The following is a 54,641-nucleotide window of genomic DNA, read 5'->3' as shown; positions in this document are numbered from 1 at the left end:
GATCCCAGCCAGAGCGGCTGCTCCCGATCCTGCCCGTACGTCGCGAGGATAGCCTGCGCCTCGATCGGGTCACCGAGCTTCGTACCGGTGCCGTGCGCCTCCACCGCGTCCACCTCAGCCGGCGACAGACCCGCGTTCGCCAGCGCCTGACGGATCACCCGCTGCTGCGAAGGACCATTCGGAGCCGTGATCCCGTTACTCGCACCATCCTGATTGACCGCACTACCCCGCACCACGGCGAGGACCTGATGGCCGTTGCGCTCAGCGTCCGACAACCGCTCCACCAGCAGCACACCAACGCCCTCACCCCAACCCGTGCCATCCGCACCAGCCGAGAACGCCTTACACCGCCCATCCGCAGCCAGCCCACGCTGCCGCGAGAACTCAATGAACATCCCCGGCGTCGACATCACCGTCACACCACCGGCCAACGCCAGATCACACTCACCCGAACGCAACGCCTGCGCCGCCCAATGCAACGCCACCAACGACGACGAACACGCCGTATCCACCGTCACCGCCGGGCCCTCCAGCCCCAACGTGTACGACACCCGCCCCGACACCAAACTCCCGCCACTGGTATTCGCCGGCGTCCCCAACCCGTAGTCGTGATACATCACACCCGCGAACACACCCGTCCGGCTCCCCCGCAACCCCACCGGACTGATCCCCGCCCGCTCGATCGCCTCCCACGACGCCTCCAGCAACAACCGCTGCTGCGGATCCATCGACAACGCCTCACGCGGCGAAATCCCGAAGAACCCCGGATCAAACTCCGCCGCGTCATACAAGAACCCGCCCTGACGCGTGTACGAGGTGCCCTGGCTTCCGGGGTCGGGGTTGTAGAGCTTGTCCAGGTCCCAGCCACGGTCGGCAGGGAACTCGCCCACCCCGTCACGAGCCTGCGCCACCAGCTCCCACAGGTCCTCAGGAGACAGCACCCCACCCGGGTACCGGCACGCCATGCCCACGATCGCGATCGGCTCGTCGACCGTCTTCGCGGCGGTCACGGCGGACTGGGCGGCCTGGCCGCCGGCCATCTGGCTGGCCAGGTGGTCCGCGATGGCCTCGGCGGTCGGGTAGTCGAAGATGAGCGTGGCGGGAAGCGGCACGCCGATGGCGGCGGTGAGCTGGTTGCGGAACTCGACTGCCGTCAGGGAGTCGAAGCCGAGCTCCTGGAAGGCGCGGTCGGGCTGCACCGCGTCCGCCGAGGCGTGCCCCAGCACCTTGGCCGCTTCCTTGCGGACGAGTTCCAGCAGCAACATCCTGCCGCGTTCGGCCCCCTCCAGCCCGGCGAGCCGGCGGGCCAGCTTGGACCCGGTCGAGCGGGCCACCTGCCGTACGGACCCGCGTACGAGTCCGCGCAGCAGCGCGGGAAGGCGAGAGCCCCGGTCGGCCAGCGCGCTCGTGTCGATGCGCAGCGGCACCAGCACCGCCGTGTCCGAGCCGGACCCGGCGTCGAACAGCGCCAGCGCCTCGTCCACGGTCAACGCCGGCAGGCCCTGACGCCGCATGCGCTCGAAGTCCGCCTCGCCCAGCGAGCCGCTCATGCCGGCGTCGGTCTCCCACAGCCCGTATGCCAGCGACGTGGCGACCAGGCCCGACGACCGCCGGTGCACGGCCAGGGCGTCGAGGAACACGTTCGCGGCGGCGTAGTTGGCCTGGCCCGCCGCGAGGACGGAGCCGCCGGCGGACGAGAACAGCACGAACGCCGACAGGTCGAGGTCGCGGGTCAGCTCGTGCAGGTGCCAGGCGGCGTCGGCCTTCGGTCCCAGCACGCGGTGCAGCCGTTCCGGCGACAACGACGCGACCAGCCCGTTGTCGCTCACGCCCGCGGCGTGCACCACGCCGCGCAGCGGGCGCTGGCCGGGGACGGACGCGATCAGTGCGGCGAGGGCGTCGCGGTCGGCCACGTCGCAGGCCGCCACGTCCACCTCGGCGCCCAGCTCCGACAACTCCGCCACCAGCTCGGCCGCGCCCGGAGCGTCGAGCCCGCGCCGGCTCACCAGCAGCAGGTTCCGAACCTCGTGCTCGGTGACCAGGTGACGCGCCACCAGCGCGCCGAGCCCACCGGTGCCGCCGGTGACCAGGACGGTCCCGTCGGGCCCGAACACCGGCTCACCCGCCGAGGTCGCGGCTCGCACCAGGCGTGGAGCCCGGATCTGACCACCGCGGACGGCCGCCTCAGGCTCTCCCGATGCCGCCACCCCTGCCAGCGCTGCCCGCGATTCGGCGCTGTCATCCACGTCCACCAGCACGAACCGGCCAGGGTTCTCCGCCTCGGCCGCCCGTACCAGACCCCACACCGGAGCCACCGACACGTCGACGCGATCACCGTCGTCCACGGCCACCGCACCCCGCGTCACCACCACCAGCCGCGACGACGCGAACCGCTCGTCGGCCAGCCATCCCTGCACCGCGCTCAGAACGTCGGCGGTGGTCTCGCGCACGGCGTCGAGGACGTCCGCCTCCTGCGGGGTCACGACGTAGGTGACCGCACCGGGCACGGCGGCGTCCTCGGTGACCGAGGCCAGCTCGGGCAGCTCGGCGGCGTCGGCGGCGGAGACGGGGGTCCACTCCACCCGGAACAACGACTCGGCGTGGTCGTTGCCCGCGGCGGTCAGCTGGTCCGCCGTGACCGGGCGGACGGCGAGTGAGTCGACCGACAACACCGGCGCGCCGCCGGCGTCGGCGATGGTCAGCGCGATGGAGGTCTCGCGCAGGCGGGTGATCCGCACCCGTACGCTGCTCGCGCCCGCCGCGTGCAGCCGCGCCCCGGCCCAGGAGAACGGCAGCACCGTCTGCCCGTCACCGGCGATCAGCTGGGCGTGCATCGCGGCGTCGAGGAGGGCGGGGTGCAGCCCTGACCTGGCCGCGTCCGCGTGCGCCTGCTCGGGCAGCTCGACCTCGGCGAACACGTCCTGGTCCCGCCGCCACGCGGCCTGGAGACCCTGGAAGACGGGCCCGTACTCGTACCCCATGTCCAGCAGCAGATCGTAGGCGCCGGAGACGTCGACCGCCTCGGCGCCGGCCGGCGGCCACTGCTCCAGCCCGTCCGCGGACGCGGGCGCGTCGGCGGACAGCGCGCCTTCGGCGTGCCGGGTCCACGTGCCGGCGGTGGCGCCGTCGGCGCGGGAGTGGATGGCGATCGGCCGCGCGCCGGAGGCGTCGGCGGCGCTGACGACCACCTGCACCTGGCGTGCGCCGCCGGCGGGCAGCAGCAGCGGCGCCTGCAGGGTGAGCTCCTTGACGAGGGGGCTGCCCACCTCGTTGCCCGCCTGCAGCGCCAGCTCCAGGAACGCCGTCCCGGGGAGCAGGATCGTGCCGTTGACGGCGTGGTCGGCCAGCCACGGCTGGGCGGCTACGGACAGGCGGCCGCTGAGCACGACGGACTCGCCGCCGGCCACCTCGGTCACCGCGCTCAGCAGGGGGTGGTCGTACGCCGCCAGCCCCGCTCCCGCCATGTCGCCGGCCCCGGAGCGGGCGGAGATCCAGTACCGCTGGTGCTGGAAGGCGTAGGTGGGCAGGTCCACGGGCGAGGGGTGAGCGGGGGCGAAAAACGCCTCCCAGTCGACGGTCATGCCGCGCACGTGCAGGTGGCCCAGGGCCTGCACGAAGGCGAGGGGCTCCGCACGGTCCTTGCGCGTGCTGGGGACGAAGACGCCGTCCCCGGCGCTCTGCTGGGCCAGCGCGGTGAGGGTGGCGTCGGGGCCGACCTCGATCCAGATCCTGGCGCCGGTCGCGCCGGCTGCGGCGACGGCGTCGGCGAACCGCACGGCTCCGCGTACGTGGTCGACCCAGTAGGCGGGGTCGGTCAGCTGGCCCGGCTCGGCCAGGCGGCCCGTCACATTCGACACGACCGGGATCGCGGGCTCGTGGAAAGCAAGACCACCGATCGCCTCGGCGAACTCCGCCAACATCGGCTCCATCAACGGCGAATGGAAGGCATGCGACACCCGCAACCGCCGAGTACGCACCTGAGCCAGGCTCTCGATCTCCGCGACCGCCGCCTCATCACCCGACACCACCACCGCGGCAGGACCATTCACCGCCGCGATCCCCACCCGATCCTCACGACCCGCCAAAAGCGGCAGCACATCAACCTCAGACGCGGCCACCGCCAGCATCGCCCCACCAGAAGGAAGCGCCTGCATCAACCGCGCACGAGCCGCCACCAGCGTGCACGCATCCTCCAACGAGAACACCCCAGCCACATGAGCAGCCGCGATCTCACCGACCGAATGCCCCACCAGCACATCCGCCCGCACACCCAACGACTCCAACAACCGATGAAGCGCCACCTCGAACGCGAACAACGCAGGCTGCGTCATCCCCGTCTCATCCAGCACACCCCCGCGATCGCCGAACATCACCTCACGCAACGAATGCGGCAACAACGGCTCAAACACCCGGCAGATCTCGTCCAACTCGGCGCCGAACACGGGGAACGCCTCGGCGAGCTCCTTGCCCATGCCGACCCGCTGACTACCCTGACCGGAGAACAGCAGCGCCACCTTCCCGCCGGAGCCGCTGCCCGAGATCGCACCCGAGGGGTCCTCGGTCAGTGCCTCAAGCCCGGCCAGCAGTTCGGTGCGGTCGGCGCCCACGACGACCGCGCGGTGCTCCAGCACGCTGCGGCCGCCGGCCAGCGTCCAGGCGACCCCGGCCGGGTCCGCGTCCGGGTGCCGCTCCGCCCACGAGGCGAGCCGCCGTGCCTGCCCGGCCAGCGCCTCCGGGCTCTTGGCCGAGATCATCCAGGGCAGCACCGGCAGGGCCGCGTCGTCGCCCGTGGGGGCCTCGTTCTCGTCGCCCTGCTCGATGATGACGTGGGCGTTGGTGCCGCTCACCCCGAACGAGGAGACGGCGGCGCGGCGCGGGCGGTCGAGCTCGTCCCACGAACGAGCCTCCGTCAGCAGCTCCACCGCGCCCGCCGACCAGTCCACATGCGGCGACGGCTCATCCACGTGCAACGTCTTCGGCAACATCCCGCGCCGCAACGCCATCACCATCTTGATCACACCGCCGACGCCCGCAGCCGCCTGCGCATGACCGATGTTCGACTTCAACGACCCCAGCCACAACGGCCGATCCCGATCCTGACCGTAGGTGGCGATCAGCGCCTGCGCCTCGATCGGGTCGCCCAGCGACGTCCCCGTCCCATGAGCCTCGACCGCGTCCACCTCGGCCGCCGACAACCCCGCGTTGGCCAGCGCCTGCCGGATCACCCGCTGCTGCGACGGACCGTTCGGCGCCGTCAACCCGTTACTCGCACCGTCCTGATTGATCGCCGAACCACGCACCACCGCCAGCACCCGATGACCATGCCGGCGCGCATCCGACAACCGCTCCACCAGCAACATGCCGACACCCTCGGCCCACCCCGTGCCATCGGCACCGGCCGCGAACGCCTTGCACCGCCCGTCCGGCGACAACCCCCGCTGACGCGAGAACTCCACGAACGTCCCGGGCGTCGCCATGACCGTCACGCCCCCGGCCAGCGCCAGGTCGCACTCGCCCGACCGCAGCGCCTGCACCGCGAGGTGCAGCGAGACCAGCGACGACGAGCACGCGGTGTCCACCGTCACCGCCGGGCCCTCGAACCCGAACGTGTACGACACCCGCCCGGACGCGATGCTGCCCGAGTTTCCGGTGCCGACCAGGCCCTCCAGCTCCTGGGGCACGGAGGCGGGTGCGTAGTCGTGGTACATCACCCCGGCGAACACGCCGGTACGGCTGCCCCGCAGCCCGGCGGGGTCGATGCCGGCCCGCTCCATCGCCTCCCACGACGCCTCCAGCAGGAGCCGCTGCTGCGGGTCCATCGCCAGCGCCTCACGCGGCGAAATCCCGAAGAACGCCGGATCGAACTCGCCCGCCCCGTACAGGAAACCGCCGTGCCGCGCATACGTCGTGCCACGGCTGTCCGGATCGGGGTCGTACAACCTGTCCAGGTCCCAGCCGCGGTCCACGGGAAACTCGCCGATCGCGTCCCGGCCGGAGTCCACCAGATTCCACAGGTCCTCCGGTGAGAACACCCCGCCGGGGAAACGGCAGGCCATACCGACGATCGCGATCGGCTCGCGCGCCGCCTCGGCGAGAGAACGGTTCTGCGCACGCAGCCGTTCCGTCTCCTTCAAGGAGGAACGCAGGGCCTCGATGAGCTTGGTGTCGTTCGCAGCCATTCTCGCCTCGTACTCTTCGTGCTACCGAAAGGGGGATCTACGCCTGGGCGGCGGGGATGTTCTCGGTGATCGTCCGCATGACCGCGGCGGCGTGGTCGTTCAGGTAGAAGTGACCGCCGCTGAAGACGTGCAGGTCGAACGCGCCGGTGGTGTGCTCTTTCCAGCGCGCCGCCTCGTCGGTGCTGACGTGGGGGTCGCGGTCGCCGGTGAGGACGACGACGGGTGTGCCGATCGTGGCGCCGGGCGTGCAGCGGTAGGTCATGATGGCCGTGTAGTCGCCGCGCAGCGACGGCAGGATCATGCTCTGCAGCTCGGGGTCCGCCAGCATGCGCACGTCGGTGCCGCCGAGCCGGCGCACCTCGGCGAGCAGCGCCTGGTCGCCCTCCTTGTGCACGGTCTCGACGCGTACGCAGGAGGGCGCGCGCCGGCCGGAGGCGAACAACACCCGCGGTGCGAGGTCCCGCTCCTCCAGCCTTCTGGCCACCTCGAACGCGACGACGGCGCCCATGCTGTGCCCGAAGAAGGCCATCGGGCGGTCCGCCAGGGGCACGATCTCCGCCGTGACCCGGTCCGCGAGCTCGCCGATGTCGTCGATGCACGGCTCGTGGCGGCGTTCCTGCCGGCCCGGGTACTGGATCGCCAGCACGTCGAACCGCGGCGTCAGCTGCTTGGCGACCGGGTGGAAATAGGAGGCCGAGCCGCCCGCGTGCGGGAAGCAGATCAGGCGCGTGGCGGTGTCACGGCCGGCCGGCGCGGCGAAGAAGCGCCGCACCCACGTTCCGGTTTCGGTGATCACTGGTCTTCCTTCCGTTGATGTCCGCACTCACCCTGGCGACCAGGAGTTCGGCGCCTGAAATGTGTGCGGTTCGTCCCAGGCGGGCGGCCGGGTGGAGGGGCCGCCGTGCCAGGACCGGCCGTCCCGCTCGCCCGCCCTCGGCGCGGGCCGGGGCGGCGGGGCGTTGCGCTCCTCCGCGCAGGGCCGGAGGCGGTGCAGCAGCGCCGTCACCACCGCGGCCAGCTCCTCCTGGTCCAGCTCGCCGCGTACGAACCTGAACACCGCGCCGTTGCCGCCCATCACATCGGCAGGTTTCCGTGCTTGCGGTACGGGACCTTGGTGGTCTTCGCGCGGAGCATGGCCAGCGACCGGGCGAGGACCGCCCTGGTCTCGGCCGGGTCGATCACGTCGTCGACCAGCCCGCGCTCCGCGGCGTAGTAGGGGTGCATCAGCTCCTGCCGGTACTCCCTGATCAGCCGGACGCGGGCCGAGTCGGGGTCGTCGGCCGCGGCGATCTCCTTGCGGAACACGACGTTCGCGGCGCCCTCCGCGCCCATGACGGCGATCTCGTTGGTCGGCCACGCGAATGACAGGTCCGCCCCGATGGAGCGGGAGTCCATCACGATGTACGCCCCTCCGTACGCCTTGCGCAGGATGACCTGGATGCGCGGGACGGTGGCGTTGCAGTACGCGTAGAGCAGCTTGGCGCCGTGCCGGATGATGCCGGCGTGCTCCTGGTCGCGGCCGGGCAGGAAGCCGGGCACGTCGACCAGGGTGACGAGCGGGATGCTGAACCCATCGCAGAACTGCACGAACCGGGCGGCCTTCTCCGAGGCGTTGATGTCCAGCACCCCCGCCAGCGAGGCCGGCTGGTTGGCCACGATGCCGATGACCTGGCCGTTGATCCTGGTCAGGGCGCAGACGACGTTGGTGGCCCACGTGCTGTGCACCTCGAAGAAGTCGCCGTCGTCGGCGATCTCGTGGAGGACCTCGCGCATGTCGTACGAGCGGCTCAGCTCCGAGGGCACGATGTCGAGCAGCGCCTCGCACCGCCGGTCCGCGGGGTCGGCGGTGGCCAGGTCGGGCGGCGACTCGCGGTTGTTGGCGGGCAGGAGCGAGAGAAGGTAGCGGACCTCCTCCAGGCAGTCGGTCTCGTTGTCGTAGACGAAGCCGGCGGCGCCGGAGACGGTGCCGTGCACCTGAGCTCCGCCGAGCTCGTCGTGGCTGATCTTCTCGCCGGTGACCGCTTCGACCACGTTGGGACCGGTGATGTACATCTGTGAGATGCCGCTGACCATGAAGGTGAAGTCGGTGAGCGCCGGCGAGTAGGTGGCGCCGCCCGCGCAGGGGCCGAGGATCACGCTGATCTGCGGGATGACCCCGGAGGCCTGCACGTTGCGCTGAAAGATGCCGCCGTAGCCGGCGAGCGCGGTCACGCCCTCCTGGATGCGGGCGCCGGCGCCGTCGCTGAGGCTGACGAGCGGCGCGCCGGTCGTCATGGCCAGGTCCATGAGCTTGTGGATCTTCTGGGCGTGCGCCTCGCCCAGCGAGCCGCCGAAGATGCGGAAGTCGTGCGCGTAGACGAAGACGGTACGGCCGTGCACCTTGCCCCAGCCGGTGATCACGCCGTCGGTGTAGGGCCGCCGGTTCTCCATGCCGAAGCCGCTGGCGCGATGCCGGCGCAGCGGCTCTATCTCGGTGAAGGTGCCGGGGTCGAAGAGCAGGTCGAGCCGCTCGTCGACGGTGAGCTTGCCCCTGGCCCGCTGCGGGTCCTTGGCAGGCCGAGCTTCCCCGCCGCGCGCCTGATCCTTGATCATGCCGAGTTCGGCCACCCGCTCCCGTAGGGAGAGAGGCGGTTCCAAGCCGCGTTCTGTGGTCAGAGTCACGTTGCGTATATCCTCTCGGCCTATGAGCGGGATATCAGCTGATACGCCTTTCGAGCGCGTGCCCGGACGCCCCGCCCCAGTCACGTTTCATTCCAGCCCATGGGGCCGCGGATCAGCTACGGGATTCGCCCCCTAATATCCGCCTGCATTCCCCTACGGATCCCCTGGACTGCGACCGAGGGGAAAGCACGCCATTCCTGGGGGCCGGCCCGACATTCAGCGCGGTGTGGCCGGCGCTGTTGAGGGGGGCGATAAGGGTTGCCTGCGTGCGCCCGCCGGTCCGGCGGCGAGCGGCACGTCTAATGGGGCATAGGGGTTACCCCGCGCTTCTCGCGTCGCGAATACTGGTGCCGCTCGGCAACCTGAAATCTCGCCGGTGTGCCCGGCCGGGGCGCACCAGCGCGGCGCGTAAGGAGACACCGGTGGACTTTGGTTTATTCTATTTCGCGGACGGTGTCCGTAGCGGGACCGACCAATACCGGCTGCTGCTCGAAGGGGCCAGGTTCGCCGACACCAACGGTTTCTCCGCGGTGTGGACACCCGAGCGGCATTTCCATGAATTCGGCGGCCGATATCCCAATCCCGCGGTGACCGCGGCGGCCGTCGCCGCGGTGACCGAGAACGTCGCGATCCGCGCGGGAAGCGTCGTGGCCCCGCTGCACCACCCGGCGCGCATCGCCGAGGAATGGGCGATGGTGGACAACCTCTCCGGCGGCCGGGCCGGCGTCTCGTTCGCTCCTGGCTGGCACGTGGTGGACTTCGCGTTGCGGCCGGAGAACTACGCCGACCGCCGCCAGGTGACGATGGACACCATCGACACGGTGCGGAGGTTGTGGCGGCAGGAGGAGGTGGAGCTGGTCGACGGCGCGGGCGAGTCGGTCAAGCTGCGCACCCACCCGGCGCCGGTCCAGCCGGAGCTGCCCACGTGGCTCACCAGCTCGGGCAACCCGGAGACGTTCCGCCAGGCGGGCGACCTCGGCGTCGGCATCCTCACCCACCTGCTCGGCCAGAGCCTCGACGACCTCGTCCGCAAGGTCGCCGAATACCGCGAGCACTACGCCAGGGCGCACAACGGGACCGGCCACGTCGCGCTGATGTTGCACACGTTCGTCGGCGACGACCGCGCCAAGGTCCGGGAGGTGGTGCACGACCCGTTCACCGACTACCTGCGCAGTTCGCTCGGCCTGGTCCTGAAGGCGGCGGAGGAGCTGATGCCGGGCATCGACCCGGACGAGATGGACCCGGAGGACATCGAGTTCCTCCTGGAGGTCTCCTTCGAGCGGTACTTCGAGACGGGCGGCCTGTTCGGCACCGTCGACGACGGCATGACCGTGCTGAGCTCCCTGGAGCAGATCGGCGTCGACGAGGTGGCCTGCCTCATCGACTTCGTGCCCGACACGGACGCCGTCCTCGACGGCCTGCGCCATCTCGCCCGGCTCAAGCAGCGGTGGGAAGCACGGTGAGCGCGCCGACGGCGGGCGCCGTCATGATCGACAGCGTGCGGCTGAGACGCGCGCTCGGTCACTATCCGACGGGCGTCGTGGTGATCGCGGCCCTGTCGGACGGCGAGCCGCACGGTTTCACCGTCAACTCCTTCACCTCCGTCTCCCTCGATCCGCCCATCGTGAGCTTCTGCGCCGCCCACACCTCGACGACGTGGCCGCACATCCGGGCCGCGGGCGCGTTCACCATCAGCGTGCTGAGCGCCGGTCAGGAGCGGGTGTGCCAGTCGTTCGCGAAGAAGGGGACCGACCGGTTCTCCGGCGTGGGGTGGACGGTGAACGCGAGCGGCCATCCCGCGATCACCGGCGCGGTCGCGTGGATCGACTGCGTGCTCGACTCGTGCCACCTCGTGGGCGACCACGAACTGATCCTCGCCAGGGTGGTCGACCTGACCACCAACGACGACGCCGGCGACGACCCGCTGGTCTTCCACCGCGGAAGGCTGGGCCGGGTGCTGCTCTGACCGGCGGAAACGACGCAGGGCGCTCTCCAGCTGGAGAGCGCCCTGTGAGTTTGTGCGCCGCCAGGGACTCGAACCCCGGACCCGCTGATTAAGAGTCAGCTGCTCTGACCAACTGAGCTAGCGGCGCAACAGGTGTAACTGTATCAGCCGCCGAACGGTGCCCGCACATCATCCGAGCCGGGCAGCCAGCCCTTCGTACGCCCCCAGCACCAGGTCCCAGAACCGCTTCACGTCCAGCGACGTCCCCACCTGCGCGTTCGCCCGCCGGTCGCCGACCCTGAAGTCCGTCACCGTCATCCCCCGGGTGTACCGCCCGGCCGTCTCCACGTTCACCACGGCGGGGACACAGGTGAACAACGACGGGTCCAGCACGTACGCCACCGCGCACGCGTCGTGGATGGCTGGGCCGCCGTCGGGCGTGACCCTGCCGTAGAAGCTGGCCGCGGGCACCAGCAGGTCGTGGCCCAGCCGCCCGAGCGGGCGCATGCGGTCGAGCACGCCGGTGGTGACCACGGCCGACAGCGTCACGTCCAGCCCCATCATCGTGACCGTCCACCCGGCGTCGAAGACGATCGCGGCCGCCTCGGGGTCGGCCAGCATGTTGAACTCGGCCGCCGGGTTGTAGTTGCCCCGCGTGAAGGAGCCGCCCATGATGACCAGGTCGCCGGCCCACTCGACGACGCGCGGCTCGCGGCGTACGGCGAGGGCGAGGTTGGTCAGCGGCCCGACGGCCACCAGCGTGATCTCGCCGGGGGCGGCCCGAAGCGTCTCCACGATGAAGTCGGCCGCGTGCCCGTGCGACGGCCCACGCTCGGCCGCGGGCAGCCGTACGTCGCCGAGCCCGGTGGCGCCGTGCACGTGGGAGGCGCGGACGGTGCGCGGCAGCAGGGCGCCCGCGCTGCCCGGTGTCACCGGCACGTCGCCGAGCCGCAGGAACTCCCTGAGTGCCAGGGCGTTGGCGGTGGTCAGCTCCAGGTCGACGTTGCCGCCCACCGTGGTGATGCCGGCCAGGTCCACCGACGGGGAGCCCGCCAGCAGAGTCAGGGCGAGCGCGTCGTCGATGCCGGGATCGCAGTCGAGGACAATCTTCTTCACGGAAGGTGAGGATACGCATGGATCGGGCCGGGCAGTTCCCCCAAAGCTGCCCGGCCCGATCGGTGGCGGTCCAGGCCGGCGTCTTCCCCCAAAAACGCCGGCGGTCCCGCACTGGCGAACCGCGGTCCCCCTCCGCGTCCGCTCCGGTGAAGGTCTATTGGCCTCTCGACCTGCTACAACGGTACCGAGACGAATGCAACGGTCGCGTCATAACGGGGTCGAATATCTGTTTAATCCCACCTACGGAAGTTCCAACCGAACCTCCGTACCTTCCTGAAGTGACCTGCTCACCGTGCAGTACTTCTCGTGCACCCGCTCCGCCACCGCCTCGAACACGGAGCGGGCGTCCTCCGACGGCAGTTCCACGTCGTACGTGACCGTCACAGGGCCCAGCCTGCTCTGTTCGACCTTCTCCGCCCGCACGGTCATCGCCAGGCGGACGAGCCGCTTGTTCCGCTGGGCCGTGAGCGGCTCGACGGTCACGATGTTGCACCCGCCCACCGCCGCCAGCAGCAGCTCGACCGGGGTGAAAACGCCGTCCTCGTCGCCGCCGCCGATCCGCACCTCGGCGCCGCGGGCGTTCGTGGCCCGGAATCCGCCGTCATCAGTCCGCTCAACACGCACGTTTGCCATGTTCCCGACCTTAACCACCCCCTGCCGAGGCGGGCCCAGGGGCATGGGGGTGGCCGATTCAGCTGATTCCTCAGCTGTGTTCAGAAACCTTTCATCTTCGTTCAGCACCGTGATGGACATGGCTAGCGAGGCGAGTGCGAACCAAGGTCCCATCCTCTTCTGGTGCGGTGTCGCGGTAGCCGAGTTCGGCGCGATCCAACCGGGCCTCGGCCACCCCTGGAGCCCCACCTCCTACGTCGCGGCCGCGCTGCTCGCCGGGGTCGGCCTGCTCAGCGTCAAGGCCGCCGGGCACCTGCGCACCGAGGAGGCCAGGCAACGGCTGCGGCTCGGAGGTTACCTGACCGGGGCGCTGCTGGTGGCCCACCAGGCCGGGACGGCGCCCCATGCGACGGAGCCCGGCCGCGTGGCCTGGCTGCTGCTGTACGCGCTGGCGGCCGTCATGGCGGTCATGAGCCGCCGCGTACCGAGACAGAGCAAGCCGGTCCTGCTGATCGCCACCGGCGTCGACCCGCGCACCCTGCGCGCCCGCCTGGACAGGGAGACCGACACCGTCGCCGTCTACAGGACCGAGCGCGCCACCGACGAGCTCCGCGACCTGGAGGCCAGGTACGGACTCGTCCTCGTCGTCGGCCGCGAGCACGACCCCAGGGTCAAGGAGCGCCTGAGCGCCTCCGGGCTGAGCCGCGAGATCCCCGACATCGCCGAGCGCGAGGTGGTGGTGGCCGGTCCGCGCCCGTTCAAGCGGTACGTCGGCGGCGCCCTGTCACGTCTCGCCGTGCCCAGATCACAGATCCGTTTCGAAAATGGGCACAAGGTTTAGGCCGACGTTACGCGTTGTCTGAGACGGTAGGTGACGGACAAGGAGGCAAGGTGACGACTTTCCCCGGAACCGCCCGTGTCGAAATGGTCATGGGCATGCCCGTCAGCGTGGACATCCGCACGGCGCTCCCCGCACGTGAGCTGACCCCTCTGCTGGATGACGCTTTCGCCTGGCTCAGGTGGGTGGATGACACCTTCAGCCCGGTCAAGGAAGACAGCCAGATCGGCCGGCTCAACCGCGGCCAGACCATCAAGCAGATCCCGGAACTCATCGAGGTCCTGCACCGCTGCGACGAGCTCGGCCGGCGCACGGACGGCTGGTTCGAGCCCCGCATCAACGGCGTGACCGACCCGTCCGGCTACATCAAGGGCTGGGCGCTCGAACGCCTGTCGCGCGCCCTGGTCAACGCGGGCGCCGGCGACCACCGCCTCAACGCGGGCGGCGACATCCGCGTACGCGGCTCGGCCGCACCGGGCAGGCGCTGGCGCATCGGCGTCCGCGACCCGCACACGGGCCTGGTCCGGAAGGTCGTCCACGCCCACGACCTGGGCCTCGCCACCTCGGGCGGGGCACCCATCGTCAACCCGCGCACCGGCAAGGTGCAGCGCGGGCTCGGCTCGGTCACGGTGATCGGGCCCGACCTCGGCACGGCGGACGCCTACGCCACCGCCATCTACGCCATGGGGCCCGTCCTGGCCAGGGGTTTCGCGACCCGGCTCGCGGAATCGGGGCCGTACGAGACGATGCTCGTCCTGAAGGGCGGGCAGGAGGTCAGCACGCCGGGCTTCGCCGAGTACAGCGGCCGCCACGCCCAGCTCGCGGGCTAGAACAGGGCGCGGGCGGGGGCCAGGGGAGGGCTAGGCGTCGGGGTGCTTGCGCAGGTAGTCGAGGTAGATCGGGCGCAGCGCCTCCCCCAGCTCACCCTCGCCCGACGCGATGGCGTCACTGAGCAGCGCCGAGACCCTGCTGAGGTTGTTGGCGCTCTCGTCATGATGACCGGTGGCGGCCTCAGCGGCAGGGATCACCTTCAACAGTTCCCACAGAAACCCCAGATCCCCATGGCGTACGGCATAACGCACCGCCCGATCGTGCAACTCGTTGGCCGGCAGCGACTCGAGCCCGTCCGCGTTCATCTCGTACCTCCCCTGCACGCACCTTCCCGAGCAGGACGGGCCATAACCGGCGACTACCGGCGGTGACCGCCGCGCATCGTTGTGCTCGCGCCTCTATCGCGGCACCGTTCCCGAGTGGGAGGATCAAGCAGCGTGAGATTCATCATCAGAACCCTTGCGGCAGCGGTGGCCCTGTGGGTCGCCATCCAGCTCGTCCCGGGCATCGGTGTCGACCTCGAGACGAACACGGCGCAATACTGGGGCGTCCTGGTGATCGTGGCCCTGATCTTCGGCATCATCAACGCGATCGTCAAGCCCATCGTCAAGACGCTGGGGTGCGCACTCATCGTGCTGACGCTCGGCCTCTTCCTGCTCGTGATCAACGCCGCCATGCTGCTGCTGACGGGGTTCATCGCCGAGCAGGTCGACATCCCCTTCCACGTCGACAACTTCTATCCGGCCGCGTTCTGGGGCGCGATCATCATCAGCGTGGTGAGCTGGCTGCTCGGCTTGTTCATCCCCGACAACGACTGAATCCGTATGGAGCTCGACGGCGCCGGCCTCACCTGTGCGCAGGTGCACGAGGCGGCGTACGACGAGGCCCGGGTCACGATCTCCTCCATCGATCGGGCCCGGGCCGCGTGGGCCACCGCCCAGGGGCTGCGGGGCCCCGTCTACGGGCGGAGCACCGGTGTCGGCGCCAACAAGGCCGTCCCCGTCGAAGCTCCCGGGCTCGACCTGCTGCGCAGCCACGCGTGCGGCGCCGGCCCGCCGATCGAGCGCGCCCGTGCCAGGGCGATGCTCGTCGTCCGGCTCAACCAGTTCGTCGCGGGCGGCTCCGGCGTCGACCCGGCCGTGCTCCCCGTGCTCGCGGACGCCGTCAACGCCGGTTTCACCCCGCCCATCAGGACGTACGGCGCCATCGGCACCGGCGACCTGACAGCCCTGGCCACCACCGCCCTCTGCCTGCTGGGCGAACTCCCCTGGCGCCACGACAGCGCCTCGCCGCCCGCGGAGCCCCGCTTCCCGCTGGCGTCGAGCGACGCGCTGCCGTTCATCAGCTCGGGGGCCGCCACGCTCGCCGACGCCGCCATCGCCTGCCACCGCCTGCGCCGGCTCCTCGATGCGGCCGTCGACGTCGCCGCGCTGTCGTTCACCGCCGTCGACGCCTCGGCGGAGCCGCTGGCCGCCCCCGTGCAGGAGGCCCGCCCTCATCCGGGGCAGGCCGTCGTCGCCGCCCGCCTGCGGGCCCTGCTCAGCCAGGGGCTCGCCACCCGCATCCAGGACCCGTACGGCTTCCGGGCCTTCGCCCAGGTGCACGGCGCGACCATGGACGCGCTCGGCCGGACCGTCGCCACCATCGAGATCGACCTCAACTCGGCCACCGAAAACCCGCTCATCGCCGGCACACTGGCCTGGCACAACGGCAACTCCCACGGGGCGCCGGTGGCCCTGGCGCTCGACGCGCTGCGGGCGGCGATCGTACAGACCGCCCAGCTCAGCACCGCCCGCCTGGCCGCGCTCATGGACCCCGCCTACACCGGCCGCCTGCCCTTCCTCGCCCAGCGGTCCGGGGCCTCGGGAGCCCTCATCCTCGAGTACGTGGCCCAGGACGCCATGGCCGTGCTGCGCCACCTCGCGGTGCCGGTGACGACGGGCACGGCGGTGATCTCGCTCGGCACGGAGGAGCACGCGAGCTTCGCCACCCAGGCCGCTCGCCTGACGCTGCGCTGTCTGGAGCCGCTGTCGCTCGTGCTGGCCTGCGAGCGCACCGCGGCCCTCAGGGCCCGCCAGGCCCCACCGCCTGACCGGCCGCTCACGGACGACCTGGAGGAGTCACGCCGCGCCCTGACGGCCGCAGCGGGCGACAGTGCCGGGCCGGCGGGGACGGCCGGTTAGCCGGCCCTCACCCCTCCGAACCGTGTCGCTCCGCACGTGACAGTTGGCGCAGGCCGGGGGCTCGGGCGACCGAGCCGCGTTCGCGCAGCGTGGGTGCCTGCACGACGTGGCGCCGCCGGGTGCCGCCGTCGGCCGCCGCCGACATGAGCCGGACCGCGGCGATGACGATGCCGTCGATGCCCCAGTCGACCGTCGTCAGCCCCGGCGTGAGCAGGCCCGACATGGGATGGTTGTCGTAGCCCATGACCGACACGTCGCCCGGGATCGACAGGCCGAGCTTTTGGGCGGCCGCGTAGACCCCGTAGGCGATCGAGTCGGCGAAGCAGAAGACGGCGGTCGGGACCTTCTCCGACAGGACGTCGTGGGCCACCGCCGTCGCGTCGGCCAGACCGTGCGGCGAGGTGGCGACCTGGATGTCCAGGCCCAGCCGCTCGGCCTCGGCCATCACGAACACGTCGGCGGGACGGTCGGGCGTGCTGGCCCGGGTGGGGGTGAGCACGGCGATGCGGTGGTGGCCGAGGGCGCGCAGGTGCTCAAGGGCCAGGGTCACGCCGCGCCGGTTGTCGAAGACGACCTCTCCGGCCGTGCCCGCGATCGAGTCGCCGACCGCGATCACCGGCAGCGACTCGCACAACTCCGGCCAGAACGCCGCCGCCGGGTCGATCGGCTGCACGATCATTCCATCGACCCGCTGGTCACGGAGTTGCTGGGCCAGCGCCCGCTCTCTGACGGGATCGCCGAAGGCGTCGAGGATCAGCGCGTAACGGTCCTTCTCGCGCAGCCCTCTGCTGATGCCGACCGCCAGGGACTGCTGCCACAGGTCCTCCAGCGAGCCGCACAGCAGCCCGATCATGCCGGTGCGTCCGCTGGCCAGCGCCCTGGCGATGGGATCGGCCTCGTAGCCGAGCTCGGCCGCGGCGGCACGCACACGCTCCTTCGTCTCCTCCGACACCTGCAGGCCGCGCAGCGCGTAGGAGACGGCCGCGGGGGACAGGCCCGTCGCCTGCGCCACCTCGCGGATCGTCGCTCTCTTCCGAGGCATTAGGCCAGCCTATTGGTTGTCACCGACAGACGGTGATTTCCCGGCCCGGGCATGTTGGCTCCGCCGTGTCGAAGGTGCGGACGTACTTTTCAGCATCCATCCTGACGCGCCGCCTGTCGAGGTCCCGCGACCTTCGGGTGCTGTTGACAAGCTGGAGGTGAAACGGTTCACTGAACCGTATCAGTGAACCGTTTCACGTCCTCGGTGCACCTGCGTAGTGGCTTTGCATGTATTGTGAGTAGGAAATAGGGGAAGGAGTGACCCGTGAGCATCGACGTGCACCAGCACCTGTGGACCGGCGCGTTCGTCGACGCCCTGCGCGCCCGCACCTCCCCGCCCCGGCTCGACGGCTGGACGCTCCTCCTCGACGGCGAGCCGCCGTATGCCGTCGATCCCGTCGACCACGAGCACCGCGACACCACCGGCCTCGACCTGGCCCTCGTGTCGTTGTCGAGCCCGCTCGGCGTCGAGTTCCTGCCGCCCGAGGAGTCCTGGCCGCTGATCGACGCCCACCACGACGGCGCCCTGGCGCTCGGCGAGCCCTTCGGCGCGTGGGCGGCCACCTGCCACAGCGACGTCGACCCCGACCGCCTGGCCAAGGACCTCGCCCGGGGCTTCGCCGGGTTGCAGATCCCCGCGACGGCCGAGCCCGACGACCGGCTGCTGGAGGTGCTGACCGATCTCGACCTGCCGCTGTTCGTGCACCCGGGCCCTACCGCCCTCACCGAGGGCGCACCGCCGTGGTGGCCCGCGCTGGTGCCGTACGTGCAGCAGATGCACGCCGCCTGGCACCACTTCCACGCCGTCGTCAGGCCCCGCCACCCGAGGCTGCGCGTCTGCTTCGCCCTCCTGGCCGGGCTGGCGCCGCTGCACTCCGAGCGCCTCATCGCCAGGGGCGGCGGCGGGCGCGGCCTGGTCGACCCCGGCTTCTTCGTGGAGACCTCCTCCTACGGCCCGCGTGCGATCGACGCGATCGTCCGCGAGCTCGGCATCGACGTCGTCGTCAACGGCTCCGACGCGCCCTATGCCACCGCACCCGACCCCGGACTCGGCGCCGCCGCCGCGCACGCCATCCGGGTCGTCAACCCCCGTCGCCTACTCAGCAGAAAGGAGACTCGTACGTGAGCACCGAACAGATCCAGGACGGGGGCACCTGTGCCCGGCTCCCGGAGCGCACTCTCGACCGGCGTGAGCTCCGGGACCTGGTGAACGACCTGGCCGCCCGCCCGGAGGAGTGGCGCGGCCACGTCGACTTCCCCGCCGGCGGCGGCAGGCACTACGCCTCGCTCTACCGCGACGCGTACGTGGACGTCTGGCTGCTGTGCTGGCGCCCCGAGGACGACACGGGCTGGCACGACCACGACATCTCCTCGGGGGCGGTCCACGTGGTGCAGGGCGCGCTGCTGGAGTGCAACCCGCGCATCGGCGGCGAGCACCTGGAGACCGTGGTGACGGAGGGGCAGTCGTTCTCGTTCGGGCCCGACCACATCCACCGGCTCACCGGCGCGGTCGACGCCAGCGTGTCCATCCACGCCTACTCGCCGCCGCTGTGGCGGCTCGGCCAGTACTCCATCGAGTCGAGCGGCGTCATGCGCCGCGTCTCGGTGAGCTACGCCGACGAGCTCAGGCCGTTGGACGAGCCGGTCGGCCCTCTGGCCGGTTCTGTGGCCTGAGCACGCAGCAACTCCCGCACGGCTCCACGTCGGGCAGGGTGATCCACAGGCAGCAGGTCTTGCGGAAATAGCCGTCGTCGGCGGGCTCGATCAGCCCGTCGACCGGCGGGCCGATCTCCTTCAGCAACCGCATGTAGTCGCCTTCGACGATCGAGGTCAGCGGATGGACCACGGCCTCGGCGGTGGAGCCCCACAACGTTCGCTCGCCCACCTTGGCCAGGGAGCCGAGTGCCCTGACCAGCGGGGCCTGCGACTCGGCCAGCGCCTCACCGATCCCGCCCGCGCCCGAGCCCCAGCTCACGCGCGTGGCCGCGAGGGTCACCCCGGCGGCGGACACCTTGAAGAAGGTGTCGGGCAGCCGCATGAGCGGCACCTTCCCGTCCAGCGCCCACCCGAGCACCATCGGCAGGGTGTGCCAGTAGCCGTAGGTCTTCCAGAACAGCGCCGCGCCGACGTGCCGCGGCGCGTTCCAGCGCGCCGCCGTCTCGTCGGCCAGCTCCGCGAGCAAGGTGTACGGCTCCCGCACCAGCTCGGCGGCCGGTGTCCAGCTCTCGTCCGGCTCGATGACGAGACCGGGCTCCACTCCGAGGATCCCGCCACGCGCGTCGGCCACCCGCTGGAGCGCCTCGGTCAGCACCGTGAACCCCCGCACATCTCAGGTAAGGCTTACCTGCCCAACGTAGCAGGGCGCCCGGCGCGCCATCCCGTCACGGTCTGGACGGCGATCACAACGAGACCCGCCGTCAACGGCGCCGACCATCCGCCCGAGACCTCTCTGAGCAGCCCGAACAGCACCGGCCCCAGCGCCGCGACACCGTAGCCGACCGACTGGGCCACCGCCGACAGCGCGGTCACCGTGGCCGAGTTCGCCGGCCGCAACGCGATGATCAGCAGCGACAGCGCGAACGTGGCCCCCTGGCCGACGCCGAGCACGATCATCCACACCCACGGCAGCGTCGTCGGAGCCAGCAGCATCCCCAGGTAGCCGAGCGCCGTCAGCACGCAGGCGCCCACCACGTACGGCACCTGCGAGGGCTGCCGCCCGGCCAGCAAGGGAACCGCGAGCGAGGTGCCCACCTGGACCAGGTTCGTCAGGCTGAGCAGGTAGCCGGCCTGCTCGGCGGGCAGGCCGGCCTCGATGAAGATGGTCGGCAGCCAGGCCAGCATGACGTAGAAGGTGAGCGACTGCAGCCCCATCAGCCCGGTGACGTACCAGGTCACGGGGCTGCGCAGCACCGCGCCGATCGGACGGGGGCCGTTCTGCCCCCCGGGTCGCCCGCGCCGCGCCTGCGGGAGCCAGAGCAGGGCCGCGAGCAGCGCGGGCACCGCCAGCAGGACCGAGACGCCGCGCCAGCCGTACCCGGTGAGGTGTTCGAGCGGGATCACCAGCGCCGAGGAGGTGGCCGCGCCGGCGACGACGGCGGAGACGTAGATGCCGGTCATGAGGTTGATCCGGGAGGGAAAGTGCTGTTTGACGACGCCGGGCATGGCGACGTTCATGACGGCGATCGCGGTGGCCGCGAGGGCCGAGCCGAGGTAGAGCACCAATGCGCCGTCGAGACCGCGCAGCGAGACTCCGGCCGCGATCACGAGCAGGCCGGCGAGGAGCGTGCGGTCGAGCCCGACGCGCCGGGCGAGCAGCGGCGCCACCGCCCCGAAGACGCCCAGGCAGACCATCATGACCGTGGTGATCGCGCCGCCGCCCGCCGGCGAGAGACCGACGTCGTCCATGATCTCGTCGAGGAGGGGTGAGATGCCCGCGATCGCCGGCCGGAGGTTGAGAGCGGCCAGCACGAATCCCGCGACGAGCGCCACAGAACGCAACGACATAGGGGACCACTCTGGCATAACCGGTTGACAACGTTGTCGGACCCCTCGTCGGTAAGACATGATCCTGGCGTGAGACCGACGATGAAGGACGTCGCCTCGGCGGCGGGCGTGGCGCTCAAGACCGTCTCGCGCGTCGTGAACGGCGAGCCCGGCGTGCACCCGGCAACGGCCGAGCGGGTGCGGGCGGCCATCCACCGGCTGGGTTACAGCCGCAACGAGAGCGCGAGGGTGCTGCGCAGAGGCAGGACCGCGACGATCGGGCTCGTCATCGAGGACGTCGCGGACCCGTTCTACTCCGGCCTGAGCAGGGCCGTCGAAGAGGTCGTCATCGACCACGGCTGCCTGCTGCTGAGCGGGTCGTCGGGCGAGCAGCCCGGCAGGGAGCGGGAGCTGGTCGAGACGTTCTGCGCGCGCCGGGTCGACGGGCTGATCGTGGTGCCCGCCGGCGAGGACCACACCTACCTGCGCAGCGAGCTGGAGGCCGGGACGCCCGTGGTGTTCGCCGACCGGCCGCCGGGGGCGGGACTCGACGTCGACACCGTGCTGGCCGACAACGTGAGCGGCGCCGGTCAGGCGGTACGCCACCTCCTCGGCCACGGCCACAGCCGGATCGCGTTCCTCGGCGACGACCCGGCCATCTTCACGGCGGCCCAGCGCCTCCAGGGTTACCGCGCCGCCCTCGGCGGCCTCTACGACGAGCGCCTGGTGTCGATGCGGCCCCCGTCGCTGGAGGCGGTGCGCGCCGACCTGGCCGGCATGCTGGCCCTCGACGAGCCGCCGACGGCGGTGTTCGCCGGCAACGGCCGCTACACCGTGACCGTGCTGAGGGCCCTCGCGGGGCGGCGGCTGGCGCTGGTCGGGTTCGACGACTTCGAGCTGGCCGACCTGCTGCAGCCCGGGGTGACGGTGGTGGCGCAGGACCCGTCGTGGATGGGCCGGGTGGCGGCCGAGCTGCTGTTCCGCCGCCTACGCGGTGACGTGGGCCCATCGGAGCACATCGAGCTTCCCGTCCGCCTCATCCCCCGCGGCTCGGGCGAGATCGCCGCCCACCCCTGACCACGGGCGGGTTGCGGCGACCGCGGGCCCGCGCTCATCGACCGCCCCGGCCGCTTCCCGGATCGCGAGGACGGGCCGGCTGATCGTGAATGAGCTCGGCTCGGGGCGCGAGCAGCCTGCACAACGAATGGACGGCTCGGCGGTCCGGGCCACCGCGACAGGTCGCTCATGACGGCGCGGGCGCGCTGGACCTCGGAACCTCCGCAACGGGACCAGCGTTTCCCGGAGCGATGCCGCCACTGACGTATAGTCGTGGCGCATCAGTTCTGCAAAAGTGTTCACAGACCTCATTCAGGAGCGCGCGCATGAATGCCGCCGACGTCGCACCCGAGGCGCAGACCCGATTCCCCCATGAGCTGATGTACGCGGCGGCGCAGCAGTACTACATGGAGGACGCCACGCAGGGCGACATCGCGAAACGGCTGGGCGTCAGCCGGGCGACCGTCAGCCGATTGCTCACCGAGGCCCGCAGGCAGGGCATCGTCGAGATCAAGGTGCACCGCCCGGCCTCGATGGAGGACGGCCCGCTGGCCGCCGAGGTGGCGCGGGCGCTCGACCTGGAGCGGGTCTTCATCGTGCCCAAGGCCAGTGGCCCCGCGCTGGGCCCGTGGCTGGCCCCCGGCGTGACCCGTGCGCTGGCGGGGGTGGGGCTGGAGTCGGGCGACGTCGTGCTCGTCTCGTCGGGCACCACGGTGTACGAGTGTGCCCGCGAAGGGCTCGGGCACTATCCGGGCGTCACGATCGCGCCGGCCGTGGGCGGCCAGGAGGAGCCGCAGCCCTGGTTCCAGACCAACGAGACCACCCGCATCCTGGCCGAACGGGTCGGCGGCGTGCCCGCCTACCTCTACGCGCCCGCCCTCCCCGGCCCCGAACTGTTCTACTCGCTGCAGCACGAGCCGTCCGTACGCCGGGTCATGGACCTGTGGGCGCACGCCAGGTGCGCCCTCGTGGGCGTCGGCTCGGCGCCGCTGATGCGGCAGATGACGCCCGCCCTCATGCCTCGCGACGCCGAGGCCCTGCGCCAGGCGGTGGGCGACGTGTGCATGCGCGTCTACGACCGCGAGGGCGCCCCGCTGAGTTATCCGGGCAGCGAGCGCCTGGTCGCCACGCGACTGGAGGAGCTGCGCCGCATCCCGGCGACGATCGCCGTCGCCGTCGGCGCGGAGAAGGTGCTCTCGATCATCGCGGGCGCCAGGGGCGGCTACTTCAACCGGCTCGTCACGGACGCCCCGACGGCGGAGGGGATCGTGGCCGCTGCGCGCCAGCTCTGAACATCTTTGCTGGACAAAGTTTCTGAACGCGCGCTAACGTGAGCCGCACCACAGGATGTGCCCCGTGTGAGGGGCTATCTCCATGTCTCGGGGGCAGCGAGCTTTTGGATCCGTCCGCGAGGACGTAGCGAGTGAGGAACGAACCCGTGAACAGAGCTCAGATGCGGACCACCGCGTTCGCCGTTGCGGCAGTGCTCGCAAGCTCGGTGCTGGCCGCGTGCGGCTCAGACTCCGGCTCGTCCGGCGGGGAAACCGGCGCAGGCGGCGACGTCCAGAACGCCAAGGTCGCCTTCCTCATGCCCGACCTCGCCTCGACCCGCTACGAACTGCAGGACAAGCCGCTGTTCGAGGCCACGATGAAGCAGCTGTGCCCGAGCTGCCAGGTCATCTACCAGAACGCCGACTCCGACGCCGCCAAGCAGCAGCAACAGGCCAACTCCGCGCTCGCCCAGGGCGTCAAGGCGATCGTCATCGACCCGGTCGACTCCGCCGCTGCGGCCACCATCGTCAAGTCGGCCCAGTCGCAGCAGGTGCCGATCATCGCCTACGACCGGCCGATCCCGGCCACGCCGGCCGACTACTATATCTCGTTCGACAACGAGAAGATCGGCTCGATGATCGCCCAGTCCCTCGTCGACCATCTCAAGGAGGAGAAGGCCGAGGGCGGCATCCTCCAGGTCAACGGCTCCCCCACGGACGCCGCGGCGGGCCTGATCAAGAAGGGCATCCACAGCGCCGTCGACCCGAGCGGCTTCAAGCTGCTGGCCGAGTTCGACACCCCCGACTGGCAGCCTGAGAAGGCACAGACCTGGGTGAGCGGCCAGATCACGCAGTTCAAAGGCCGGATCGCCGGCGTGGTCGCGGCCAACGACGGCACCGGCGGCGGCGCCATCGCCGCGTTCAAGGCGGCCGGCGTGGACGTGCCGCCGGTCACCGGCAACGACGCCGAGCCCGCCGCCGCCCAGCGCGTCATCGCGGGCGACCAGTACAACACGATCTCCAAGCCCATCAAGATCGTCGCCGAGGCCGCGGCGAACGTGGCGTGGGGCTTCATGCAGGGCCAGAAGCCCGCGGGCAAGACCACGCTGTACGACACGCCGTCCGAGTTGTTCGTCCCCACGGTGGTCACCAGGGACAACATCAAGGAGGTGCTCTTCGACAGCGGCATCATGAAAGCCGCCGACATATGCACGGGCGCGTACGCCAAGGGCTGCGACGAACTCGGCATCAAGTAGGAGCACCGATGACCGTCCTGTCGCTGCGCGGGATCAGCAAGACCTTCGGCGCCGTCGCCGCGCTCACCGACATCCGGCTCGACGTCGCCGCGGGCGAGGTCGTCGCCATCGTGGGGGACAACGGCGCGGGCAAGTCGACCCTGGTCAAGATCCTTGCGGGCGTGCACGCGCCCGACTCGGGCCGGATCACCTTCGAGGGCCGCGACGTCGCGATCCCCACGCCTGCCGCCGCGCACAAGCTCGGCATCGCCACCGTCTTCCAGGACCTGGCGCTCTGCGAGAACCTCAACGTCATCCAGAATCTGTTCCTCGGCCAGGAGATCCGCCCGTTGCGGCTGGACGACGTGGCCATGGAGACCCGCTCGTGGGAGCTGCTGCGCCAGCTCTCCGCGAAGATCCCCAGCGTACGGGTGCCGGTCGCGGCCCTGTCGGGCGGCCAGCGGCAGACGGTGGCCATCGCCAGGTCCCTGCTCGGCGATCCCAAGGTGATCATCCTCGACGAGCCCACGGCCGCGCTGGGCGTGGCGCAGACGGCCGAGGTGCTCAACCTGGTCGAGCGGCTGCGCGAGAACGGCCTGGGCGTCATCATGATCAGCCACAACATGGCGGACGTGAAGGCCGTCGCCGACACCGTGGTGGTGCTGCGGCTCGGCCGCAACAACGGAGTCTTCGACGTGGCCGAGGTCTCCACCGAGGACATCATCGCCGCCATCACCGGCGCCACCGACAACGCGGTCTCCAGGAGAGCGGACAAGGGAGTGCCGTCATGACCGTCACCACGGACCGGCAGGACGAGCGCCTGCAGCATCGTGCCGGGCTGAGCGGCGCGGTCACCGACGTGATCGAGCGGGCGCGCGGCGGCGACCTGGGCGTCATCCCGGTCGTGGTCGGGCTCGTGGTCATCTGGACGGTGCTGCAGGTCCTCAACCCGATCTTCCTGTCCAGCGCGAACCTGGTGAACCTGACGCTGGAGTCCGCCGCCGTCGGCATCATCGCGCTCGGCGTCGTGTGCGTGCTGCTGGTGGGGCAGATCGACCTGTCCGTCGGGTCGGTCAGCGGGCTCTCCGGGGCGGTGCTCGCGGTGTTGTTCGTGAGCGAGGGGCTGCCGGTCTGGCTGGCGATCGCGGCCTCGGTGCTCATGGGCGCGGTGATCGGCTGGCTGTACGGGCAGTTGTTCAACCGGTTCGGCGTGCCGAGCTTCGTGATCACTCTGGCCGGGCTGCTCGGCTTCCTCGGCCTGCAGCTGTACGTGCTGGGCGCCAAGGGGTCGATCAACCTGCCGTTCGACTCGGGGCTGGTGAACTTCGCCCAGCTCGACTTCGTACCGGCCTGGTTGTCGTACACGTTCGCGGTGGTCGCGGCCGTGTGGTTGTTCGCCGGCGGATTCCTGCACGCCCGTCAGCGGCGCAGGGCCGGGCTGTCGGCGAGGAGCGTCACCGCGCTGGCCGTCAGGAGCGCGGCGCTGCTCGCGGTGCTGGCGTTCGTGGTCTGGTATCTCGGCCAGACCCGCGGCGTCGGCTGGATGTTCGTCTTCTTCGTGGGGCTGGTGCTGATCATGCACTACCTGTTGTCGCGGACGAAGTGGGGCAGAGCCGTCTACGCGGTCGGTGGCAACGTCGAGGCCGCGCGCCGGGCGGGCATCAACGTCCGGGCCGTCTACACCTCCGTGTTCGTGCTCTGTTCGGCGTTCGCCGCGGTCGGCGGCATCCTGGCCGCGGCCAGGCTCGCGGCGGCCAACCAGAGCAGCGGCGGCGGCGACGTCAACCTCAACGCCATCGCGGCGGCCGTGATCGGCGGGACGAGCCTGTTCGGCGGGCGCGGCACGGCGTTCGGAGCGCTGCTCGGCGTCATCGTCATCCAGTCCATCTCCAGCGGGCTCACGCTGCTCAACCTGGACTCCTCGATCCGGTTCGTGGTCACCGGAGTCGTGCTGCTGCTCGCGGTGGTCGTCGACTCGGTCTCGCGCCGGTCGAGGACCTCACACGGCAGGGCCTGATGGCGATCATCTGCGTGGACGCGGGAACCACGGTCATCAAGGCGGTCGGCTACGACTCCTCGGGGGCGGAGTCGTACGTCGCCCGCCGGGAGACCACGGTCTCCCGGCCGGCGCCCGGCCACGCCGAGCAGGACATGGACGCTGTCTGGGCGGCGGTCGCCGCCACGGTCCGCGAGGTCGCGACCCGGATGGAGGACGCGGGCACGGTCGACTTCGTGGCGGTGACGGCGCAGGGCGACGGCTGCTGGCTGGTCGACGCGGGCGGCGAGCCGACCGGGCCGGCCATCCTCTGGAACGACGCCAGGGCCGCCGCCACGGTCGACGCCTGGACCCGTTCCGGGCTCGCGGCGGCGGCCTTCCGGCTGAACGGCTCCTCAGCCGCGTCCGGACTGCCGCACGCCATCCTGACCTGGCTGCGCGCGAACGACCCCGACCGGCTCGACCGGTCGCACGCCAACCTGACGTGCGGCGGCTGGATCTTCTCCCGGATGACGGGGCGGCTGGTGGCCGACGAGTCCGACGCCTCCGCGCCGTTCATGGACCTGCGGGCGCGGGCGTACTCGGCGGAGCTGCTCGCCATGTTCGACCTGGAGTGGGCCGGACGGCTGCTGCCCGAGGTCCGTTCCTGTCCCGTCGCCGACCTGTCGGCGGACGCCGCCGCGACGCTCGGCCTGCCCGCGGGGACGCCGGTCGTGATGGCCCCCTACGACATCGCCTCGACGGCCCTGGGCGCGGGCGCGGTCTCGCCCGGTCAGGCGTGCGGCATCCTCGGCACCACTCTGTGCACCGAGGTCATCGTCGGCTCCCCCGATCTCGACGGCGACCCGACCGGCATCACGATCGCGCTGCCCGGCGGCTACCTGCGGGCCTTCCCCACGTTCGCCGGCACGGAGGTCGTGCAGTGGACGTGCCGCCTGCTGGGCCTGGACGGCCCGGCCGAGTTGGGCGAGCTGGCCCTGCAGAGCCCGCCGGGCGCGGGCGGCCTGGCGTTCCTGCCCTACCTGTCGCCCGCCGGCGAGCGGGCGCCCTTCTCCGACCCGCTGGCCAGGGGCGCGCTGCACGGCATGTCGTTCGAGCACGGGCGGGAGCACGTCGCCAGGGCCGTGCTCGAAGGGCTCACGATGGTCATCCGGGACTGCCTGGCCGCCACCGGCGCCGCGCCGACGGAGCTGCGCGCGAGCGGAGGCGGCTCGGCCAGCGCCACCTGGCTCGCGATGATCGCCGACGTCACCGGGCTGCCCGTGCGCCGCCCGGCCGACGCCGAGGTGGGCGCGCGGGGGGCGTACCTGGTGGGGCTGGCCGCCACGGGCGCCGCGCCGTCCGTCGCCGCCGCCGCCGAGCACGTACGCCTGCGCGACGCCGTCGAGCCCGACCCCGGGCGCGAGGCCCGCTACGCCCGGCTCTTCGACGACTTCCTGACCCTGCGGGGCGCCGACGCAGGCACCTGGCCGCTGCTCGCCGACATGAGGGGCCGTGCATGAGCGTGTGGATCGGCGTCGACCTCGGAACGCAGAGCGTCCGGGCGATGGCCGTCACCGGCGGCGGCGACGTGCTCGGCGTCGCCGCGCGCCCGCTGGACAGCCACCGCGACGGCCCCCGCCACGAGCAGGACCCCGAGCAGTGGTGGCAGGCGCTGGCGGGCGCCACCCGGGAGGCGCTGCGCGACGTGCCTCCGGAGCGGGTGGCGGGCGTGGCGGTGGACGCCACGTCGGGAACGATCCTGCTCACCGACGCTCGGGGCGGGGCGCTGACGCCCGCGCTGATGTACGACGACCGGCGGGCCGCCGACGAGGTCGGCCGGGTCAACGAGGTGGGCGGGCACGTGTGGGAGCGGCTCGGCTACCGGCGCATGCAGCCCAACTGGGCGCTGCCGAAGCTGCTGTGGCTGCTGCGCGACGCGCCGCCGGGCGCCAGGCCCGCGCACCAGAGCGACTTCGTCAACCGGCGGCTCACCGGCCACGACGTGGCCACCGACCTGAGCAACGCGCTGAAGACCGGCGTCGACCTGATCGAGGAACGCTGGCCGGCAGAGGTGCTCGACGCGCTGGGGGTGCCGGCGGGCCTCCTGCCCGAGGTCGTACGGCCGGGCACCCGGCTGGGCGTGGTGTGCCCGCAGGCCGCCGAGCAGACCGGCATCCCGGCCGGCACGCCGGTGGTCGCGGGCACCACCGACGGCTGCGCGGCCCAGCTCGGCGCGGGGGCGCAGCGAGCCGGCAGCTGGAACTCCGTGCTGGGCACCACGCTGGTGCTGAAGGGCGTGACGCGGGAGCTGATCCACGACCCGCTCGGCGTCGTCTACTCGCACCGCGCGCCGGACGGCTCGTGGTTGCCGGGCGGCGCGTCGAGCACGGGAGCGGGCGTGCTGACCCGCGACCTTCCCGGCCGCGACCTCGACGCGCTCAGCGCCCAGGCCGCCGCCGGATTCGGTACGCGGTCGCCGGGCGCGGTCACCTACCCGCTGGTCTCGCGGGGGGAACGTTTCCCGTTCGCCGCGCCCGACGCCGAGTCCTTCACGCTCGGCGACCCGGCCGACGACGTGGAGCGCTACGCGGCGATCCTGCTCGGCGCGGCCTTCGTCGAACGGCTCTCCTTCGACTACCTCGACCTGCTCGGCGCCCCCGTCGACGGCGAGATCATCCTGACCGGCGGCGCCACCAGGAGCGCGTACTGGACGCGGCTCAGGGCCGACGTCCTCGGCCGCCCTGTGACGTTGCGGGAGAACGCCGAGCCCGCGTTCGGCATGGCCGTGCTCGCGGCCTGCAGCGCTGGTGGGGAGCTCGCCGGGATGATCAGCACGCGGGCCGTGGTGGAGCCGTCAGGAGCCGATTTGCGCGAGCCGTACCTGCGTTTCGTCGGCGAGCTGGAACGCCGCGGCTGGCTCGGCGCGGCCGCCGCACGACACGCCCGCGAAAGGACCGCCCGATGACCGACCTCGTCCTCGTACGCCATGGCGAGACCGTCTGGCACGCCGAGAACCGCTACGCGGGGCTCACCGACGTCGAGCTGACCCCCCGCGGCCACGAGCAGGCCGCCCGGCTCGCCAAATGGGCCGCGAACGCGGGCCTGGAAGGGGTGTGGGCCTCCACGTTGAGCCGGTCCCGCATCACCGCCGAGGCCAGCGCCGCCGAGGCGAAGGTGGCGCTGCGCGTGGACGCCAGGCTGCGCGAGCTGGACTTCGGCGAGGGCGAGGGGCTGACGTCGGCGGAGATGGCGGCCCGCTTCCCGCAGGCCCGCGCCGCGTTCGAGGCCGACCCCGCCGAGCATCGGCTGCCGGGCGGCGAGGACCCGCGCGAGGCCGCGGAACGGTTCGTCGCCGCGCTGCACGACATCGCCGCCGCCCACCAGGGCGGGCGCGTGCTGGTGGTCGCGCACACCACCGCGCTCAGGCTCGCCCTGTGCCACCTCATCGGGGTGCCGCTCGGCGAGTACCGGCGGCTGTTCCCCCGTCTGGACAACTGCGCGCTGACCGAGCTGCGGCTGAACGCGGGACGGCCGGCGCTGCTGCAGTACAACTCCCCGATTGGAGCCGTTCGTTGACCATCCGAGTCCTTGCCGCGGGCGACCACTTCGTCCAGAACCGCCTGCTCATCGACGCGCTCAGACGCGAGGTCCCCGGCGAGGTGGACGTCCGCGAGCTGACGCTGCCGTGGCCGGTGGAGCCGTTCGGCCGGGTGAGCGAGGTCGACGAGGCCTCCGACGTGGAGGACGCGCTGATCGAGGCGCTGCGCGGGGTCGAGGTCTGCGTGACCCAGATGGCCCCGCTGACCAAGCGCGTGCTGGACGCCTCGCCCGACCTGCGGCTGTTCTGCGTGAGCAGGGGTGGCCCGGTGAACGCCAATCTGGAGGCGGCCGCGCGGGCGGGGGTGGCCGTGACGTACGCGCCGGGCCGCAACGCGGTGGCGACCGCCGAGCACACGCTCGCCATGCTGCTCGCCGCCACCCGCAGGGTCCCGCAGACGCACGCCGACCTGGCCGGTGGCGTGTGGCGGGGCGACTACTACACCTACGACAGCGTGGGCCCGGAGCTGGAGGGCAGCACGGCCGGCCTGATCGGGTACGGCGCCGTCGGCAGCCGCGTGGCCCGCATGCTCGCGGGCTTCGGCGCGGAGGTCCTGGTCCACGACCCCTACGTGGACGTGCCGGGCAAGGTGAAGCTTCCCGAGCTGCTAGAACGCTCCCGTTTCGTCTCGCTGCACGCCCGCGCCACCCCCGAGACCACCGGCATGGTGGGCGCGGCCGAGATCGCCGCCATGCCGGAGGGCTCGGTCCTGGTGAACTGCGCGCGCGGCGCGCTGCTCGACTACGACGCGCTGTGCGACGCGCTGGAGTCGGGGCACCTGTTCGGGGCCGCCGTGGACGTCTTCCCCGAGGAGCCGATCCCGCCGGGCTCGCGCCTGCTCACGGCGCCGAACCTGGTGATGACCCCGCACCTGGCCGGCGCCAGCAAGGAGACGGCGAGGAACGCGGCCTCGATCGTGGCCGCGGACGTGGCCCGCTACGTGCGCGGCGAGCCACTGGCCCACCGCGCCACTCCTTGACGGCTATCCCTTGAGCGCTCCCGCCATGAGCCCGCGCATGAAGAACCGGCCGAGCAGGATGTAGATCAGCATCGTCGGGATCGACGAGAGGATGGCCGCGGCCATCTGCTGGCTGTACGGGGTCGCCTGGGCGCCCGCGATGTTGTTCAGCATCACGGTCGCCGGCCAGCTCGTCGGCCCGGTCAGGAACACGGCGAACAGGAAGTCGTTCCAGAGCGACGTGAACTGCCAGATGATCACCACGGCGATCGCCGGCGCCGACACCGGCAGCACCACCGACCAGTACGTCCGCAACATGCCCGCGCCGTCCACCCGCGACGCCTCGATGAGCTCGTCGGGGATCGTGACGTAGTAGTTGCGGAAGATCAGTGTGGCGATCGGGATGCCGTATACGACGTGAGCCAGCACCAGCCCGGGGATGCCGCCGTAGAAGACGCCCTGCAGCCCGGTCAGGTCGTTCAGCCCGACGAGCAGCTGCACCAGCGGGATCATCACACCCTGGTACGGGATGAACATGCCGAACAGGAACAGGGTGAACAGCAGGTCCGCGCCGGGGAAGCGCCACTTGGACAGCACGTAGCCGTTCATGGAGCCCAGCGCGCACGACAGCAGCGAGCCCGGCACCGCCAGCAGCACGCTGTTCCACAACCCGGGGGCGAGCTTCTCCCAGGCCACCTGCCACGCCTCGGTCGTCCACGTCTGCGGCAGGTTCCAGGCCTGGCTTGGATCGGCCTCGGTGAGCGGCTTGAAGCTGGTGACCAGCAAGACGTAGATCGGGATGAGGAAGACCACCACGAAGGCGATGAGCACGCCGAACCGCGTCCAGGCGAACACCGTGCTCCTCCGCCCGGCACTCACCGCTGTCATTGGCGCCTCTCCTTACGCACGGACCAGATCAGGTACGGGATCACGAAGATCGCCACGCTGAGGACGATGTACGAGGCGATCGTGGCCCCCTTGGCGGGATCGTGGGAGTCGAAGACCGCCACCCACATGAACACCGCGGGCACGTCGGTGATGATCTGCTTGCCCGACACCGCGACGATCAGGTCGAAGACCTTGAGCGAGATGTGTCCGAGGATGATGAGCGCGGACAGGGTCACCGGCCTGAGCAGGGGCAGCACGACGTGCCGGTAGACGCCCCACTCGTTGCAGCCGTCCACGCGGGCCGCCTCGCGCAGTTCCTCGGGCACGCCGCGGAAGCCGGCCAGGAACAACGCCATGACATATCCGGACATCTGCCAGACGGCCGGCAGCGCCATCGCCGCCATGCCCCAGTCCGGATCCCTGAACCACTGCCACTGCGGCAACCCGATCGTGTCGAACAGCCGGTTGAGCCCCACCGCCCGCTCGTCCGTCCCCGAGTTCATCAGCCACCGCCACACGATGCCGGTCGCGACGAAGGAGATGGCCATCGGAAACAGGTAGATCGCCCGGAACGTCCCCTCGCCCCTGATGCCCTTCTCCATGAGGAACGCCAGCAGCCACCCGAGGACCAGCGCCCCCAGCACGAACACGACCGTGAACACGATCGCGTGCTGGACCGACAGGTGCCATCGGGGCTGGTCCCAGATGTCGATGAAGTTCTGCAGCCCCACGAACTCGCCCTCGGACACCTCGTCGTGCTTGTCCGTCATGGCCAGCTGGAAGTTCCAGCCGAGCATGCCGTACACGAAGACGGCGATCAGAATGATCGACGGCGTCACGAGGAGGAGTCCGGGCAGCCACGTGCGCGCCCGCCTCACAAGCAATCCCTCCCACGGACGCGGCAGGCCGCCGAGTGCGGCCTGCCGGGCCCGTCGCGTGGTCGTCTACCGGGTCGTCACCGGCCTGTCGTCAACCGATCTACTGGGCGTTGGCCGTGGCCGCGTCGGCCAGCCCCTGCTGCAGGGCCTTGACGTCCTTGGTGCCGAGGAACAGGCCGACCTGCTCGTTGATCGCGGCCAGCCACGGCTGGTTCACCGCCACACCGTGCTGGATCGAGCCGGCGAGCTTGTTGCTCGACCAGTCCTTCAGCGCGTCGGCCAGGTAGTCGGTGTAGAGCGACTCGTCGGCGTCCTTGCGTGCGGGGATGGAGCCCTTCAACGGGTTGAAGGCGTCCTGGCCCTCCTTGCTGGCCGCGACCTTCAGCCAGGCCTCCGCCCCTTCACGGTTCTTCGCGCCCTTGGGCAGGGTGAAGCTGTCGGACAGCCACATGTAGGTGCCCTCGGTGCCGGGAACGGGCGCCCAGTCGAAGTCCGTCTTCGACTTCTTGCCCAGGCCGCCCTCCGGGGGGTTGTGGAAGTAGCCGTAGGCCCAGTCGCCCATGATGTTGAAGGCGGCCTCGCCGTCGGCGACCTGCTTGGCCGCGGGCTGCCAGTCGTCCTGCGGGTCGCCCGCGTACTCCATGATCTTGGCGAAGTTCTGCAGCGCCGTGGTCACCTGCGGGCTGTTCCAGTCGGCGCCCGGCTTGAACAGGGCGTTGTAGGCGTCGGCGCCCATCGAGCCGAGCAGCACGTTCTCCAGCACGTGGGTGGCGGTCCACTCCGCGCCGATCGACAGCGGGATCTTGCCCTTGGCCTTGACCTTCTCGAGGGCCGCGACGAACTCGTCGATCGTCTTGGGCGCCCCCGCCACCCCGGCCTCCTTGAGCACGCCCGGGTTGAACCACAGGACGTTGGACCGGTGGATGTTCACCGGCACCGAGTAGATCTTGCCCTCCACGCTGATCTGCTCGACGAGCTGCTCGGGGAAGGCCTCCTTGAGCTTCAGCTCGTCGTACAGCGCGGTCAGGTCCTCCAGGTTGCCGGCCTTGATGTAGCCCTGCAGTTCGGCGCCCGCGTGGCCCTGGAACGTGTCCGGAGGGGTGCCCGCCTGGAGCTTCGACTGCAGCAGGGCCTTGGCCTTGTCGCCGGAGCCACCCGCCACCGCCGCGTCGAAGAAGGTATATGTCGGGTTTTTCTCCTCGAAGATCTTCCGCATCGCGGCAAGGCCGTCGGCCTCACCGGGGCCCGTCCACCAGGAGAAAACCTCAACCTGCTGTTTTCCACCGCTGTCGGCGGAGGGCGACTGTGCCGTCTGCTCGCCGCCGCCACCGCCGCAGGCCGTCAGGCCCAGAACGCTCACCATCGTGATCGAGGCGGCCACCAACCACCGTCGCATCGCGCACCATCCCTTCGAAGCCCCCCGAAGCAGGTGATCCTTGACAACGTTGTCAACAACGGCTATCAACCCACTTTCCCCGCCGCGCCGTCAAGGGAGAGCGGGTAACAGGTCCGCATATAAGCTCAGGCACGCCTCAGCACGCCGCCGGGGTTTGACACCACCGTGACGCTGAAGCCATGGTCCCGCGCCAGGTCGGCCCCCTGCGCGGCGACCACCGTCGCCCCCTTCGACACGCCCAGCGCGATCAGGGCGGGCAGGTCCCAGCCTCCGCCGGGGCTCCAGGTGGCCAGCACCACGTCCGACTCGGTCAGGCGTACGGGCCGGTCGAGCTCGGCCATCCGGGCCAGCAGGTCCGCGTGCGACAGCCGCCGCCCGCCGGCGGGCAGGAGCGCGGTCTGACGCCGGGCGTCGAGCACCGGCAGCTCGGTGGGCGCGAGCGCGACGAGGTCGCTGAAGTCGATCGTGTCGAGCGCCGCGCCCAGCGAGACGATCTGCCGCACCCTGGACCGCTCGGCCGCGCGCACCGCGGTCGGCGCCAGGTCGGGCGTGGTGACCAAAGTGCGCGCGTCGCACTCCCGCAACCACGCGGCCAGATCGTACGCGCCGAGCCCCGGATCGACGGGCGCCGCCACCCCACCCGCGGCCAGCACCGTGTGCACCGCCAGCGTCTGCGCGCCCGCCGTCGAGACGTGCACGCCCACCACCTGGTCACGCCGCGCGCCCCTGCACACCAGGCCGGAGGCCGCCCTGGTCACCTCGGTCACCAGCTCGCGGTAACCGTAGACGCGTCCGCCCCTGAGGTCGACGAGCGCCGGCCGGTCGCCGCGCCCGTAGGCCAGCCGGAAGACCTCGTGGATCACGGTGCCGGTGGTCGAGGGCGAGCGCTTCATGCACGACAACGTACGGCGGCCGGCCCTGCCCGGCATCCGCCGATGTATGTAGGCCGATGTGCATTATTCGGGCGGGCCCGAGCCCTGCGCGGCTCGAGCCCGCAGTCACGCGCCCACGACCGGACCGCCACCCCTCCGAGGATGCCCGGCCGACACGGTCGCGTGACGACCGCACGCGGGGCGTGCCCCGCGTTGGAACCGTAAGCCGGACGGCCATCCTCGCGCATGCTCTGACATGGCCATTCGACGATGTAGACGATGGAGACGGCCGGCGTGCCACATATGTAGAAGCTCAACGGCTGGCAATCATCCATGCGGCGATCTGTGTACGTGTGGAGAAGCCGAGCTTCGACAGAATGTTGGCCACGTGACGCGCGGCGGTCGCCGGGCTGATGACCAGCTCGTCGGCGATCGCCCGGTTGCTCAGCCCTCGCGCGACCAGCTCGGCGATCTCGCGTTCCCTGGCCGTGAGCCTGCTCTCCTGGACGACCGGGACGAACGCCGCCGCGGGCGGGTCGGGCCGCGTGCCGTCGAGCGCGCAGGACACCGCCTGGTCGGCCGTCATCTTCGTGCCCTCGGCCCAGAGCACGGCCACCATCTCGTCGCCGAGCAGCGCCCGCGCGGGCCGCAGGACGTTCTCGGTGCGCGCGTCGGGCTGGCGGCGCCGCAGCGCCACGGAGGCCGCGACCAGCAGCACCCCGAGCCGGTGGTCGCCCTCGGCCGTGGCCAGGCCGGCCCACGCCTCGAGCCGTCTGCCGACGCCGCAGCCAAGGCCGGCGTCGCGGCTGAGCACCAACGCCTCGGTGAGCATGGCCCTGGCGGTCGCCAGGTCTCCCTGGTCGAGCGCCACCCCGCCGAGCCCGGCCAGGCAGCTCACCTTCTGCTGCCTGGCGTCGATGTGCCCGACCAGGCCCAGCGCCGACTCGTAGTGGCGTTTGGCCGTCTCGAGATCACCCGCGTCCCTGGCCACCTGCGCCAGGCCGATGTGGCCCGAGGAGCGCCCGACGTGGTTGTCGAGCTCCTCGTTGATCGCCAGCACCTCGCCGTACGCGCGCCGCGCCTCCCGCAGTCGGCCGTGCCGCAGGGCCGTGGCCGCCCTGGCGCTGTGGGCCAGCGACTGCAGGATGCGGTCACCGGACTGCACGGCCGCCTCCAGCGCGCGGGAGAGCAGGTCCTGCTCGCCCGTCAGCCAGCCCATCACGACCAGGCCGGCGGCCGTGCCGTAGGTGTCGTGGACGGTCGCGCACGCGGCCACCCCGGCACGGACCCACCGCAGGGCGTTTTCCCTGTCACCCGCCGCCAGGGCCAGCTCGCCGCGCAGGATGGTGGCCTGCCCGCGCAGCGCCGGCGGCACCCGCGCGGCGTCGAGGGCCAGCAGCCGGTCGAGCCGGTCGGCCACCTCCAGCTTGCGCCCGCAGCCGGTCAGCAGGAAACGTACGTCGGTCAGCAGGGTGAGCGCGGTCTCCGGTTCCCCGGCGGAGACCGACCAGTCGCAGGCAGCGGTGACCTCGGCCCTGAGCCCGTCGAACAGGTTGATGTAGCGCTCCACCACCGGCCACGACATGCGCCCCTCCGGTGACACCGCCCGCCTGAACCCGGCCGCCATCCCGGCCAGCGCCATCAGGTGACGGTGCCGCAGCTCGCCCTCCTCCCCCGACGCGGCGAGTTGTTCGAGCGCGTAGTCGCGGACCGTCTCCAGCAGCCGGTAGCGCGCCTGCCCGGCGATCTCCCCGTCGAGCGCCACCAGCGACTTGTCGACCAGGTCGCACAGTCGGGGCAGCACCTCCTCCTCGGGCAGTTCGGGGCCGGAGCACACCCGCTCGGCCAGGTCGAGCGTCCATCCGGCGCGGAAGACCGTCGTACGGCGCAGCAGCACCCGCTCCTGGGGGCTGAGCAGCCGGTAGCTCCAGTCGACCGCCGCCCTGAGCGTCCTGTGGCGGGGCGGGGCCGTCCGGGCGCCGCCCGCCAGCAGCCGGAACCGGTCGTCGAGCCGCTCCACCAGCTGGCGTACGGACAACACCCTGACCATGGCGGCCGCCAGCTCGATCGCCAGCGGCAGCCCGTCGAGCGCCCGGCACAACGTCACGACGAGCGGCAGCGTGTCGGCGGTCAGCTCGAAGCCGGGCCGCGCGGCGGCCGCTCTGGCGGCGAACAGCCGCACGGCCTCGCTGCCCTCGCCGTCGATCGACAGTGGGGGCACCCGCCAGACCGTCTCCCCGGGCACGCGCAGCGGCTCCCTGCTGGTGGCCAGGATGGTGAGCCCGGGGCAGGAGCCGAGCAGGTCGCGGCAGAGCTCCGCGCACTCGGCGATCACGGTCTCGCAGTTGTCGAGCACCAGCAGCACCCGCCTGCCGCCGATCAGCGCGCCGGGGTCGCCCGCGACGCCGAGCGACGCCGCCACGTGCGCCCTGACCTCGCCCTCGTCCAGGTCGGCCAGCTCGACCGGCCACACGCCGCCCGCATGGCCGGTGGCGACCCGCGACGCGAGCCGCAGGGCCAGCCGGGTCTTGCCGATGCCGCCCGCCCCGCACAGGGTCACCACCCGCGAGACGCGCATCAGCTGGACGAGCTCGTCCACATCGGACTCCCGGCCCACGAACGTGTTCGGCTCGGCCGGCAGGTTGGCGAAGTCAGCGAATCGCAGCATCACTGTGAGTGTGTCACCAACTACGTCGTGCGCCCACAGCCAACTTCATGAGAAGTATGGGTGAGCGCGGGCACACTTTCTCTTATGGCCGATGAGCCGCTGGAACTGGGGGAGATTTCCTTCTCCGACTGGCACGCGCACACCGACAAGATGGCGGAGGTCGGCTTCCTGACCATCGCCAGGCGTCTTCCCGCCCTCGTGGTCGAGGCACTGCGCATGGCGTGGCGGGCCAGTCCCCGCGACACCGTGGCGACGGTGACGCTCAACCTGCTGGGCGGGGTCTTCACCGCGTTCGGCCTGCTGGCGACGACGGGCGTGCTGACGGCGCTCTTCAGCGAGGGTCCCACCCCCGACCGGGTGGTGGCCGCGCTTCCCGCCCTCGTCCTCGTCGGCGCGGCCGCCGTGTTGCGCACGACGACGCAGGCGGGCGCCGGCTGGGCCCAGTCGCGGCTGAACCCCCAGGTCAGGCGCCTCACCGAGGCGCGGCTCTACGGCCTGACCAGCCGGGTCGACCTGGTGGCCTTCGACGACCCCGAGTTCCACGACGCCCTGCAGCGGGCCAGGGTGCGCGGCGTGACCATGACCGACGCGGTCGTGTCCTCGGCCATCAACGTGGTCACGGCCACCGTCGGCATCGCCGCCGTGGCGGGGGTGCTGGGCGTGCTGCACCCGGTGCTGCTGCCGCTCCTGCTGCTCGCCGTGGTGCCCGACGCCTGGGCCGCGGTGCGCAGCGCCAGAATGCGATACACCACCCTGCACTCCCTCGTCCCCGCGGCCCGGCGCAAGTGGATCATCGCCGAGCTGCTGGCCGAGCGGGAGCCCGCCGCCGAGGTGCGCTCGTTCACGATGCGCGGTTTCCTGCTGCGCATGTACGACGCCGTGGCCACGGCCGAGCAGGACGTCATGCTCGGGCTGGCCAGGCGCCAGACGCTCACGAGACTGGCCGGCGAGGCTCTCGGCGGTCTTGGCGCCGCGCTGGTCTACGTCGCCCTCGGCGTGCTGCTGGCCGTGGCGGCGATCCCGCTGGCGGTCGCCGGCACCGCGGTGCTCGCCATCCGATCCGGCCAGACGTCGCTGAGCAACCTGATGTACGCCACCAACCAGCTCTACGAGGAGGGCCTCTACTTCACCGACTTCCTCGAGTTCTGCGCGCAGGCGGAAGGCCGGGTGTCCGGCGAACGCGACGCCCCGATGCCGCCGTCGTTCGAGCGCATCGTGGCCGACAGGGTGACCTTCACCTACCCCGGCGCGGAGGAGCCGGCCCTGCGCGAGGTGTCCGTGGAGATCAAACAAGGCGAGATCGTCGCCTTCGTCGGCGAGAACGGCTCCGGCAAGACCACCCTCGCCAAGATCCTCTCCGGCCTGTACGAACCCGACACCGGCGCCGTCCTGTGGGACGACACCGACCTGCGCCAGGTCGACCCCGACCTGCTCCGCACCCGCACCGCCGTCATCGCCCAGGACCACACCCGCTGGCCCCTGACCGCCCGCTACAACATCACCATGGGCACCGGCAAAGGCGAACCCGCCCTGCACGAAGCCGCCGCCGTCGCCGGTGCCGACGAGGTCATCGCCCGCCTGCCCCACGGCTACCGCACGCTGCTCGACCGGCGCTTCAAAGACGGCTGCGAACTGTCCGGCGGCCAATGGCAGCGCATCGCCGTCGCCCGCGGCTTCCACCGCGACGCCGCCCTGCTCATCTGCGACGAACCCACCGCCGCCCTCGACGCCCGCGCCGAACACGCCCTGTTCGAACGCATCCGCACCCACGCCGACGGCCGCACCGTCCTGCTCATCACCCACCGCCTGGCCAGCGTCCGCTACGCCGACCGCATCTACGTCCTCGACCGCGGCGTGGTCACCGAACACGGCGACCACGACACCCTCATGACCCTCAACGGCCTCTACGCCGACCTCTACACCCTCCAGGCCGCCGCCTACCGCTGAGCCAGCGGGGCAGGACTCACGCCAGAGCGGCCTCGATCACCGCGCGGGCCACGTCCGCCACCGCGCCCGCCCGGTGGCCGGGGTTCTCCAGCACCACGCCCACCGCCACCTCCGGCGCGTCCGCCGGCGCGAACGCCGTCATCAGCGCGTGGTCGCCGGTGACGATGCCCTTCTCCGAGGTGTCGGACTTGGCGGCCACCTCCACGCCGGGGATGGACGCCGGACCGCCCGCATGTGTGACCGTCGTCATCATCGCCGCCAGGTACCTCGCGAGCACGGGCGACAGGGCCGTACGGTAGGGCGCCGGGTCGGCCCGGCCGATCACCGAGCCGTCCGCCAGCCGCTCCTCCTCCACCAGGTACGGCCGCATCAGCACCCCGTTGTTGGCCACGGCCGCCGACAACATGGCCAGCATCAGCGGCGTCACCCGGTCGTCGTGGCGGCCGATCGCGGACAGGGCGGTCCGCGCCCGGTCCATGCCGACGGGGAAGACGCTGGGCGTCGTGCCCAGCGGGATCGTCAGGCCCGTCGCGTTGAACCCGAACGCCTCGGCCTGGTCGCGCAGCAGGTCCTGCCCGAGTTGCAGCCCGATGCCGGCGAACGCGGTGTCGCACGACGCCATGAACGCGTACGTGAGGGTCGGGCGCTCCTGGGCGCAGCGCTCGCCGTTGTCCACGTACATGGGGGTGCCGGGCAGGCGCAGGCGGGCGGGCGCCTCCACCACGGTCGACGGGGCGTACTCGCCAGAAGACAGCGCCGCCGCCGTGGTGACCAGCTTGAACGTGGACCCGGGCGGATACAGCCCGTGCAGCGCCCTGTTCACCATCGGCCGCGCGGGGGCGTGGCGGATGCCTTCGGCCGTCTCGGCGAGGCGGTCGCGGTCGAAGGTGGTCAGGGCGTTCGGGTCGTAGGCCGGGTAGCTGGCCAGCGCCAGGATCGCGCCCGTCGCCGGGCTGATGGCCACGGCAGCGCCGGGGACCCCGGTGGCCCTGAGGCTCTGGTAGGCCGCCCACTGCACTCGTTCGCTGATCGTCAGCCGGACGTCGGCGCCCTCCACGACGCCGTCCCTGACGAGCGATTGCACCCGCACCTTGGCGTCCCTGCCGGACAACACCGCGTCCTGCGCGCGTTCGATGCCGGTGGAGCCCGCCAGGGAGACGTGGCCGGTGACGGGAGCGTACAGCCGGCCGTGCCGGTAGACCCGCCGGTAGAGGTAGGGGCCCTCGCCGGTCGGGCGGCTGCTGGCGACGGGCGTGCCCTCATAGGTGAGGATGTCGCCGCGCGGACGCTCGAACCTGGCGATCAGCGGCCGCTCGTTCCTCTGGTCGGCGTTGAGCGTGTGCGAGCCGAACGCCTGGAGGAGCGTCACGTGCGCCAGCAGCACGAACAACATCGCCGCGCACGACCGGGCGACGCGGCGGAGCGGGATGTCGATCCGCCGCGCCCACGATGCCATGCACTTCGGTCTACCAACCGAGGCGCAAAGACCGTGCTAGATGAGGCTGCGGTAGTAGGAAATCTTGTTGCTGATGTAGCTCTGCCGCTCGCCGAGGTTGGCGATCTGCGCCCGCACCTGCTCGTCGTGCTCCTCCAGGAGCTTGATGCGGTCGGGGATCGTGTGGTCGCCCGCGCGTACGAGCTCGGCGAAGCGGAGCATCTGGGCGATCGGCATGCCGGTGTCGCGCAGGCAGCGGAGTGTGCCCAGCCAGCCGATGTCCTCCTGGCTGAACCTGCGCTGCCCGGCCGCGTTCCTGTCGACGCGTTCCAGCAGGCCGATCTTCTCGTAGTAGCGCAAGGTGTCGATGCTGAAGCCGGTTTCCTGCACGACCTGGGCGGGTGTGTACACGCTCACATGACCAAGCATCGCACCTGGAGTGCACTCCAGGTCAACCTGTCCCGGCGGGGCTTGACATGGAGTGCGCTCCACATTCCAGAGTCAGCCTCATGAACATCGCACTCGGCACGATTCCGTTCGGCACGACCGTCGACCTGACGGACACGTTCGCCCTGCTCGACCGCTTCCACGAGGCGGGCGGCACCATGTTGGACACGGCCAACAACTACCCGTTCTGGGCGGAGGGCCGCACAGGCGACGAAAGCGAGCTGGCCATCGGCAGGTGGCTCGCCGCGAGGGGCAACCGGGACGAGATCTTCATCAGTACGAAGGCCGGTGCCCGCCCCACCGTCCCCGGCGACACCACCCTCGGCTCGGCGGAGGGCCTGTCCGCCCCCGTGATCGAGAGGGCCGTGGAAGGCAGCCTCAGCAGGCTCGGCACCGACCACGTCGACCTGTACTGGTCGCACGTCGAGGACCGCTCCGTCCCCCTGGAGGAGACCCTGGGCGCGTTCGACGCGCTGGCCAGGCAGGGCAAGATCCGCGCGGCGGGGGCGAGCAACATCGCGACCTGGCGGCTCGAACGGGCCAGGAACGTCTCCGCCTCGAACGGCTGGATCGCCTACACCCACGTCCAGCTGCGGCACACGTACCTGCGGCCCCGGCCGCTGACCAGGCCGGCCGAGGCGGGGCACACGCTGGCCTCCGACGAGACCCTCGACTACCTGGCCGCCGAGCCGGACATGACGTTGTGGGCGTACAACACGCTGATGTTCGGCGCGTACACACGCCCTGACCGGCCCATTTCCGAAATCTACGATCATCCGGGGACGACCCGGCGCCTGGGCGTGCTCCACGAGGCCGCCAAGGAACTGGGCGCGACCCCGAACCAGGTCGTCCTGGCCTGGCTGATGGCCGACGGCGTCGTGCCCATCGTCGGCGTCTCGACGATGCCCCAGTTGGAGGAGGCCATCGGCGCCGCCGACCTCAAGCTGGACCAGGAGCTCCGCACCCGCCTGGACGACGTCCCCGCCTGACCGGTCGCCCGGGGCTAGGGGAGGTGGTCGGCGAGGTAGCGGCGGACGAGGTGCTTGCACTCGGCGATCAGCTCCGCGTTGCCACAGGGGTCGGTCCTGAAGGCCAGTTTGAGCACCGCGTCGGTCGCCTCGACCGCCACCAGCAGCGCCCGGTCCAGGCCGGGGCCGACGGGCGCGTCCAGCAGTTCGAGGGTGAGCCTGCGCAGCCGGTCGGCCACCACGACGTTGTTCTCGTGGGTGCCGTCGAGCGCCTGCTTGCTGCCCTCCACCGGTGCGCCGCCCGCGGTGACCAGCACCTCGCCGAAGTCCATCACCGAGAACCCGGGAGTCGTGCGCTTCATGTCGACGAACTCGTCGACGGCGAGGTCCACGAGGTCGGTCCAGTGCGCGAGGTCGGCCGTCGCGACGCGTTCGGTGACGCGTCCGAGGAACGCCTCCAGGTTGCGCCGGGCCAGCGCCCGCACCAGACCCTGCTTGTCGTGAAAGAACTGGTAGAAGGTACCGATCGGCACCTCGGCCCGCCGGGCGACCTCCTTCGTGGTCAGCGCGTCGTAGCCCACCTCGTCGAGCAGGAGCGCGCACTCGTCGAGCATGCGTTCCACCCGTTCGAGGCTGCGTCGCTGGGCGGGACGGCGGCGCAAGGTACTCGTCATGGTCACCATCCTGTCCTATTACCGGCAGTAAAGGTCCATTACCTTGGCTCGATAACGTGAGCGAGGAGAGCGTGGAATGTTCCTGTGGGGCACGGCCACCGCGGCCTACCAGATCGAGGGCGGCGTCCACGAGGACGGCCGGGGTGCGTCCATCTGGGACACCTTCTCGCACGAGCCGGGCCGGACGCGTGACGGCCACACCGGCGACGTCGCGTGCGACCACTATCACCGCTGGCGCGAGGACGTCGCGCTCGTGTCGGACCTGGGGCTGAACGCCTACCGTTTCTCGATCGCCTGGCCGCGCGTGCAGCCCGGCGGCTCGGGCGCGGTCAACGAGAAGGGGCTCGACTTCTACGACCGGCTCGTGGACGCCCTGCTGGCGGCGGGCGTGCAGCCGGTGCCGACGTTGTTCCACTGGGATCTGCCGCAGGCGCTGCAGGACCGCGGCGGATGGATGAGCCGCGAGAGCGCCGGGCGCTTCGCCGACTACGCCGCGATCGCCGCCGGCCGCCTGGCCGACCGGGTCCCGCTCTGGATCACCATGAACGAGCCGTTCGTGCACATGGCCTTCGGCTACGCCCTTGGCGTGCACGCCCCCGGCCAGGCGCTCATGACGGACGCGCTCCCCGCCGCCCACCACCAGCTGCTCGGCCACGGCCTGGCCGTAGGGGCGCTGCGCGCTGCCGGAGCCCGGCAGGTGGCGCTCACCAACAACTGCACGCCGGTCAGGGCCGCGTCGGCGGACGAGGCCGACGTGAAGGCCGCCGAGGCGTACGACATCCTGCACAACCGCCTGTTCAACGACCCGGTGCTGCTCGGCGCATATCCAGACCTGTCGGCCTACACCGCCGCCCTCGGTTTCCTCCAGGACGGCGACCTGGAGATCATCGCCGCACCGCTGGACGCCCTCGGGATCAACTACTACCACCCGACCCGCATCGCCGCCCCCACGGCCGGCGCCGGGCTGCCGTTCACCGACGCGGGCATCACCGGCCATCCCACCACGGCCTTCGGCTGGCCGGTCGTCCCCGACGGCCTGCGCGAGCTGCTCACGGGACTCAGGTCACGGTATGGTGCGGCCCTCCCCCCGATCCTCGTCACGGAGAACGGCTGCTCCCAGGACGACGTGCCGACCGAGGACGGCACGGTCGAGGACGACGGGCGCATCGCGTTCCTGGAGGGCCACATCGAGGCGATGCGGCGGGCCATGGCCGAGGGCGTGGACGTGCGCGGCTACTTCGTCTGGTCGCTGCTCGACAACTTCGAGTGGGCCGAGGGCTACCACCAGCGCTTCGGCCTCGTGCACGTGGACTTCGCGACCCAGCGCCGCACCCCGAAGGCGTCGTACGCGTGGCTGAAGGGCTTTCTGGCGGGTCAGAACACCGACACGTGAACGTGGTCGTAGTGGTTGGCCGTCGCGCCGCCCCGGTTGGACATCGGGTCCCAGCCGCCGCCCGAGCGGATGTCGTAGTAGCGCTGCTTCCAGATGATGTACATCACGCCGAGCCTGGCGCCGTTCTTGATGAGCCACGCGGCGAGGGCGTCGCCGTTGGCCGCGTCGGCGCCGGTGGCCATGGTGCCGCCTCTGGACATCATGAAGTCGCAGGCCCGGCCCTTGCCGTGTTCGCCGGGGTCGCCGGGGCGCAGGCAGCCGACGCCGTACTTCATGGGGAAGTTCTGCATGATCTCGGCGCGGACCGAGACCATCCGCTGGGTGAGGCCCTCTGATCCGCCGGGCTGCTGGAAGCCGTACTTGGAGAGCAGGCGCTGGACCTCGCGCCGCCTGCTCTGCATGGCCTTGATCTCCTTGCGCAGCTTTTCGATCTTCTCGTTGGCCTTGAGCTTCGCCTCTTTGTGCCTTTTGATCAGCCGCTGGATGTTCTTGACCCGCTCGGTGCGCTCGTTGGCCATGTAGCCCATGTTGGCGGCCTGGCCCAGGATCTTGTACGGGTCCTCGCTGGGCGTGATCAGCCGGTAGTTGTCGAGCGGGCCGAGGATGTAGGCGGTCTGCGCGATCCGGCCCACCTCGGCCTGGGCGGCCTTCAGCTTGGCCGCCAGACCGCCCGAGGTCTGCGTGGCCCTCTTCGCCTGGATCCTGACCTCTTCCAGGATCTGGATCTGGCCGCGGTACTGCTCGCTGAGCCGGGCCGCCTGCTTGGTGAGCTTGCGCAGCTCAGCGGGTGAAGGATCGGCGGCGGCCGGCGGTGTGGGGTGCAGGCCGAGCAGCCCGGCGAGGACGGCGACAAGAACGGCGAAGCGCCAGATCCTCACACCCGTCCCCTCCCCTCACAGACGGACCGAAACTATAGAAGATGATCTTGTTCTCTGTCATCCGAACGACGGAACTGCCGCACCTTTGGCGATGATTCGGGGCATTTGTCCGACCGAGCGGCATCCCGGAAAGTTGGGCCTTGTGTAGATCGCTCCAAACGTCAAGATGACGGCGAAGTCGTCTCCGCGAAGGGGCAGACACCCGTGTCTCGATCATCGATCCTCGCCGTCGCCGTGATCCTCGGCTTAGGCACGTCCCTCGTGGCCACCGCGCCCGCGCGGGCATCCGTGGACCCGCTGCCGACCCGTGACCGCATCGAGCTCTACCAGCTCGACAGCGCGCCGGGCACCGCACAGACCCTCAGAGAGAAAGGCTTCGACGTCGTCCAGCACGAGACCAAGGACGGCAAGGAGCACATCGAGCTGACCGCCGACCAGAACGACCTCGGCACGCTGGACAAGCTCGGCCACGACCCCGCCCCCGTACGCGACCCGCAGGGCCAGAGCCAGCTCCAGGCGGCGAAGGCACAGGCGGCCGGCGGCTACACCGTCTACCGGTCCTACTCCGAGCCCGGCGGCATCGCCGACCAGCTCAGGGACATCGCGAAGGCCAACAGGGACATCGTCAAGCTGCAGTCCATCGGCAAGACGCTCAAAGGCCAGGACATTCTGGCCGCCAAGGTGAGCACGGGCGCCCGGCTGCTGCCCGACGGCATCAAGCCCTCGACCCTCTTCTCGGCCACGCAGCACGCCCGCGAGTGGATCGCCACCGAGGTGGACATGCGGCTGCTGAAGTACGTCATCGCCAACAGGCGCTCGCTCAGGGACCTGCTCAACAGGACCGAGCTGTGGTTCGTACCGGTGGCCAACCCCGACGGCTACGACTTCACGTTCACCGAGGGCAACCGCCTGTGGCGCAAGAACCTGCGCGACAACGACGGCGACGGCCGGATCACCGGCGCCGACGGCGTCGACATCAACCGCAACTTCCCCACGAACTTCCACTACGACGAGGAAGGCTCGTCCAGCATCCCCAGCAGCGAGACCTACCGCGGCACCAGCCCCGCCAGCGAGCCGGAGACCAGGGCCATGGACGGCCTGCTCCGGCGGGTCAGATTCGAGATGCAGCTCAACTACCACTCGTACGGCCCGCTGCTGCTCTACCCGATCGGCGTGCAGATCGCCACGGAGACGGCCGACAACCCGATCTACGAGGCGCTCACTGGCGACGACGCGAAGCCCGCCGTGCCCGGATTCGACCCCGACCTCGGCGCCGAGCTGTACACCACCAACGGCGACACCAACGACCAGGCGCACCGCCGTTACGGCACGCTGTCGTGGACGCCCGAGCTCAACGAGGGCTGCGACGGCTGCGGCTTCGTCTTCCCCGACGACGAGGCGCTGGTGCAGGCCGAGTTCGAGAAGGGCCTGCCGTTCGCGCTTGACGTGGCGAGATCCGCGGTCGACCCGGTGGAGCCGGTCAGCCACCTGGGCAACAAAACCCCCGACTTCGTGCTCGACCCGTTCGAGGTCAGCCACGGCAGGAACCAGGTCGTCCAGGTCAACGCCAAGCGCAGGCTCGGCCCGGTCTTCCTCAACTACCAGGTCAACGGCGGCCGCACCCGGGTCGTCCCCACGCACGAGTGGAAGGGCGGCGAGCGGTACGGCGAGGGCTACGACCGCTACTACCACCGGCTGCGCGGCACGATCACCGCGACGAGGCCCGGCGACAAGGTGAAGGTCTGGTTCACCTCGATCGGCAGGAGGAGCGGCGGCTTCACCTACACCGTCGCCGACGACATCGGCGGCAAGGTGCTCGTGCTGGCCGCCGAGGACGTCACCGGCCTGAGCCCCGATCAGGAGGGCACGGAGGCCAGGTACGCCGGCGCGTACGCAGCGGCGCTGAAGGCCGCCGGCCACTCCTCCGACGTGTACGACCTGGACCGGATGGGCCGCAGGGCCCCGCACCCGCTCGGCGTGCTCAGCCACTACAAGGCCGTGGTCTGGGAGACCGGCGACGACGTCATCCCCCGCTCCGACGGCCAGGTGCCCGGCACCATGTCCAAGGCCGGCGTGGACACCGAGCTGGCGGTCCGCGACTATCTGAACGAGGGCGGCAAGCTGCTGCACGCCGGCAAGTACGCATCGTACGCGGCCAACGGCGACGGCCTGTACTTCTACGAGCCCGACCAGCCGGAGAACCCCGAGTGCACGGTCCCCGGCGACCCGCCCTGCATCCCGGTGTTCAACGACTTCCAGCAGTACTGGCTCGGCGCCTACGTCTATTTCGACGACGCGGGCACCGACCACGACACCGGGCAGCCGTTCGGCCTGCGGGGCGGCACCGGCGCGTTCAAGGGCTTCGAGGCGGCACTGGACCCCGGCCACACCAACGCGTTCGTGGCGACCTCCGCGGTCCTGCCCGCCGACCGCTTCCCGCGCTTCGCGAGCTCGGCCCCGGTCAAGTGGGCCAGGCCCGGAGGCCCGTTCGACCCGCACTCGGGTTCCTGGGACGTCTACAGCGGCATCTCCGACGTCTCGTGGAAACGGCTGACCAGGACCGTCGACCTGACGGGCAAGAGCGGCGGCGAGCTGTCGTTCTGGACGTCCTACGACATCGAGAGCGCGTGGGACTTCCTGACCGTGGAGGCGCGGACGGCGGGCGGCGACGACTGGACCACGCTGCCGGACGCGAACGGGCACACCTCCCAGGACACCGGCGACAGCTGCGACGCGGAGAACAGCGGCGGCTGGCGCACGATCCACCCGTTCACGCAGCGCTACCAGGGCGCCGCCTGCGAGCCGGCCGGGACGTCCGGCGCGTGGCACGCGGCCTCCGGCAACTCGGGCGGCTGGCAGCAGTGGACGATCGACCTGACCCCGTACGCGGGCGAACAGGTCGAGCTGTCCATCTCGTACGTCACCGACTGGGCCACCCAGGGCGCCGGCGTCTTCCTCGACGACGTCACGGTCACGCTGGACGGCGAGGTCGCCGAGGAGAGCTCGTTCGAGGCGGACCTCGGAGGCTGGAGCGTCGGTGACCCGCCCGAGGGCTCGGCGCCGTCGATCAACAACTGGTTCCGCACGGACCAGCTCTTCGAGGAGGGTGGCGGCGTCGTCACCAAGGACACCGTCTACCTGGGCTTCGGGGCCGAGAGCGTGATCGGCGACGAGGCGCGTACGGACCTGGTCAGGCGGTCGATGCGGCACCTGCTCGGCGATCCCCGCTGAGGCCGGCCGAGGGGCGCGGCGCACCGGCCGCGCCCCTCTTGCGTGCACGTCCAGAACATGGTTCGGTCGCCTTGAGACCTCTCCAGGGCAAGCAAGCATTCGGTCAAGCGAAAGGCTCACGACATGCGCCGGCACGACAAGCTGTTCATCGGGGGCGAATGGGTGGCCCCAGCGGGCACCGGAACGATAGACGTCGTCTCCCCGCACACCGAGGAGGTCGTCGGCCAGGTGCCCGACGGCACGCCCCAGGACGTCGACCGCGCGGTCGCGGCCGCCAGGCAGGCGTTCGACCACGGGCCCTGGCCCCGGATGACGTTCGCCGAGCGGGCCGAGGTGATCGGGAGGCTGGCCGCGATCTACAACGAGCGGCAGGGCGAGATGGCCGGGCTCATCACGGAGGAGATGGGCTCGCCCATCACCTTCTCCAACCTCGCGCAGGCGCCCCAGCCGCTCGGCATGCTGCAGTTCTACGCCGAACTCGGCAGGACGTTCGCGCAGGAGGAGGAGCGGCCGGGGTTGTTCGGCCCGCTCACCGTGCGCAGGGAGCCCGTGGGCGTGGTGGCGGCCGTGGTGCCGTGGAACGTACCGCAGTTCGTCACGATGACCAAGCTCGCGCCCGCGCTGCTGGCCGGCTGCACGGTCGTGCTCAAGCCGGCGCCGGAGACGCCGCTGGACGCGTACCTGCTGGCCGAGTGGACGGCCGAGGCCGGCGTGCCGGCGGGCGTGCTCAACATCGTGCCCGCGGGCCGCGAGACGGGCGAGCACCTGATCTCCCACGCGGGCGTCGACAAGGTGGCCTTCACCGGCTCGACCGCGGCCGGCCGGCGCATCGCGGCCATCTGCGGCGAGCAGCTCAAACGGGTCAGCCTGGAGTTGGGCGGCAAGTCCGCCGCCATCATCCTCGACGACGCCGACCTGGTCGCGAGCATGGGCTTCCTGTCGATGGCCAGCCTCATGAACAACGGCCAGGCGTGCGTGGCCCAGACCCGCATCCTCGCCTCGCGCAACCGCTACGACGAGGTCGTGGACGCCGTCGCGAACATGGTCACCTCCCAGCCCGTCGGCGACCCCGCCGACCCGGCCACCGGCATCGGCCCGCTGGCGGCCAAGCGGCAGCAGGAGCGCGTCGAGAGCTACGTCAGGATCGGCATGGACGAGGGCGCCAAGATCGTCGTCGGCGGCCTGGAGCGGCCCTACGACCGGGGCTGGTACGTCTCACCCACCGTCTTCGCCGGCGTCTCCAACGACATGCGCATCGCCCGCGAGGAGATCTTCGGCCCGGTCCTGGCCGTCATCCCGTACGACGACGAGGCCGACGCCGTCCGCATCGCCAACGACAGCGACTACGGCCTGGCCGGCACGGTGTGGACGGCCGACGCCGACCACGGCATGGAAGTGGCCCGCCAGGTCCGCACCGGCACGTACGGCGTCAACTGCTTCATGTTGGAGACCAACGCGCCCTTCGGCGGCTACAAGGCCAGCGGCATCGGCCGCGAGCTCGGCCCGGAGGGGCTCAACGGCTATCTGGAGTACAAGACCATCGCGCGTCTCGGCTGACCGGAGACGGAAGGAGGGCCCCGCGGTCGGCCGCGGGGCCCTCGCGATGCAGGATGTGCACCCAGCGCGCCCCCGCAACGCTAGGTGCAAACCCCGCCACTCACAGTGCATACCCCACTCCCCACGGTGATCCACCTGATGGAGGCACTGAAAGTGCGGATTTTCCTACCCAGGGTGATCCGCCGGTGGCGGATCACGAAGGGCGACCGCCTGACTACTGAAGTATGTCCCATGGTCACCGTCACGACGGTTTCCATCCCCAAGGACTTTCTCCCAGCGGTTTTTATCCATCCGCCCTAGGTAGACGTGTATTACTCAAGAAAAGTTCGAAGAGATCCATTTGCCGATTTTGGCGACGAGTTCAGGGGTGGCGGCGGTCTCCGCGTGGCCGTACCCCGGCTCGATCCAGAGCTCCTTCGGCTCACGCGCGCCGTCGTAGAGCTGGTGGGCGTGGTCCACGGGGAAGAACCCGTCGGCGTCGCCGTGGACGATCAGCAGCGGGACCGGCGAGATGAGCCCGGCGGCCTCGTGCGGGGGCATCGGGATCGGGTTCCACGCGCCGGGGGCGATCCTGGTGCGCTTGACCAGCCGGGCCGCCAACCGGCCGGCCCGCCGCTCGATGGCCCAGTGCACCTGCCGCATCGGCCTGGTGCCCCGGTAGTACCACCGGGCGGGGCCGCTGACCGCGACCACCGCGTCCACGCCGCGCATCAGCCCCGCATGGCGTACGGCCACCGCCGCCCCCATGGAGAAGCCCACGACCGCGACCTGCGAGTATCCCACCACCCGGGCATGCCGGACGGCGGCGGCCACGTCGAGGATCTCCGCGTCCCCCACGGTGGTCAGCCCGCCCGAGCGGCCGTGACCCCGGAAGTCGAAGGCCACCACGCCGCCGTAACGGCTCAGCACGTGCACGATGCGGCGCGGGGCCCGCTCACGCCACGAACCGGTGAAACCGTGCGCCACCACGATGCCGACGTCCAGGGGCCGGGACGGCGCCGGATCGGCCCCTGCCGCGGGCAGTCTGGCGGGTGTGTGCGAGGCGTCGATGCGGACCCCGTCCTCGGTCCTCAGCATGACGGGGAAGCTGGGCGTGAAAGGCATGAGAACGAGCTTAGGTTCGCTCCGCGTCCATCCCGTGCTCGGCCGCCGATAGGCCGCCGCGCCCCGGACCGCGCCTCGATGTCGTCCTGCGCCATGGCCAGCGCGGACACCGCCATGAGAGGCGGACGATTCCGCGCCGCCGGCCCGTCTGCATGCATAGGTCCAGCCCGGCGGCCACGTGCTTCCTCGCGGTCGCGAAGTCGCGCAGCCCGGCCGCCACCCTGCCGATCTTGGCGTGGCAGCGGGCCGGCTCGATCCGATTGTCCATGTCCGCGAGCAGCGGCAGCGCCGAGGTGTGGTGGGACATGGCCGCCTCCAGGTCGCCCGCGGCCTCGGCCACCGCGCCCAGATGGGTCAGCACCCTGGCCTGGGTCCAGTGGTGACCGGTTTTCCCGGCGATCGCCAGCGCCTCCTCCCCGCAGCGCCGGGCCTGGCGCGGGCGGCCGGGGGCAGGAGACCCCGTTCATGGCCTTCCCCTGCCATGGGCCCGGCGCCCTGCCGGTCACAGGTCGAGCGAGCTCACGATCGTCCTCTCGTCGACGACGCGCAGCGCCGGTTCGCGCAGCAGCCTCCTCGCCAGGTCGTAGGGGGCGACGACGACGCTCGCCCGCCGCTCCTCGGCGAGCACGCGGCAGCCGACCAGGCTCGGCTCGTGGGCCACCACGACGTGGGCGCCGCACGTCATGGCCAGGTCGATCACCCGCAGCGCCCTGAACGGATCGTTCACCGCGCTGATCACCACGTCGTTCTCGGTGATCGCCGCCCGCGCGGCGAGCCTGCGCAGGTCGCCTGCCAACTCGCCGTGGTCGAACACGCGCCGGCCGTCGAACGTGAGCGCCGGACCCGCCAGCGGCCCGAACTCCACCCCTCGCTCGTCGAGCAGCTCGGTGAACGGCTTGGCCCCCTCGACCGGGCGGAAGGAGTAGACCTGCTCCACCCGCGTGGCGGCGGGGTCGTAGTGGCGCTGGGTGATCAACATGCGGGCGGAGCCCGAGGCCGCGAGCACCACGACCCCTCCCGCCCAGGCGACGGAGTGGGTCGCCACCGGCAGCGTCGCCCCTGGCGGGACGTTGACGATGACCTTGTCGCCGTAGCGCAGACCCTGACTGCGCAGGCCTGCCGCGGCACGGGTGACCCGCTTGACGAACGTCGCGTACGACAGCACCTCGCCGGTCCGGACATCGCTCACCGCCGGCTGTTCGCCCCGTGTCGGCGCCGCGGCCATCACCAGCTCTGTCCAGGTCATGCCGTTAATGTAGGGACCCCGGCCACGATTGCCATGCGCACAATTGTGCAACCGGCTATGTACATGAGCCCCCCTCCGCCGTCCGCTCGCGCTCGCCATCAGAGGGGATCAACTAGACTTGGTAGGTCGCGACTTCGCGCGGCCGCCCTCCACGACACAGAGCGAGACCTCATCATGCCTTTGAACAGCCGCGACGACCTGCGGAACATCGCGATCATCGCGCACGTCGACCATGGCAAGACCACGCTGGTCGACGCCATGCTCTGGCAGTCCGGGGCCTTCCGCGCCAACCAGGACGTCGACGACCGGGTCATGGACTCCAACGACCTCGAGCGCGAGAAGGGCATCACCATTCTCGCGAAGAACACCGCGGTCGACCACGGCGGCATGACCATCAACATCATCGACACCCCCGGCCACGCCGACTTCGGCGGCGAGGTCGAGCGCGGGCTCTCCATGGTCGACGGGGTCGTGCTGCTGGTCGACGCCTCCGAGGGGCCGCTGCCGCAGACCCGGTTCGTGCTGCGCAAGGCGCTGTCGGCGAAGATGCCGGTCATCCTGTGCATCAACAAGGTCGACCGCCCTGACGCCCGCATCAAAGAGGTCGTCGACGAGGTCTACGAGCTGTTCATGGACCTCGACGCCACCGAGGAGCAGATCGACTTCCCGATCGTCTACGCCTCCGCCAAGGCCGGCAGGGCCTCCATGGAGCGCCCCGACGACGGCTCCATGCCCGACTCCGACGACCTCGAGCCGCTGTTCGACATCATCAAGTCGACCATCCCCGCGCCGACCTACGATCCGAGCGCCCCGCTCCAGGCCCACGTCACCAACCTCGACGCCTCCTCCTACCTCGGCCGCATCGCCCTGTGCCGCGTCCACCAGGGCGTCATGCGCAAAGGCCAGCAGGTGGCCTGGTGCCGCACCGACGGCACGATCCAGCGCGTCAAGGTGACCGAGCTGCTCATGACCGAGGCCCTGGAGCGCAAGCCCGCCGAGGAGGCGGGCCCCGGCGACATCATCGCCATCGCCGGCATCCCCGAGATCATGATCGGCGAGACCCTGGCCGACCCCGACGACCCGCGCCCGCTGCCGCTCATCACGGTCGACGAGCCGGCCATCTCGATGACCATCGGCACCAACACCTCGCCCCTCGTGGGCAAGGTCAAAGGCTCCAAGGTCACCGCGCGCATGGTGAAGGACCGCCTCGACAAAGAGCTGGTCGGCAACGTGTCGCTGCGCGTGCTGCCCACCGAGCGGCCCGACGCCTGGGAGGTGCAGGGCCGCGGCGAGCTGGCGCTGGCCATCCTGGTCGAGCAGATGCGCCGCGAGGGCTACGAGCTCACCGTGGGCAAGCCGCAGGTGGTCACCAAGGTGATCGACGGCAAGGTGCACGAGCCCGTCGAGCGCCTCACGGTCGACTGCCCGGAGGAATACCTCGGCGCGGTCACCCAGCTCCTGGCGGTGCGCAAGGGGCGCATGGAGCACATGACCAACCACGGCACCGGCTGGATCCGCATGGAGTTCGTGGTGCCGGCGCGCGGCCTGATCGGCTTCCGCACGGAGTTCCTCACCGAGACCCGCGGCACGGGCCTGGTCCACCACGTCTTCGACTCCTACGAGCCCTGGTTCGGCGAGCTGCGCACCCGCAACAACGGCTCGCTGGTGGCCGACAGGTCCGGGCCGGTGACCGCGTTCGCGATGCTCAACCTGCAGGAGCGCGGCACGCTGTTCGTCTCGCCGACGACCGAGGTCTACGAAGGCATGATCATCGGCGAGAACTCCCGGTCCGACGACATGGACGTGAACATCACCAAGGAGAAGAAGCTCACCAACATGCGCTCCTCCACCAGCGAGGAGACGGAGAAGCTGATCCCACCGCGCATGCTCTCCCTGGAGCAGGCGCTGGAGTTCATCCGTGAGGACGAGTGCGTGGAGATCACTCCTGACGCCGTGCGCATCCGCAAGGTGGTGCTCGACTCCGCCGTCCGCGGCCGCGCGGCGGCCCGCGCCAAGCGCGCCTGACCCACCGGCCCTGACCCGCCGCACGCTCGCCGGGGTCGGGGTCGGGGTC

45 protein-coding genes and 1 tRNA gene are annotated in these 54,641 nt (G+C 71.0%); 23 read left to right on the top strand and 23 right to left on the bottom strand.

Annotated elements, in window-relative coordinates; genetic code table 11:
- The 4 genes from GUY59_RS47505 to GUY59_RS17630 form a co-directional block, all read right to left on the bottom strand.
- Nucleotides 1–6,179: SDR family NAD(P)-dependent oxidoreductase (locus GUY59_RS47505; RefSeq protein WP_201760992.1), on the bottom strand; the 6,179-nt coding region annotated here is incomplete at its 3' end.
- A 37-nt stretch (nt 6,180–6,216) separates the two neighbouring features.
- Nucleotides 6,217–6,975, bottom strand: a complete 759-nt coding sequence (locus GUY59_RS17640) for a thioesterase II family protein (RefSeq protein WP_252375201.1) — start codon at nt 6,973–6,975, stop codon at nt 6,217–6,219.
- Nucleotides 6,976–7,002: 27 nt separating this feature from the next.
- Complete coding sequence (locus GUY59_RS17635; RefSeq protein WP_138207541.1) at nt 7,003–7,257, bottom strand: acyl-CoA carboxylase epsilon subunit; 255 nt, start codon at nt 7,255–7,257, stop codon at nt 7,003–7,005.
- Entirely contained in the window at nt 7,254–8,771 is a 1,518-nt protein-coding gene (locus GUY59_RS17630; protein WP_138207553.1) for an acyl-CoA carboxylase subunit beta, read from the bottom strand. Before GUY59_RS17630 ends, GUY59_RS17635 begins: the two co-directional genes overlap by 4 nt.
- A gap of 491 nt (nt 8,772–9,262) precedes the next feature.
- On the opposite strand from GUY59_RS17630, the gene GUY59_RS17625 reads away from it, so the two are divergent.
- Both GUY59_RS17625 and GUY59_RS17620 read left to right on the top strand, forming a co-directional pair.
- Nucleotides 9,263–10,303, top strand: a complete 1,041-nt coding sequence (locus GUY59_RS17625; protein ID WP_132339344.1) for a MupA/Atu3671 family FMN-dependent luciferase-like monooxygenase — start codon at nt 9,263–9,265, stop codon at nt 10,301–10,303.
- Nucleotides 10,300–10,806, top strand: a complete 507-nt coding sequence (locus GUY59_RS17620) for a flavin reductase family protein (RefSeq protein ID WP_252375202.1) — start codon at nt 10,300–10,302, stop codon at nt 10,804–10,806. Before GUY59_RS17625 ends, GUY59_RS17620 begins: the two co-directional genes overlap by 4 nt.
- Before the next feature lie 53 nt (nt 10,807–10,859).
- On the opposite strand, the gene GUY59_RS17615 is transcribed toward GUY59_RS17620, so the two are convergent.
- The 3 genes from GUY59_RS17615 to GUY59_RS17605 form a co-directional block, all read right to left on the bottom strand.
- Nucleotides 10,860–10,933: transfer RNA gene (locus GUY59_RS17615), tRNA-Lys, on the bottom strand.
- Nucleotides 10,934–10,974: 41 nt separating this feature from the next.
- Nucleotides 10,975–11,901 carry a nucleoside hydrolase gene (locus tag GUY59_RS17610; RefSeq protein WP_138207543.1) on the bottom strand — a complete coding sequence of 309 codons (927 nt, stop codon included), beginning with the start codon at nt 11,899–11,901 and terminating at the stop codon, nt 10,975–10,977.
- 240 nt (nt 11,902–12,141) lie between these two features.
- Nucleotides 12,142–12,534, bottom strand: coding sequence for an OsmC family protein (locus GUY59_RS17605; RefSeq protein ID WP_138207545.1), 393 nt, complete (start codon nt 12,532–12,534; stop codon nt 12,142–12,144).
- A gap of 118 nt (nt 12,535–12,652) precedes the next feature.
- On the opposite strand from GUY59_RS17605, the gene GUY59_RS17600 reads away from it, so the two are divergent.
- On the top strand, nt 12,653–13,354 hold the full coding sequence (locus GUY59_RS17600; RefSeq protein ID WP_138207547.1) for a hypothetical protein: 702 nt from the start codon (nt 12,653–12,655) through the stop codon (nt 13,352–13,354).
- Nucleotides 13,355–13,404: 50 nt separating this feature from the next.
- Nucleotides 13,405–14,181, top strand: a complete 777-nt coding sequence (locus GUY59_RS17595) for an FAD:protein FMN transferase (RefSeq protein ID WP_138207549.1) — start codon at nt 13,405–13,407, stop codon at nt 14,179–14,181.
- A gap of 30 nt (nt 14,182–14,211) precedes the next feature.
- Here GUY59_RS17595 and GUY59_RS17590 read toward each other — a convergent pair whose 3' ends face one another.
- Entirely contained in the window at nt 14,212–14,487 is a 276-nt protein-coding gene (locus GUY59_RS17590) for a hypothetical protein (protein ID WP_132339334.1), read from the bottom strand.
- Between the two features lie 132 nt (nt 14,488–14,619).
- Here GUY59_RS17590 and GUY59_RS17585 point away from each other — a divergent pair, with 132 nt between their 5' ends.
- On the top strand, nt 14,620–15,000 hold the full coding sequence (locus tag GUY59_RS17585) for a phage holin family protein (protein WP_132339332.1): 381 nt from the start codon (nt 14,620–14,622) through the stop codon (nt 14,998–15,000).
- Between the two features lie 6 nt (nt 15,001–15,006).
- Nucleotides 15,007–16,365, top strand: a complete 1,359-nt coding sequence (locus GUY59_RS17580) for an aromatic amino acid ammonia-lyase (protein ID WP_138208272.1) — start codon at nt 15,007–15,009, stop codon at nt 16,363–16,365.
- A 7-nt stretch (nt 16,366–16,372) separates the two neighbouring features.
- Here the strand turns inward: GUY59_RS17580 and GUY59_RS17575 are convergent, their stop codons facing one another.
- Entirely contained in the window at nt 16,373–17,407 is a 1,035-nt protein-coding gene (locus GUY59_RS17575; RefSeq protein WP_138208273.1) for a LacI family DNA-binding transcriptional regulator, read from the bottom strand.
- A gap of 264 nt (nt 17,408–17,671) precedes the next feature.
- On the opposite strand from GUY59_RS17575, the gene GUY59_RS17570 reads away from it, so the two are divergent.
- Nucleotides 17,672–18,532 carry an amidohydrolase family protein gene (locus GUY59_RS17570; protein WP_138208274.1) on the top strand — a complete coding sequence of 287 codons (861 nt, stop codon included), beginning with the start codon at nt 17,672–17,674 and terminating at the stop codon, nt 18,530–18,532.
- Nucleotides 18,529–19,080, top strand: coding sequence for a cysteine dioxygenase (locus GUY59_RS17565; RefSeq protein WP_138208275.1), 552 nt, complete (start codon nt 18,529–18,531; stop codon nt 19,078–19,080). The genes GUY59_RS17570 and GUY59_RS17565 overlap by 4 nt, the downstream gene beginning before the upstream one ends.
- On the opposite strand, the gene GUY59_RS17560 is transcribed toward GUY59_RS17565, so the two are convergent.
- Together GUY59_RS17560 and GUY59_RS17555 are read right to left on the bottom strand one after the other, a co-directional pair.
- Nucleotides 19,031–19,732: a hypothetical protein gene (locus GUY59_RS17560; protein WP_138208276.1), complete on the bottom strand. Its 702-nt coding sequence runs from the start codon at nt 19,730–19,732 to the stop codon at nt 19,031–19,033. The genes GUY59_RS17565 and GUY59_RS17560 overlap by 50 nt on opposite strands.
- Before the next feature lie 14 nt (nt 19,733–19,746).
- Nucleotides 19,747–20,910, bottom strand: coding sequence for a CynX/NimT family MFS transporter (locus GUY59_RS17555; protein ID WP_171055613.1), 1,164 nt, complete (start codon nt 20,908–20,910; stop codon nt 19,747–19,749).
- 69 nt (nt 20,911–20,979) lie between these two features.
- On the opposite strand from GUY59_RS17555, the gene GUY59_RS17550 reads away from it, so the two are divergent.
- The 9 genes from GUY59_RS17550 to GUY59_RS17510 all read left to right on the top strand — a co-directional run bounded on the left by GUY59_RS17550 (nt 20,980) and on the right by GUY59_RS17510 (nt 31,006).
- Nucleotides 20,980–21,966 carry a LacI family DNA-binding transcriptional regulator gene (locus tag GUY59_RS17550; protein WP_442938989.1) on the top strand — a complete coding sequence of 329 codons (987 nt, stop codon included), beginning with the start codon at nt 20,980–20,982 and terminating at the stop codon, nt 21,964–21,966.
- A 305-nt stretch (nt 21,967–22,271) separates the two neighbouring features.
- Nucleotides 22,272–23,237 carry a sugar-binding transcriptional regulator gene (locus tag GUY59_RS17545; protein WP_161714584.1) on the top strand — a complete coding sequence of 322 codons (966 nt, stop codon included), beginning with the start codon at nt 22,272–22,274 and terminating at the stop codon, nt 23,235–23,237.
- Between the two features lie 146 nt (nt 23,238–23,383).
- Nucleotides 23,384–24,472, top strand: coding sequence for an ABC transporter substrate-binding protein (locus tag GUY59_RS17540; protein WP_201760990.1), 1,089 nt, complete (start codon nt 23,384–23,386; stop codon nt 24,470–24,472).
- 8 nt (nt 24,473–24,480) lie between these two features.
- Nucleotides 24,481–25,242 (top strand): ATP-binding cassette domain-containing protein, encoded by a 762-nt coding sequence (locus tag GUY59_RS17535; RefSeq protein WP_132334512.1) that lies wholly within the window; start codon nt 24,481–24,483, stop codon nt 25,240–25,242.
- Entirely contained in the window at nt 25,239–26,468 is a 1,230-nt protein-coding gene (locus tag GUY59_RS17530; RefSeq protein ID WP_138203292.1) for a sugar ABC transporter permease, read from the top strand. The genes GUY59_RS17535 and GUY59_RS17530 overlap by 4 nt, the downstream gene beginning before the upstream one ends.
- Nucleotides 26,468–27,949, top strand: a complete 1,482-nt coding sequence (locus tag GUY59_RS17525; protein ID WP_138203290.1) for an FGGY-family carbohydrate kinase — start codon at nt 26,468–26,470, stop codon at nt 27,947–27,949. Before GUY59_RS17530 ends, GUY59_RS17525 begins: the two co-directional genes overlap by 1 nt.
- Nucleotides 27,946–29,394 carry an FGGY-family carbohydrate kinase gene (locus GUY59_RS17520; protein WP_138203288.1) on the top strand — a complete coding sequence of 483 codons (1,449 nt, stop codon included), beginning with the start codon at nt 27,946–27,948 and terminating at the stop codon, nt 29,392–29,394. The genes GUY59_RS17525 and GUY59_RS17520 overlap by 4 nt, the downstream gene beginning before the upstream one ends.
- Complete coding sequence (locus GUY59_RS17515) at nt 29,391–30,005, top strand: histidine phosphatase family protein (protein WP_138203286.1); 615 nt, start codon at nt 29,391–29,393, stop codon at nt 30,003–30,005. Before GUY59_RS17520 ends, GUY59_RS17515 begins: the two co-directional genes overlap by 4 nt.
- Entirely contained in the window at nt 30,002–31,006 is a 1,005-nt protein-coding gene (locus GUY59_RS17510; RefSeq protein WP_138203284.1) for a 2-hydroxyacid dehydrogenase, read from the top strand. Before GUY59_RS17515 ends, GUY59_RS17510 begins: the two co-directional genes overlap by 4 nt.
- Nucleotides 31,007–31,009: 3 nt before the next feature.
- Here the strand turns inward: GUY59_RS17510 and GUY59_RS17505 are convergent, their stop codons facing one another.
- From GUY59_RS17505 to GUY59_RS17485, 5 genes are all read right to left on the bottom strand, one after another.
- A complete protein-coding gene (locus tag GUY59_RS17505) occupies nt 31,010–31,873 on the bottom strand; it encodes a carbohydrate ABC transporter permease (RefSeq protein WP_132334517.1) in 864 nt (287 codons plus the stop codon).
- Entirely contained in the window at nt 31,870–32,751 is an 882-nt protein-coding gene (locus GUY59_RS17500; RefSeq protein ID WP_171055474.1) for a carbohydrate ABC transporter permease, read from the bottom strand. The genes GUY59_RS17505 and GUY59_RS17500 overlap by 4 nt, the downstream gene beginning before the upstream one ends.
- A 100-nt stretch (nt 32,752–32,851) precedes the next feature.
- Complete coding sequence (locus GUY59_RS17495) at nt 32,852–34,147, bottom strand: ABC transporter substrate-binding protein (protein WP_138203280.1); 1,296 nt, start codon at nt 34,145–34,147, stop codon at nt 32,852–32,854.
- Between the two features lie 125 nt (nt 34,148–34,272).
- Complete coding sequence (locus GUY59_RS17490; RefSeq protein WP_161714583.1) at nt 34,273–35,040, bottom strand: AMP-binding protein; 768 nt, start codon at nt 35,038–35,040, stop codon at nt 34,273–34,275.
- A 292-nt stretch (nt 35,041–35,332) separates the two neighbouring features.
- Complete coding sequence (locus GUY59_RS17485; RefSeq protein WP_138203276.1) at nt 35,333–37,687, bottom strand: ATP-binding protein; 2,355 nt, start codon at nt 37,685–37,687, stop codon at nt 35,333–35,335.
- Between the two features lie 84 nt (nt 37,688–37,771).
- Between GUY59_RS17485 and GUY59_RS17480 the strand changes: the two genes are divergently transcribed.
- On the top strand, nt 37,772–39,634 hold the full coding sequence (locus tag GUY59_RS17480) for an ABC transporter ATP-binding protein (RefSeq protein WP_138203274.1): 1,863 nt from the start codon (nt 37,772–37,774) through the stop codon (nt 39,632–39,634).
- Nucleotides 39,635–39,650: 16 nt separating this feature from the next.
- Here the strand turns inward: GUY59_RS17480 and GUY59_RS17475 are convergent, their stop codons facing one another.
- Nucleotides 39,651–41,090, bottom strand: a complete 1,440-nt coding sequence (locus tag GUY59_RS17475; protein ID WP_165959731.1) for a peptidoglycan D,D-transpeptidase FtsI family protein — start codon at nt 41,088–41,090, stop codon at nt 39,651–39,653.
- 36 nt (nt 41,091–41,126) lie between these two features.
- Nucleotides 41,127–41,486: a MerR family transcriptional regulator gene (locus GUY59_RS17470; protein ID WP_246064133.1), complete on the bottom strand. Its 360-nt coding sequence runs from the start codon at nt 41,484–41,486 to the stop codon at nt 41,127–41,129.
- 92 nt (nt 41,487–41,578) lie between these two features.
- Here GUY59_RS17470 and GUY59_RS17465 point away from each other — a divergent pair, with 92 nt between their 5' ends.
- Nucleotides 41,579–42,505, top strand: a complete 927-nt coding sequence (locus tag GUY59_RS17465) for an aldo/keto reductase (RefSeq protein WP_138203272.1) — start codon at nt 41,579–41,581, stop codon at nt 42,503–42,505.
- 14 nt (nt 42,506–42,519) lie between these two features.
- Here GUY59_RS17465 and GUY59_RS17460 read toward each other — a convergent pair whose 3' ends face one another.
- On the bottom strand, nt 42,520–43,158 hold the full coding sequence (locus GUY59_RS17460) for a TetR family transcriptional regulator (protein WP_138203270.1): 639 nt from the start codon (nt 43,156–43,158) through the stop codon (nt 42,520–42,522).
- A 76-nt stretch (nt 43,159–43,234) separates the two neighbouring features.
- Here GUY59_RS17460 and GUY59_RS17455 point away from each other — a divergent pair, with 76 nt between their 5' ends.
- Nucleotides 43,235–44,551 carry a GH1 family beta-glucosidase gene (locus tag GUY59_RS17455; protein ID WP_138203268.1) on the top strand — a complete coding sequence of 439 codons (1,317 nt, stop codon included), beginning with the start codon at nt 43,235–43,237 and terminating at the stop codon, nt 44,549–44,551.
- Here GUY59_RS17455 and GUY59_RS17450 read toward each other — a convergent pair.
- The gene (locus GUY59_RS17450; RefSeq protein WP_138203266.1) at nt 44,533–45,429 is read right to left on the bottom strand and encodes a hypothetical protein; all 897 of its coding nucleotides are present in this window, start codon (nt 45,427–45,429) and stop codon (nt 44,533–44,535) included. The genes GUY59_RS17455 and GUY59_RS17450 overlap by 19 nt on opposite strands.
- A 204-nt stretch (nt 45,430–45,633) precedes the next feature.
- Here GUY59_RS17450 and GUY59_RS17445 point away from each other — a divergent pair, with 204 nt between their 5' ends.
- Both GUY59_RS17445 and GUY59_RS17440 read left to right on the top strand, forming a co-directional pair.
- Nucleotides 45,634–48,660, top strand: a complete 3,027-nt coding sequence (locus tag GUY59_RS17445; RefSeq protein WP_252375070.1) for a M14 family metallopeptidase — start codon at nt 45,634–45,636, stop codon at nt 48,658–48,660.
- A gap of 123 nt (nt 48,661–48,783) precedes the next feature.
- Nucleotides 48,784–50,217, top strand: a complete 1,434-nt coding sequence (locus GUY59_RS17440; protein WP_138203264.1) for an aldehyde dehydrogenase — start codon at nt 48,784–48,786, stop codon at nt 50,215–50,217.
- Between the two features lie 315 nt (nt 50,218–50,532).
- On the opposite strand, the gene GUY59_RS17435 is transcribed toward GUY59_RS17440, so the two are convergent.
- The 3 genes from GUY59_RS17435 to GUY59_RS17425 form a co-directional block, all read right to left on the bottom strand.
- Nucleotides 50,533–51,321 (bottom strand): alpha/beta hydrolase, encoded by a 789-nt coding sequence (locus GUY59_RS17435; protein WP_236667234.1) that lies wholly within the window; start codon nt 51,319–51,321, stop codon nt 50,533–50,535.
- Nucleotides 51,322–51,331: 10 nt separating this feature from the next.
- A complete protein-coding gene (locus GUY59_RS17430) occupies nt 51,332–51,682 on the bottom strand; it encodes a hypothetical protein (protein ID WP_138203262.1) in 351 nt (116 codons plus the stop codon).
- A gap of 141 nt (nt 51,683–51,823) precedes the next feature.
- Nucleotides 51,824–52,567, bottom strand: a complete 744-nt coding sequence (locus GUY59_RS17425) for an AMP-binding protein (protein WP_161714582.1) — start codon at nt 52,565–52,567, stop codon at nt 51,824–51,826.
- A gap of 174 nt (nt 52,568–52,741) precedes the next feature.
- Between GUY59_RS17425 and typA the strand changes: the two genes are divergently transcribed.
- Nucleotides 52,742–54,592 (top strand): translational GTPase TypA, encoded by a 1,851-nt coding sequence (gene typA, locus GUY59_RS17420; protein WP_138203258.1) that lies wholly within the window; start codon nt 52,742–52,744, stop codon nt 54,590–54,592.
- The last annotated feature ends 49 nt before the right edge of the window (nt 54,593–54,641 follow it).

It is taken from the genome of Nonomuraea sp. K271, assembly GCF_009908215.1.
Lineage (GTDB): Bacteria > Actinomycetota > Actinomycetes > Streptosporangiales > Streptosporangiaceae > Nonomuraea > Nonomuraea longispora.
The sequence above is the reverse complement of the archived record's forward strand: the minus strand, read 5'-3'. Positions and strand labels throughout refer to the sequence as shown.

Bases quoted from the DNA above. Each gene is read 5' to 3' on its own strand.
- GUY59_RS17630 (WP_138207553.1), bottom strand. From the start codon at position 8,771: ATGATCAAGGATCAGGCGCGCGGCGGGGAAGCTCGGCCTGCCAAGGAC.
- GUY59_RS17605 (WP_138207545.1), bottom strand. From the start codon at position 12,534: ATGGCAAACGTGCGTGTTGAGCGGACTGATGACGGCGGATTCCGGGCC.
- GUY59_RS17600 (WP_138207547.1), top strand. From the start codon at position 12,653: ATGGCTAGCGAGGCGAGTGCGAACCAAGGTCCCATCCTCTTCTGGTGC.
- GUY59_RS17590 (WP_132339334.1), bottom strand. From the start codon at position 14,487: ATGAACGCGGACGGGCTCGAGTCGCTGCCGGCCAACGAGTTGCACGAT.
- GUY59_RS17580 (WP_138208272.1), top strand. From the start codon at position 15,007: ATGGAGCTCGACGGCGCCGGCCTCACCTGTGCGCAGGTGCACGAGGCG.
- GUY59_RS17575 (WP_138208273.1), bottom strand. From the start codon at position 17,407: ATGCCTCGGAAGAGAGCGACGATCCGCGAGGTGGCGCAGGCGACGGGC.
- GUY59_RS17555 (WP_171055613.1), bottom strand. From the start codon at position 20,910: ATGTCGTTGCGTTCTGTGGCGCTCGTCGCGGGATTCGTGCTGGCCGCT.
- GUY59_RS17545 (WP_161714584.1), top strand. From the start codon at position 22,272: ATGAATGCCGCCGACGTCGCACCCGAGGCGCAGACCCGATTCCCCCAT.
- GUY59_RS17535 (WP_132334512.1), top strand. From the start codon at position 24,481: ATGACCGTCCTGTCGCTGCGCGGGATCAGCAAGACCTTCGGCGCCGTC.
- GUY59_RS17530 (WP_138203292.1), top strand. From the start codon at position 25,239: ATGACCGTCACCACGGACCGGCAGGACGAGCGCCTGCAGCATCGTGCC.
- GUY59_RS17525 (WP_138203290.1), top strand. From the start codon at position 26,468: ATGGCGATCATCTGCGTGGACGCGGGAACCACGGTCATCAAGGCGGTC.
- GUY59_RS17520 (WP_138203288.1), top strand. From the start codon at position 27,946: ATGAGCGTGTGGATCGGCGTCGACCTCGGAACGCAGAGCGTCCGGGCG.
- GUY59_RS17515 (WP_138203286.1), top strand. From the start codon at position 29,391: ATGACCGACCTCGTCCTCGTACGCCATGGCGAGACCGTCTGGCACGCC.
- GUY59_RS17505 (WP_132334517.1), bottom strand. From the start codon at position 31,873: ATGACAGCGGTGAGTGCCGGGCGGAGGAGCACGGTGTTCGCCTGGACG.
- GUY59_RS17495 (WP_138203280.1), bottom strand. From the start codon at position 34,147: ATGCGACGGTGGTTGGTGGCCGCCTCGATCACGATGGTGAGCGTTCTG.
- GUY59_RS17490 (WP_161714583.1), bottom strand. From the start codon at position 35,040: ATGAAGCGCTCGCCCTCGACCACCGGCACCGTGATCCACGAGGTCTTC.
- GUY59_RS17485 (WP_138203276.1), bottom strand. From the start codon at position 37,687: ATGCTGCGATTCGCTGACTTCGCCAACCTGCCGGCCGAGCCGAACACG.
- GUY59_RS17480 (WP_138203274.1), top strand. From the start codon at position 37,772: ATGGCCGATGAGCCGCTGGAACTGGGGGAGATTTCCTTCTCCGACTGG.
- GUY59_RS17475 (WP_165959731.1), bottom strand. From the start codon at position 41,090: ATGGCATCGTGGGCGCGGCGGATCGACATCCCGCTCCGCCGCGTCGCC.
- GUY59_RS17465 (WP_138203272.1), top strand. From the start codon at position 41,579: ATGAACATCGCACTCGGCACGATTCCGTTCGGCACGACCGTCGACCTG.
- GUY59_RS17460 (WP_138203270.1), bottom strand. From the start codon at position 43,158: ATGACGAGTACCTTGCGCCGCCGTCCCGCCCAGCGACGCAGCCTCGAA.
- GUY59_RS17455 (WP_138203268.1), top strand. From the start codon at position 43,235: ATGTTCCTGTGGGGCACGGCCACCGCGGCCTACCAGATCGAGGGCGGC.
- GUY59_RS17440 (WP_138203264.1), top strand. From the start codon at position 48,784: ATGCGCCGGCACGACAAGCTGTTCATCGGGGGCGAATGGGTGGCCCCA.
- GUY59_RS17435 (WP_236667234.1), bottom strand. From the start codon at position 51,321: ATGCCTTTCACGCCCAGCTTCCCCGTCATGCTGAGGACCGAGGACGGG.
- GUY59_RS17425 (WP_161714582.1), bottom strand. From the start codon at position 52,567: ATGACCTGGACAGAGCTGGTGATGGCCGCGGCGCCGACACGGGGCGAA.
- typA (WP_138203258.1), top strand. From the start codon at position 52,742: ATGCCTTTGAACAGCCGCGACGACCTGCGGAACATCGCGATCATCGCG.